This is a genomic window from Comamonas sp. NyZ500 (assembly GCF_016772095.1).
In the GTDB taxonomy this organism is placed as follows: domain Bacteria; phylum Pseudomonadota; class Gammaproteobacteria; order Burkholderiales; family Burkholderiaceae_C; genus Comamonas; species Comamonas thiooxydans.
In genome coordinates this window covers 55,928-111,934 of the sequence record NZ_JAEIJE010000004.1, presented here as the reverse complement: position 1 = coordinate 111,934, position 56,007 = coordinate 55,928, and the positions used below count along the sequence as shown (strand labels likewise).

Annotated in this window: 52 protein-coding genes and 2 tRNA genes (2 of these 54 only partly in view); 30 read left to right on the top strand and 24 right to left on the bottom strand. The window is 61.8% G+C overall.

Annotated elements, in window-relative coordinates; genetic code table 11:
• The 6 genes from petA to JAO85_RS08385 form a co-directional block, all read left to right on the top strand.
• Positions 1 to 24, top strand: the end of a protein-coding gene (gene petA / locus JAO85_RS08410) for a ubiquinol-cytochrome c reductase iron-sulfur subunit (RefSeq protein ID WP_003062170.1). It extends 579 nt beyond the left edge of the window; the window shows 24 of its 603 coding nt (coding positions 580-603); its start codon lies off the left edge, out of view; its stop codon occupies positions 22 to 24.
• Between the two features lie 14 nt (positions 25 to 38).
• Positions 39 to 1,454: a cytochrome bc complex cytochrome b subunit gene (locus tag JAO85_RS08405; protein ID WP_202787877.1), complete on the top strand. Its 1,416-nt coding sequence runs from the start codon at positions 39 to 41 to the stop codon at positions 1,452 to 1,454.
• Between the two features lie 17 nt (positions 1,455 to 1,471).
• The gene (locus tag JAO85_RS08400; RefSeq protein ID WP_003062174.1) at positions 1,472 to 2,227 is read left to right on the top strand and encodes a cytochrome c1; all 756 of its coding nucleotides are present in this window, start codon (positions 1,472 to 1,474) and stop codon (positions 2,225 to 2,227) included.
• Between the two features lie 100 nt (positions 2,228 to 2,327).
• The gene (locus JAO85_RS08395; protein WP_003058564.1) at positions 2,328 to 2,939 is read left to right on the top strand and encodes a glutathione S-transferase N-terminal domain-containing protein; all 612 of its coding nucleotides are present in this window, start codon (positions 2,328 to 2,330) and stop codon (positions 2,937 to 2,939) included.
• A gap of 99 nt (positions 2,940 to 3,038) precedes the next feature.
• Positions 3,039 to 3,557, top strand: coding sequence for a ClpXP protease specificity-enhancing factor (locus tag JAO85_RS08390; protein WP_034357512.1), 519 nt, complete (start codon positions 3,039 to 3,041; stop codon positions 3,555 to 3,557).
• A gap of 84 nt (positions 3,558 to 3,641) precedes the next feature.
• A tRNA-Thr gene (locus JAO85_RS08385) sits at positions 3,642 to 3,717 on the top strand.
• A gap of 56 nt (positions 3,718 to 3,773) precedes the next feature.
• On the opposite strand, the gene JAO85_RS08380 is transcribed toward JAO85_RS08385, so the two are convergent.
• Positions 3,774 to 4,079: a hypothetical protein gene (locus JAO85_RS08380; protein ID WP_003062178.1), complete on the bottom strand. Its 306-nt coding sequence runs from the start codon at positions 4,077 to 4,079 to the stop codon at positions 3,774 to 3,776.
• Positions 4,080 to 4,394: 315 nt separating this feature from the next.
• Here JAO85_RS08380 and secA point away from each other — a divergent pair, with 315 nt between their 5' ends.
• The 4 genes from secA to JAO85_RS08360 all read left to right on the top strand — a co-directional run bounded on the left by secA (position 4,395) and on the right by JAO85_RS08360 (position 10,447).
• Complete coding sequence (gene secA, locus JAO85_RS08375) at positions 4,395 to 7,154, top strand: preprotein translocase subunit SecA (protein WP_003062180.1); 2,760 nt, start codon at positions 4,395 to 4,397, stop codon at positions 7,152 to 7,154.
• A gap of 347 nt (positions 7,155 to 7,501) precedes the next feature.
• Positions 7,502 to 8,731 carry a bifunctional glutamate N-acetyltransferase/amino-acid acetyltransferase ArgJ gene (argJ, locus tag JAO85_RS08370; RefSeq protein ID WP_039049609.1) on the top strand — a complete coding sequence of 410 codons (1,230 nt, stop codon included), beginning with the start codon at positions 7,502 to 7,504 and terminating at the stop codon, positions 8,729 to 8,731.
• Positions 8,732 to 9,028: 297 nt separating this feature from the next.
• Positions 9,029 to 9,964 (top strand): ATP-binding protein, encoded by a 936-nt coding sequence (locus tag JAO85_RS08365; RefSeq protein WP_202787975.1) that lies wholly within the window; start codon positions 9,029 to 9,031, stop codon positions 9,962 to 9,964.
• Between the two features lie 12 nt (positions 9,965 to 9,976).
• Positions 9,977 to 10,447 (top strand): NUDIX domain-containing protein, encoded by a 471-nt coding sequence (locus JAO85_RS08360; RefSeq protein ID WP_052052682.1) that lies wholly within the window; start codon positions 9,977 to 9,979, stop codon positions 10,445 to 10,447.
• A gap of 117 nt (positions 10,448 to 10,564) precedes the next feature.
• Here JAO85_RS08360 and JAO85_RS08355 read toward each other — a convergent pair whose 3' ends face one another.
• The 8 genes from JAO85_RS08355 to JAO85_RS08320 form a co-directional block, all read right to left on the bottom strand.
• The gene (locus JAO85_RS08355) at positions 10,565 to 10,774 is read right to left on the bottom strand and encodes a DNA gyrase inhibitor YacG (protein ID WP_039049611.1); all 210 of its coding nucleotides are present in this window, start codon (positions 10,772 to 10,774) and stop codon (positions 10,565 to 10,567) included.
• 99 nt (positions 10,775 to 10,873) lie between these two features.
• Positions 10,874 to 11,629, bottom strand: a complete 756-nt coding sequence (zapD, locus tag JAO85_RS08350) for a cell division protein ZapD (RefSeq protein WP_046461085.1) — start codon at positions 11,627 to 11,629, stop codon at positions 10,874 to 10,876.
• Positions 11,630 to 11,716: 87 nt separating this feature from the next.
• Positions 11,717 to 12,343, bottom strand: a complete 627-nt coding sequence (gene coaE / locus JAO85_RS08345) for a dephospho-CoA kinase (protein ID WP_202787876.1) — start codon at positions 12,341 to 12,343, stop codon at positions 11,717 to 11,719.
• Between the two features lie 3 nt (positions 12,344 to 12,346).
• Positions 12,347 to 13,216, bottom strand: coding sequence for an A24 family peptidase (locus JAO85_RS08340; RefSeq protein WP_003062192.1), 870 nt, complete (start codon positions 13,214 to 13,216; stop codon positions 12,347 to 12,349).
• Positions 13,216 to 14,433: a type II secretion system F family protein gene (locus tag JAO85_RS08335; protein ID WP_003062193.1), complete on the bottom strand. Its 1,218-nt coding sequence runs from the start codon at positions 14,431 to 14,433 to the stop codon at positions 13,216 to 13,218. The genes JAO85_RS08340 and JAO85_RS08335 overlap by 1 nt, the downstream gene beginning before the upstream one ends.
• Positions 14,434 to 14,457: 24 nt before the next feature.
• Positions 14,458 to 16,200 carry a type IV-A pilus assembly ATPase PilB gene (gene pilB, locus JAO85_RS08330; protein WP_039049614.1) on the bottom strand — a complete coding sequence of 581 codons (1,743 nt, stop codon included), beginning with the start codon at positions 16,198 to 16,200 and terminating at the stop codon, positions 14,458 to 14,460.
• Between the two features lie 137 nt (positions 16,201 to 16,337).
• Positions 16,338 to 16,414: transfer RNA gene (locus JAO85_RS08325), tRNA-Pro, on the bottom strand.
• A 39-nt stretch (positions 16,415 to 16,453) separates the two neighbouring features.
• Entirely contained in the window at positions 16,454 to 17,383 is a 930-nt protein-coding gene (locus JAO85_RS08320) for a polyprenyl synthetase family protein (RefSeq protein WP_003062198.1), read from the bottom strand.
• Between the two features lie 344 nt (positions 17,384 to 17,727).
• On the opposite strand from JAO85_RS08320, the gene rplU reads away from it, so the two are divergent.
• From rplU to proB, 4 genes are all read left to right on the top strand, one after another.
• Complete coding sequence (gene rplU / locus JAO85_RS08315; protein ID WP_003058536.1) at positions 17,728 to 18,039, top strand: 50S ribosomal protein L21; 312 nt, start codon at positions 17,728 to 17,730, stop codon at positions 18,037 to 18,039.
• Positions 18,040 to 18,055: 16 nt separating this feature from the next.
• Positions 18,056 to 18,313 carry a 50S ribosomal protein L27 gene (rpmA, locus tag JAO85_RS08310; RefSeq protein WP_003058534.1) on the top strand — a complete coding sequence of 86 codons (258 nt, stop codon included), beginning with the start codon at positions 18,056 to 18,058 and terminating at the stop codon, positions 18,311 to 18,313.
• A gap of 156 nt (positions 18,314 to 18,469) precedes the next feature.
• The gene (gene cgtA / locus JAO85_RS08305; protein WP_039049615.1) at positions 18,470 to 19,585 is read left to right on the top strand and encodes an Obg family GTPase CgtA; all 1,116 of its coding nucleotides are present in this window, start codon (positions 18,470 to 18,472) and stop codon (positions 19,583 to 19,585) included.
• 110 nt (positions 19,586 to 19,695) lie between these two features.
• Positions 19,696 to 20,835: a glutamate 5-kinase gene (proB, locus tag JAO85_RS08300; protein WP_012837105.1), complete on the top strand. Its 1,140-nt coding sequence runs from the start codon at positions 19,696 to 19,698 to the stop codon at positions 20,833 to 20,835.
• Between the two features lie 52 nt (positions 20,836 to 20,887).
• On the opposite strand, the gene JAO85_RS08295 is transcribed toward proB, so the two are convergent.
• Positions 20,888 to 21,592, bottom strand: coding sequence for an RNA pyrophosphohydrolase (locus tag JAO85_RS08295; protein WP_034357533.1), 705 nt, complete (start codon positions 21,590 to 21,592; stop codon positions 20,888 to 20,890).
• Positions 21,593 to 21,686: 94 nt separating this feature from the next.
• Here JAO85_RS08295 and JAO85_RS08290 point away from each other — a divergent pair, with 94 nt between their 5' ends.
• Both JAO85_RS08290 and JAO85_RS08285 read left to right on the top strand, forming a co-directional pair.
• Positions 21,687 to 23,429: a proline--tRNA ligase gene (locus tag JAO85_RS08290; protein WP_202787875.1), complete on the top strand. Its 1,743-nt coding sequence runs from the start codon at positions 21,687 to 21,689 to the stop codon at positions 23,427 to 23,429.
• Positions 23,430 to 23,441: 12 nt separating this feature from the next.
• A complete protein-coding gene (locus tag JAO85_RS08285; RefSeq protein ID WP_012837108.1) occupies positions 23,442 to 24,095 on the top strand; it encodes a lytic transglycosylase domain-containing protein in 654 nt (217 codons plus the stop codon).
• A gap of 110 nt (positions 24,096 to 24,205) precedes the next feature.
• Here JAO85_RS08285 and JAO85_RS08280 read toward each other — a convergent pair whose 3' ends face one another.
• The 8 genes from JAO85_RS08280 to hemA all read right to left on the bottom strand — a co-directional run bounded on the left by JAO85_RS08280 (position 24,206) and on the right by hemA (position 32,625).
• Positions 24,206 to 25,588, bottom strand: a complete 1,383-nt coding sequence (locus JAO85_RS08280; protein ID WP_046461089.1) for a hemolysin family protein — start codon at positions 25,586 to 25,588, stop codon at positions 24,206 to 24,208.
• 97 nt (positions 25,589 to 25,685) lie between these two features.
• Entirely contained in the window at positions 25,686 to 26,144 is a 459-nt protein-coding gene (locus tag JAO85_RS08275) for a ribonuclease HI family protein (protein WP_052951066.1), read from the bottom strand.
• A gap of 33 nt (positions 26,145 to 26,177) precedes the next feature.
• On the bottom strand, positions 26,178 to 26,498 hold the full coding sequence (gene grxD / locus JAO85_RS08270) for a Grx4 family monothiol glutaredoxin (protein WP_003058519.1): 321 nt from the start codon (positions 26,496 to 26,498) through the stop codon (positions 26,178 to 26,180).
• 127 nt (positions 26,499 to 26,625) lie between these two features.
• Entirely contained in the window at positions 26,626 to 27,483 is an 858-nt protein-coding gene (gene prmC, locus JAO85_RS08265) for a peptide chain release factor N(5)-glutamine methyltransferase (RefSeq protein WP_202787874.1), read from the bottom strand.
• A 31-nt stretch (positions 27,484 to 27,514) separates the two neighbouring features.
• Complete coding sequence (locus JAO85_RS08260; RefSeq protein WP_202787873.1) at positions 27,515 to 28,048, bottom strand: SUKH-3 domain-containing protein; 534 nt, start codon at positions 28,046 to 28,048, stop codon at positions 27,515 to 27,517.
• A gap of 9 nt (positions 28,049 to 28,057) precedes the next feature.
• A complete protein-coding gene (locus JAO85_RS08255) occupies positions 28,058 to 30,034 on the bottom strand; it encodes a PEP/pyruvate-binding domain-containing protein (protein ID WP_202787872.1) in 1,977 nt (658 codons plus the stop codon).
• An 80-nt stretch (positions 30,035 to 30,114) separates the two neighbouring features.
• Positions 30,115 to 31,194 carry a peptide chain release factor 1 gene (gene prfA / locus JAO85_RS08250; protein WP_202787871.1) on the bottom strand — a complete coding sequence of 360 codons (1,080 nt, stop codon included), beginning with the start codon at positions 31,192 to 31,194 and terminating at the stop codon, positions 30,115 to 30,117.
• 126 nt (positions 31,195 to 31,320) lie between these two features.
• Complete coding sequence (gene hemA, locus JAO85_RS08245; RefSeq protein ID WP_012837115.1) at positions 31,321 to 32,625, bottom strand: glutamyl-tRNA reductase; 1,305 nt, start codon at positions 32,623 to 32,625, stop codon at positions 31,321 to 31,323.
• A gap of 72 nt (positions 32,626 to 32,697) precedes the next feature.
• Between hemA and JAO85_RS08240 the strand changes: the two genes are divergently transcribed.
• A complete protein-coding gene (locus JAO85_RS08240; RefSeq protein WP_003065972.1) occupies positions 32,698 to 32,973 on the top strand; it encodes a hypothetical protein in 276 nt (91 codons plus the stop codon).
• Between the two features lie 89 nt (positions 32,974 to 33,062).
• Here JAO85_RS08240 and JAO85_RS08235 read toward each other — a convergent pair whose 3' ends face one another.
• Entirely contained in the window at positions 33,063 to 33,968 is a 906-nt protein-coding gene (locus JAO85_RS08235) for a LysR substrate-binding domain-containing protein (RefSeq protein WP_202787870.1), read from the bottom strand.
• Positions 33,969 to 34,126: 158 nt separating this feature from the next.
• Between JAO85_RS08235 and JAO85_RS08230 the strand changes: the two genes are divergently transcribed.
• From JAO85_RS08230 to JAO85_RS08215, 4 genes are all read left to right on the top strand, one after another.
• The gene (locus JAO85_RS08230; protein WP_087865719.1) at positions 34,127 to 35,116 is read left to right on the top strand and encodes a tripartite tricarboxylate transporter substrate binding protein BugE; all 990 of its coding nucleotides are present in this window, start codon (positions 34,127 to 34,129) and stop codon (positions 35,114 to 35,116) included.
• Positions 35,117 to 35,127: 11 nt separating this feature from the next.
• Positions 35,128 to 36,021 carry an N-formylglutamate amidohydrolase gene (locus JAO85_RS08225; RefSeq protein WP_202787869.1) on the top strand — a complete coding sequence of 298 codons (894 nt, stop codon included), beginning with the start codon at positions 35,128 to 35,130 and terminating at the stop codon, positions 36,019 to 36,021.
• Between the two features lie 190 nt (positions 36,022 to 36,211).
• Positions 36,212 to 37,840, top strand: a complete 1,629-nt coding sequence (locus JAO85_RS08220; RefSeq protein WP_202787868.1) for a tetratricopeptide repeat protein — start codon at positions 36,212 to 36,214, stop codon at positions 37,838 to 37,840.
• Positions 37,841 to 38,023: 183 nt separating this feature from the next.
• Positions 38,024 to 39,007 carry a tripartite tricarboxylate transporter substrate binding protein gene (locus JAO85_RS08215; RefSeq protein ID WP_229228152.1) on the top strand — a complete coding sequence of 328 codons (984 nt, stop codon included), beginning with the start codon at positions 38,024 to 38,026 and terminating at the stop codon, positions 39,005 to 39,007.
• 201 nt (positions 39,008 to 39,208) lie between these two features.
• Here JAO85_RS08215 and ugpQ read toward each other — a convergent pair whose 3' ends face one another.
• The 5 genes from ugpQ to ugpB form a co-directional block, all read right to left on the bottom strand.
• Complete coding sequence (gene ugpQ / locus JAO85_RS08210; protein WP_034362157.1) at positions 39,209 to 39,985, bottom strand: glycerophosphodiester phosphodiesterase; 777 nt, start codon at positions 39,983 to 39,985, stop codon at positions 39,209 to 39,211.
• A 197-nt stretch (positions 39,986 to 40,182) separates the two neighbouring features.
• Positions 40,183 to 41,190: a sn-glycerol-3-phosphate import ATP-binding protein UgpC gene (locus tag JAO85_RS08205; RefSeq protein ID WP_003065985.1), complete on the bottom strand. Its 1,008-nt coding sequence runs from the start codon at positions 41,188 to 41,190 to the stop codon at positions 40,183 to 40,185.
• Positions 41,191 to 41,255: 65 nt separating this feature from the next.
• Positions 41,256 to 42,104, bottom strand: coding sequence for a sn-glycerol-3-phosphate ABC transporter permease UgpE (gene ugpE / locus JAO85_RS08200; protein WP_003065986.1), 849 nt, complete (start codon positions 42,102 to 42,104; stop codon positions 41,256 to 41,258).
• A gap of 2 nt (positions 42,105 to 42,106) precedes the next feature.
• Positions 42,107 to 42,988 carry a sn-glycerol-3-phosphate ABC transporter permease UgpA gene (ugpA, locus tag JAO85_RS08195; protein ID WP_003065988.1) on the bottom strand — a complete coding sequence of 294 codons (882 nt, stop codon included), beginning with the start codon at positions 42,986 to 42,988 and terminating at the stop codon, positions 42,107 to 42,109.
• Positions 42,989 to 43,110: 122 nt separating this feature from the next.
• On the bottom strand, positions 43,111 to 44,424 hold the full coding sequence (gene ugpB, locus JAO85_RS08190) for a sn-glycerol-3-phosphate ABC transporter substrate-binding protein UgpB (protein WP_003065990.1): 1,314 nt from the start codon (positions 44,422 to 44,424) through the stop codon (positions 43,111 to 43,113).
• Between the two features lie 503 nt (positions 44,425 to 44,927).
• On the opposite strand from ugpB, the gene JAO85_RS08185 reads away from it, so the two are divergent.
• From JAO85_RS08185 to JAO85_RS08145, 9 genes are all read left to right on the top strand, one after another.
• On the top strand, positions 44,928 to 48,845 hold the full coding sequence (locus JAO85_RS08185) for an FAD/FMN-binding oxidoreductase (protein WP_034357568.1): 3,918 nt from the start codon (positions 44,928 to 44,930) through the stop codon (positions 48,843 to 48,845).
• Positions 48,846 to 48,956: 111 nt separating this feature from the next.
• Positions 48,957 to 49,394 (top strand): HIT family protein, encoded by a 438-nt coding sequence (locus tag JAO85_RS08180; RefSeq protein WP_202787867.1) that lies wholly within the window; start codon positions 48,957 to 48,959, stop codon positions 49,392 to 49,394.
• 74 nt (positions 49,395 to 49,468) lie between these two features.
• Positions 49,469 to 49,888 carry a gamma-butyrobetaine hydroxylase-like domain-containing protein gene (locus tag JAO85_RS08175; protein ID WP_003065996.1) on the top strand — a complete coding sequence of 140 codons (420 nt, stop codon included), beginning with the start codon at positions 49,469 to 49,471 and terminating at the stop codon, positions 49,886 to 49,888.
• A 243-nt stretch (positions 49,889 to 50,131) separates the two neighbouring features.
• A complete protein-coding gene (ubiE, locus tag JAO85_RS08170; protein ID WP_003065997.1) occupies positions 50,132 to 50,863 on the top strand; it encodes a bifunctional demethylmenaquinone methyltransferase/2-methoxy-6-polyprenyl-1,4-benzoquinol methylase UbiE in 732 nt (243 codons plus the stop codon).
• Positions 50,864 to 50,914: 51 nt separating this feature from the next.
• Entirely contained in the window at positions 50,915 to 51,916 is a 1,002-nt protein-coding gene (locus tag JAO85_RS08165; protein ID WP_202787866.1) for a Tim44 domain-containing protein, read from the top strand.
• Between the two features lie 139 nt (positions 51,917 to 52,055).
• The gene (locus tag JAO85_RS08160) at positions 52,056 to 52,667 is read left to right on the top strand and encodes a hypothetical protein (RefSeq protein ID WP_003065999.1); all 612 of its coding nucleotides are present in this window, start codon (positions 52,056 to 52,058) and stop codon (positions 52,665 to 52,667) included.
• A complete protein-coding gene (gene ubiB, locus JAO85_RS08155) occupies positions 52,664 to 54,232 on the top strand; it encodes a ubiquinone biosynthesis regulatory protein kinase UbiB (protein ID WP_012837124.1) in 1,569 nt (522 codons plus the stop codon). The genes JAO85_RS08160 and ubiB overlap by 4 nt, the downstream gene beginning before the upstream one ends.
• 35 nt (positions 54,233 to 54,267) lie before the next feature.
• Complete coding sequence (locus JAO85_RS08150; protein WP_063661779.1) at positions 54,268 to 55,719, top strand: sodium:solute symporter family protein; 1,452 nt, start codon at positions 54,268 to 54,270, stop codon at positions 55,717 to 55,719.
• A 101-nt stretch (positions 55,720 to 55,820) separates the two neighbouring features.
• On the top strand, positions 55,821 to 56,007 hold the 5' portion of the coding sequence (locus tag JAO85_RS08145) for an FmdB family zinc ribbon protein (protein ID WP_039049629.1). 83 nt of this gene lie beyond the right edge of the window; 187 of the gene's 270 nt are visible here — the first part of the coding sequence; the start codon lies at positions 55,821 to 55,823; its stop codon lies beyond the right edge, outside the window.

Sequence of the window (56,007 nt, the reverse complement as noted above, 5' to 3'; positions counted from 1 at the left end):
GGTGAAGACACCAAGGCAGCCTGAGGGAGACAAGAACAATGGCTCACGAATTCAAGCAAATCGACCCGAACTCCACAACCGGAGCGAAGGCCATGAACTGGCTGGAGAACCGGTTTCCGACGGCATTCGATGCGTACCGCGTCCATATGTCGGAGTACTACGCTCCCAAGAACTTCAACTTCTGGTACATCTTCGGCTCGCTGGCGCTGCTGGTGCTGGTGATCCAGATCGTCACCGGCATCTTCCTGGTGATGCACTACAAGCCCGATGCCGAAAAGGCGTTTGCTTCGGTGGAATACATCATGCGTGATGTGCCCTGGGGCTGGCTGATCCGCTACATGCACTCCACGGGCGCCTCGGCGTTCTTTGTGGTGGTCTATCTGCATATGTTCCGCGGTCTTCTGTACGGTTCTTACCGCAAACCGCGTGAGCTGGTCTGGATCTTCGGCTGCGCCATCTTCCTGGTACTGATGGCCGAAGCCTTCATGGGCTATCTGCTGCCCTGGGGCCAGATGTCGTACTGGGGCGCCCAGGTGATCGTGAACCTGTTCTCCGCCATCCCCTTTGTCGGTCCCGATCTGGCTCTGCTGATCCGTGGCGACTATGTCGTGGGCGATGCGACTCTGAACCGCTTCTTCAGCTTCCACGTGATCGCCGTGCCTCTGGTGCTGCTGGGTCTGGTGGTTGCGCATTTGCTGGCGCTGCACGACGTGGGCTCCAACAATCCCGACGGTATCGAGATCAAGGGCCCGAATGCGCCCAAGGATGACAAGGGCCGCCCTCTGGATGGCGTGCCCTTCCATCCTTACTACACGGTGCATGACATCTTTGGCGTGACGGTGTTCCTGTTCCTGTTCTCGGCCGTGGTGTTCTTTGCGCCCGAGTTCGGCGGCTACTTCCTGGAGTACAACAACTTCATCCCTGCCGACCCGCTCAAGACGCCCAATCACATTGCCCCTGTCTGGTATTTCACGCCCTTCTATTCGATGTTGCGTGCCATCACCAGCGAGATGATGTATGTGCTGATCGCCTGCGTGGTGCTGGGTGCCGGCTACGGCATTCTCAAGTCGCGTCTGCCCGGTTTTGCCAAGGGTGCTGTCGCCATCGTGGCCCTGGGTGCCATCGCCATGATGCTGTCCATCGATGCCAAGTTCTGGGGCGTGGTCGTCATGGGTGGTGCGGTCATTATCCTGTTTGCCCTGCCCTGGCTCGATTGCAGCCCGGTCAAGTCGATCCGCTATCGCCCCAGCTGGCACAAATATGTGTATGCAGTGTTTGTGGTGAACTTCGTCGTCCTGGCCTATCTGGGGGTGCAGCCTCCGTCGCCGGTGGGCGAGAAGGTGTCGCAGGTCGGCACGCTGTTCTACTTCGGCTTCTTCCTGCTCATGCCCTGGTGGAGCCGCTTGGGTGAAACCAAGCCCGTGCCCGAGCGTGTCACCTTCAAGCCTCACTGAAGCAGGAGAGAACAAGAATGAAGAAACTGATTCTGACCCTGGTTGCAGCCCTGGGTATTGCCGGTGCAGCGCAAGCTTCTGAAGGCGGCATCCACTGGGACAAGGCGCCAGTCAACACCAGCGACACGGCATCCCTGCAAAATGGTGCCAAGATCTTTGTCAACTACTGCCTGAGCTGCCACTCCGCTGCCTTCATGCGTTTCAATCGCTTGAAGGACATCGGTCTGACCGATCAGGACATCAAGGACAATCTGTTGTTCACCACCGACAAGGTGGGTGAGACCATGAAGGCAGCCATCAATCCAAAGGAAGCCAAGGAGTGGTTCGGTGCCAACCCTCCCGACCTGACCGTGATCGCGCGCTCGCGTGCCGGCTCGGGCGGCTCGGGCGCTGATTACCTGTATACCTTCTTGCGTACTTTCTACAGGGATGACACCAAGGCCACGGGCTGGAATAATCTTGCCTTTCCCAGCGTAGGCATGCCGCATGCGCTGTGGGAGCTGCAGGGTGAGCGTCGCGCCATCTTCGAAGAGCATGACGACCATGGAACTAAGACCCAGGTCTTCAAGGGTTGGGAGCAGGTGTCTCCTGGCAAGATGAGCGCAGTGCAGTACGATCAGGCAGTTGGCGATCTGGTGAATTACCTGCAATGGATGGGGGAGCCGGCTCAGAACACCCGAACCCGTATCGGGGTGGGCGTGTTGATTTTCCTGGCCTTCTTCATCTTTATCGCTTGGCGCCTGAATGCCGCGTTCTGGAAAGACGTGAAATAGGCTTTGCCGCCGTGCAGAAGTTGTCTGCAGCCAAACCGTGTTAGTGCAGAGTGGGGTGCCGTGGGCAACCCACTCTTTTTGATTTTTAGGAGTCTCCACCATGATGGTGCTTTATTCGGGAACGACTTGCCCCTTCTCACACCGCTGCCGCTTTGTGCTGTTTGAAAAAGGCATGGATTTCGAGATCCGCGATGTGGACTTGTTCAGCAAGCCCGAAGAAATCGCCGTGATGAACCCCTATGGTCAAGTGCCAATCCTGGTCGAGCGCGACCTGATTCTGTACGAGTCCAACATCATCAACGAGTACATTGATGAGCGCTTTCCCCATCCCCAGCTGATGCCTGGCGACCCTGTGGACCGTGCCCGTGTGCGCCTGTTCCTGCTGAACTTCGAAAAGGAACTGTTCGTGCACGTGAGCGCTCTGGAAGAGCGCAACGTCAAGGGCAATGAAAAGGCTCTGGAGAAGGCTCGTGCCCATATCCGTGACCGCCTGACCCAGATGGCGCCCATCTTCCTGAAGAACAAGTACATCATGGGCGAGAACTTCTCCATGCTGGATGTGGCCATTGCTCCCCTGCTGTGGCGCCTGGACTATTACGGCATCGAGCTGTCCAAGAATGCTGCCCCTCTGCTCAAGTATGCCGAGCGCATTTTCTCGCGCCCCGCTTACATTGAAGCACTGACTCCCTCTGAAAAGGTCATGCGCAAGTAATTGCACATGAGCGCAGAGCGGGCATGTTGAAGGGCTTTCCTTCATCTGCCCGCTTTTTTGTCTTTGCAATCTTCTGGATTTGATTCGTCAGGAAATGAGATGACAGCCCCTGAAACGACTTCAACCCGTCCGTATCTGCTGCGGGCATTGTTTGAATGGTGTACCGACAATGGTTTGACGCCGCATATTGCCGTGCGCGTGGACCGCAGCACCCAGGTGCCCATGGAGTTTGTGCGTGATGGTCAAATCGTGCTCAACATCAGCTATGACGCGACCAGCGGCCTGCTGATCGGCAATGAGTATGTTGAATTCAAGGCACGCTTTGGCGGCCAGCCACGGGAAATCATGGTGCCTGTGGCGAACGTCATGGCCATCTATGCCCGCGAGACCGGCCAGGGCATGGCCTTCCCGCCCGAGGAGGACGAAGTCCCCGAGGACGACGATGCGCCATCGATGGAGGACGCCGAGCCCGACATGGAGTCGGATGAGGAGTCCTCGGCCGAGCGTGTGGTGCAACTGGTTCCCGTCAAGGCGGAAGCAGAAGCTTCCGGCGAAGATGATGCTCCTCGTACGCCGCCACCCGCAGGTGGTCGTCCGGCGCTCAAGCGTGTGAAGTAGTCCGGCCAGTGTTTTTGCCGGCAGATCGGGAAATTTCAGGATTCTTCTTTTTGGGCTGAATTTCTACGTTAGAATTCAGTCTTCGCCGGTTTAGCTCAGTTGGTAGAGCACCCGCCTTGTAAGCGGTAGGTCGTCAGTTCGAATCCGACAACCGGCACCAAACAAATAGGTCTCTTCGGAGGCCTTTTTTGTTTTTCTGCCTCTAAAAAGGTCTTGTCAGGCCTGAACCTTGATGCGGATGCTGTTGACAGCCCAGCCTTTGGTGCGCAGATGAGCCGCCATGGCCGGCAGCAATTGGCGCACTTTGGCCGCAGCAGCGTTGTTTTTCACAATCAGGCACCAGCCGTCTTCATCAATGGGGCCGGCTTGCAAGCTGGCGCGCAGCATGGGCGGAACCAGGGGTAAAACGGCTTTGAGCCGGTTGCTGGAATCCTGAGTCAGTGCTGCCAGGCGCGCCAATGTGGGAGAAGACTCCATGGCATTGATGGCAGTTACGGCGTGATGGCGGCGAACAATGGTCATGCGAGCGGCAAACAGTTGGGCAAGGGCAAGCCCGAGCTTAGCTCAGCCGGGAATGAATGCCGCAGTGCCGGCTATTTGCGCGCGCGGTGCAATCCCATACGTGCTCTTGAGTGGCGAAAAGCCAAGGCAGGCTTGCGCGGTTAGAATCATTTTTTGGTCCTGTCCCTGTTTGGGGTGCGTCAGGAGGTTTTTTCACCCATTTCGGGTGTGGCTCTTGACTGCCGCAGGGACGGCCCCATCTGAAGACCAACAATCAAGGGATTCTGGACACATTGCTTTGCGCAACAGGCAAAAAAGCAATGTGCCTTCGCACGCATGGCCACCAATTTCCTCACCAAACTGTTCGGCAGCCGCAATGACCGGTTGCTCAAGCAATACCGTAAAACAGTCGCTCGCATCAATGCGATGGAGCCTGAGTACGAAAAGCTCAGCGATGAGGCATTGCGCGCCAAGACGCAGGAGTTCAAGGACCGCGTTGCCAAGGGCGAGGCGCTGGACGAGTTGTTGCCCGAAGCCTTTGCCGTAGTGCGTGAAGGCTCCAAGCGCGTCATGAAGATGCGTCACTTCGACGTGCAGATGCTGGGCGCCATGGCGCTGCATTACGGCAAGATTGCCGAAATGCGCACCGGAGAAGGCAAGACGCTGACCGCGACGCTGCCCGTGTACCTCAATGCCCTGTCGGGCGAGGGCGTGCATGTCGTGACCGTCAACGATTACCTGGCCAATCGCGATGCCACGACCATGGCTCGCCTCTACAACTTCCTCGGCCTGTCGGTGGGCATCAACCTGCCCAATCTGTCGCGCGAACAAAAGCAGCAGGCATACAACTCCGACATCACCTACGGTACGAACAACGAATACGGCTTCGACTACCTGCGTGACAACATGGTGTACGAGCCCGGCGACCGCGTGCAGCGCGTGCTGAACTACGCCATCGTCGACGAGGTGGACTCGATCCTGATCGACGAGGCGCGTACTCCGCTGATCATCTCCGGTCCGGCCGAAGATCACACGGCCATGTACGTGGCCATGAACCAGATCGTGCCGAATCTGGTGCGTCAGGAGGGCGAAGCCGATCCCCGTACGGGTGAAGGCGTGACCAAGCCCGGCGATTTCACGGTCGATGAGAAATCCCATCAGGTCTACCTGACCGATCAAGGCTATGAAGCGGCCGAGCGCCTGCTGGCCCATGCCGGCCTGATCGCCGAAGGCTCGTCCCTGTACGACCCCTCCAACATCTCTCTGGTGCATCATCTGTACGCCGCGCTGCGTGCCAACCAGCTGTATTTCCGCGACCAGCACTATGTGGTGCAGAACGACGAAATCGTGATCGTGGACGAGTTCACCGGCCGTCTGATGGCCGGTCGTCGCTGGAGCGATGGCCTGCACCAGGCCGTGGAAGCCAAGGAAGGTGTGGCCATCCAGGCCGAGAACCAGACCATGGCCTCGATCACCTTCCAGAACTACTTCCGTCTCTACAAGAAGCTGTCGGGCATGACCGGTACGGCCGACACCGAGGCCTACGAATTCCAGGAAATCTATGGCCTGGAAACCGTGGTGGTGCCGCCCAACAAGCCCAGCAAGCGCCAGGACCAGCTCGATCGCGTCTACAAGACCACCAAGGAAAAGTACGATGCGGCGATCAAGGACATCCGCGAGTGCTACGAGCGCGGCCAGCCCGTGCTGGTCGGCACGACCTCGATCGAGAACTCCGAAATCATCGACCAGTTGCTGACGCGCGAAAAGCTGCCCCATCAGGTGCTCAACGCCAAGCAGCATGAGCGCGAGGCCGACATCATTGCCCAGGCGGGCAGCGAAGGCATGATCACCATCGCCACCAATATGGCCGGCCGTGGTACCGACATCGTTCTGGGCGGCAATATCGACAAGCAGCTCAAGGCCATCGAGAGCAACGAGGCGCTCAGCGAGACCGAGCGCCAGCAGCAGATCGAGCAACTGCGTGCCGACTGGCAAGTGGCCCACGACAAGATCGTGGCACTGGGCGGTCTGCGCATCATCGCCACCGAGCGTCATGAATCGCGCCGTATCGACAACCAACTGCGCGGCCGCTCGGGCCGCCAGGGCGACCCCGGCTCTTCGCGTTTCTATCTGAGCCTGGACGACCAGCTGATGCGCATCTTCGCGGGCGACCGAGTCAAGGCCATCATGGACCGCCTGAAGATGCCCGAAGGCGAAGCCATCGAGGCCGGCATCGTGACCCGCTCCATCGAGTCGGCGCAGCGCAAGGTCGAAGCACGCAACTTCGACATGCGCAAGCAACTGCTCGAATATGACGACGTGGCCAACGACCAGCGCAAGGTGATCTACCAGCAGCGCAACGACATTCTGGATTCCACAGACCTGAATGGCATGCTGGCCGCGATGCGCGAGGACGTGATCACCGACCTGGTGCGTCAGTACGTGCCGGCCGAGTCCATGGAAGAGCAGTGGGATGTGCCCGGCCTGGAGAAGGCGCTGGCCAGCGAATGGCAGATCGATCTTTCCTTGCAGCAGGACGTGGCGGGTTCCGAATCCATCACCGACGAAGACATTCTGGAGAAGGTCGTCAAGGCGGCCCACGATCTGTTCGACGCCAAGGTGGCCATGATCGGCCAGGAGAACTTCACGCAATTCCAGCGTGCCGTGCTGCTGCAGAGCTTCGACACCAACTGGCGCGACCACCTGGCCGCGCTGGACTATCTGCGCCAGGGCATTCACCTGCGCGGCTATGCCCAGAAGCAGCCCAAGCAGGAATACAAGCGCGAGGCTTTCGAGCTGTTCCGCCAGCTGATCGATCAGGTCAAGACCGAAGTCACCCGCGTACTGATGACGGTCCAGGTCCGCTCGCGCGAAGAGATGGACGAAGCCGCCGTCGCCATGAACGAGCGCGGTGCGCAGAGCCTGGAGCACATGAGTTATGCCTCGCCCTCGGAAACCGAAGGCATGAGCATCGAGGACGACGTGATGCTGGCCGAGCCTCTGGCCATGCCCGAGGGCGTGCACGTGGGCCGCAACGACCCTTGCCCTTGCGGTAGCGGCAAGAAGTTCAAGCTTTGCCACGGCAAGCTGTCCTGACCCCCTGAGGCGCTTGGCGCCTTGCTCCAAGGGGAACTCACGGCCCAGCCGTGAGGATGGCTCTGGCTTGGGTAGTGCGTCTCAAGCTGCATTTACAACACGGGCATTGGCCCGTGTTTGCATTTGTGCGTTGGCTTTTTACTCGGGCAATGCCAGTAAAGCCTGAGGTCGGCTTGATTGTTCCGATAATGGGGAACGTTTTAACTTTCGACCCCTAGGCTGCTGCACGGGGCGCGCTCTTGGCCGGAGACATCGAGCAAGAGCCGCCTCGCGGCGAAGATGTCGTCCCCCTCAGGGGGAAGCCGTGCAGCGGCTCAGGGGGAGGCTTTCCTCAGGAACATACAGAAATGTCCGTGAATCTTTCCGCTCCCGTCGCCGCTGATCTGCTGGCGATCAATGGCGTTCGCATTGGCGTTACCGAAGCCGGCGTGCGCAAGGCCAATCGCAAGGACCTGACGGTGTTCCTGCTCGACGAAGGCGCCTCGGTGGCCGGCGTGTTCACCCAGAACCGTTTCTGCGCCGCTCCCGTGCAGATCTGCCGCGAGCATCTGGCGGCCGGCACCGGCATCCGCGCCATGGTCATCAACACCGGCAATGCCAATGCAGGCACCGGCGCCGCCGGTCTGGCCAATGCCCGCGCCACCTGCGCGGCTCTGGCCAAGGAGCTGGATCTGAGCGCAGGCCAGATCCTGCCTTTTTCCACCGGTGTGATCATGGAAGAGCTGCCCGTGGACCGCATCGTGGCGGGCATGCCCAAGGCCATTGCTGCTGCCAAGGCGGATAACTGGGCCACGGCTGCCGAAGGCATCATGACCACCGACACCTTGCCCAAGGCTTTCAGCCGCAGCGTCAGCATTGGCGGCAAGACGGTTGCCATCACCGGCATCAGCAAGGGCGCGGGCATGATCCGCCCCAATATGGCGACCATGCTGGGCTTTCTGGCTACCGATGCGGCGATCGCACCCGAGCTGCTGCAGCCCCTGGTCAAGGAGCTGGCCGACGGCTCCTTCAACCGCGTGACCATCGATGGTGACACCTCCACCAATGACTCGTTCGTGCTGATCGCCACCCACAAGGCAGGCAACGCCCAGATCAAGGAGCTCTCCAGCGCCGAAGGCGAGCAGCTCAAGGCCGCATTGCTGGAAGTGGCACAAAAGCTCGCGCAGGCCATTGTTCGCGATGGCGAGGGCGCCACCAAGTTCATCAGCGTCAAGGTCGAGGGTGGCAAGAATGAGGAAGAGTGCCGTCTGGTTGCTTACTCCATTGCCCACTCGCCCCTGGTCAAGACGGCCTTTTTTGCTTCCGACCCCAACCTGGGCCGCATCCTGGCCGCTGTGGGCTATGCCGGCATTGCCGACCTGGACCAGACCAGGATCGATCTGTACCTGGACGATGTGCATGTGGTGGTCGACGGCGGCCGCAATCCTTCTTACAAGGAAGAAGACGGTCAGCGCGTGATGAAGCAGCAGGAGATCGTGGTGCGCGTGGTGCTGGGTCGTGGCGATGCCGCGCAAACGGTATGGACCTGCGATCTGAGTCACGAATATGTGACGATCAACGCTGATTACCGGTCGTAAATGATCACCCCCTGAGGCGCGTTGCCTAGGCGGTTCCGCCTGGGCAACGCGCCTTCCCCCTCTCTCGATGCGTTGCATCGGGAGGGGGACGATACCTTCGCTGCGAGGCGGCTCTTGCTCGGTATCTCTGGCTTGGGCCGCGCCAGCCTCATGCCTCGCAGGCGACTGCGTGTGCTTCAATTTCAGGAGCTTCTTGCGATTGTCTATATTGAGTTTTGATTGCTTTTTATTCTGAAATCAAGATTAAGCAAGCGCAAGAAGCTATAAAAACATGGAGATCTGGTCGTGCAAGATGTGATGAACCCTTTGGAGCGCCTGGTCGAGCGTGCCGAGCAATTGATGCAGCGCATCGAGTCCGTGCTGCCCCAGCCCCTGCAGGCACCCGCCGACTGGGATGCGGCGATTGCCTGGCGCTACCGCAAGCGCGCCAACGGCTGCGGCGTGCTGGAGCCGGTGCGCCATGTGGGCGCCATGCAGCTGTCCGATCTGCAGAACATCGACGTGCAAAAGGAAAAGATTGCGCGCAATACCGAGCAGTTCGTCAGCGGTCGCACGGCCAACAACGTGTTGCTGACGGGTGCGCGCGGCACGGGCAAGTCCTCGCTGATCCGTGCCTGCCTGCACAGCTTTGCGCCCCAGGGCCTGCGTCTGATCGAGGTGGACAAGGCCGATCTGACCGATCTGCCCGACATCGTCGACGTGGTCGCCGGCCGGAGCGAGAAATTCATCATCTATTGCGACGATCTGAGCTTTGAAGAGGGCGAGCCCGGCTACAAGGCCATGAAATCCATGCTGGATGGCTCGGTTTCCGCGGCCACGCCGAATGTGCTGGTCTATGCCACCAGCAATCGCCGCCATCTGCTGCCCGAGTACATGATGGACAACCTGGCGCAGCAAAAAGGCGAGAACGGCGAGATCCACCCCGGCGAGGTGGTGGAGGAGAAAATCTCCCTGTCCGAGCGCTTCGGTCTCTGGGTGAGCTTCTACCCCTTCAGCCAGGACGAGTATTTGCGCGTGGTGGCGCAGTGGCTGTCTGCGCTGGGCATGGACCAGGCCACCATCGAGGCGGCCAGACCCGAAGCCCTGGTCTGGGCGCTGGAGCGCGGCTCGCGCAGCGGCCGTGTGGCCCACCAGTTCGCGCGCGACTACGCGGGCCGCAACGAGCGCCCCGTGACGGTCAAGAAGCGCATTGAAGATGTGGACGGTCTGGCTGAAGAAGCAGACCTGGAATGAAGAAAGAGTGTTGTGGAAGTGACTGCTGAAACACAGGCGCAGCGCAAGCACACGGAAGTGGCCGTGGGCGTGCTGTTGCGCGAATCCGATGGGGCGCTGCTGATTTCAAGCCGCCCTGCAGGCAAGCCTTATGCGGGCTACTGGGAGTTTCCTGGCGGCAAGCTGGAGGCCGGCGAGAGCGTGGAGCAGGCTTTGCGCCGCGAGCTGATCGAAGAGCTGGGCGTGACCATTGGCCAGGCCCATGCCTGGAAGGTGACCGAGCATGACTACCCGCATGCGCTGGTGCGTCTGCACTGGTGCAAGGTGACGGAATGGACGGGCGAGTTCGAGATGCGCGAGGGCCAGCAAATGGCCTGGCAGCAGTTGCCGCTCGATGTGCACCCCGTCCTGCCCGGTGCCTATCCCGTGCTGCAATGGCTGAGCGAGGAGCGCGGCCTGGTCTTTGATCAGAGCCATTACGAGGCGCAGCAGCCTCTGGCCTGAAACGGTATGCTCTGAAATAAAGAGCGCCTTGCGCTGGTTGAACCTCGATTTTCTTGGTCAATCAAGTTGAAATCAAGACATGCCAGGTGCAAGGCGCTCTTGTTTTTGCTGCCTCGCTTAGTTTTCCGTGCGTGGATCACCAAACGGCGCATCTTCGGGAGGCGTCTGAGCCGGAACGCGGAATTCTTCATTGCCCCAGGCGCCCAGGTCGATATTGCGGCAACGCTCGCTGCAGAAGGGGCGGAATTTGTTGCTGGGCAAAAAAACGCTGGGGCCGCCGCAGGTCGGGCATGTCACCATGGTGGGGGATTGCTTGTCAGTGCTCATGGCGTAGATGTATCACAGCTGGAAAACACGGGTGGCCGACCCTGAAAGCCATTGAGCCGCAATGTGCGGCTCAATCGGGACGAGAAGACTGCCGGGGACTTATGCGCAGAGCGTGAGCTCGAAAGTGGCGTCGTCATTGCAGGGCTGGGGCTTGCTGCCATGGGCCAGCTTGAGCAGGCGCACCGACACCAGCAGGCGGTTGCCGCTGATCTCCGGCACCAGATTCAGATGCGGGTCTATGCGCAGGCGCAGCAGCTGGAAGCTGCGGCCGGCCGGCATGGCCTGCTGGAACACGCCTTGCTCGGCCACCACGCGCTGGGGAATGCCGGTTTCGCGCAGCAGCTGCAGGATCAGCTCAAGCGCCTGACCCAGCGGGGTCAGCTCGCCGGCCCAGTCTTCGAGGTCGCGCTGGCGGTAGCGCGGATCGAGGTTCTGCCAGGCGTGATAGGCCGGCAGGTCAAAGCTGCAGGTGCCGCCGGGTATGCCCACACGGCTGCGTATGGACATCAGCCATTCGTTCTCGGTCAGCGCCTGGCCGGTCTTGCCGGTCTGTGCATTGATGGTGGCAAAGCAGCTCTCCACCTGGCGCGCCACCTGGTGCAGCATGTGCTGGGAAATATCGGGGTTGTCGCGCAACACGTCCAGCAGGTGCTTCTGGCGCTCCAGGTCCTTGATGACGTCGGCTCGCAGATCGCTGCGCGAGGCCACGTCCATGATCTCGAAGATGGTGATCAGGGCGAAATGATGATCGACCGAATGCGCGCGGGTCAGCAGCTCGCGCAAACGGCGATACAGCTGCTCAAGACGCAGATAAGTTCTCAGACGCTCGTTAAAAGGATATTCGTACAGGATCACGTTTGCTGGGCTCCTCGGGGTGCACAGGAATCAGCGGTCAACGTGCACATGCGGCGATCACACGCACAGGCCAAGCCATGGTCTGCATCATAGCCCGAACCATGCAGCGATTTGATCGGTATATGCGTGGAGAGTTCCGATTGTGACCCCGTCATCGTTATAGATGACCCAGTCGGCCGTGGCCAGGCGCTGGGCACGCGTGGCCTGGGCGTCGATGATGGCCTGCACGGCCTCGCGTGTGAGAGCGCTGCGCGCCATGACGCGCTCTGTCTGCGTGCTCTCGCGGCAGTCCACGACCAGCACGCCATCCAGGCGTGTTCGCCAGTGGCCGGACTCGACCAGCAGCGGAATGTCGTGCACGATGAGCTTGCTGCCCGCAGCCACGGCCGCTTCATGCTGCTGACGGGTCTGCTCGGCGATCAGGGGGTGGAGAATGGCTTCCAGGCGCTGGCGCGCGGACGGATCGGCGAAGACCAGCTCGCGCATGCGGGCGCGGTTGAGGGCGCCCTGTGCGTCGATCAGATCGGCACCAAAAGCCTGAGCGATGAGGGGCAGGGCCATGCCGCCGCTTGCCGTCAGGCTGCGCGAGATATGGTCGGCATCGATCAGCGTTGCGCCGCATGCCTGCAGCCTGGCTGCTACCGTGCTTTTGCCGCTGCCGATGCCGCCCGTCAGCCCCAGTCTGAATGGTGAGCGCTTAGGTGCGACTTTCATGGCTTACAGGCCTGCAAAGCTGAGCACCGCCTGCGGGCCCCAGATCAGGCTGACGAAACCGCCGCCGGCAAGAAAAGGGCCGAAGGGCACATAGCCGCCTTCGCGCAGCTTGCTGTTGATCTTGAGCGCAATGCCGATGACGGCGCCCACGACCGATGCCATGAGAATGATGGGCACCAGTGCCTGCCAGCCAAACCAGGCACCGAGTGCGGCAAACAGCTTGAAGTCGCCGTAGCCCATGCCTTCCTTGCCCGTTGCCAGCTTGAAGGCCCAGAAGATCAGCCATAGCGACATATAGCCTGCGACGGCGCCCCACAGCGATTGTTGCAGAGGCACGCTGGTCCACTGCAGTGCGGAGGCGATCAGGCCGGCCCAGAGCAGGGGCAGAGTGATGGAGTCCGGCAAGAACGTGGTGTCCCAGTCTATCAGTGCAAGCGCCAGCAGCGCCGCGCTGAAGCCGCACCAGGCAAAGCCGGTGGCGGTCAGGCCGTCGCGGCCCAGGCAGAAGGCAAACAGCGCGGCGCAGACCAGTTCAACCACAGGGTAGCGCAGGCTGATGGGGGTTTTGCACTCGGCGCAGCGTCCGCGCAGAAACAGATAGCTGAGCACGGGAATGTTCTCGTACCAGGCGATCTGATGGCCGCAATGCGGGCAGCGCGAACGAGGCTGGCTCAGCGTGATGGCGGGCTTGGCCGGCGGCAGCTCGATTCTGGCGCCCTTGTCCTTTTGTTCCTCGGCCCATTGCGCACCTTCGGCATGCCATTCCTGCTCCATCATCAGAGGCAGGCGGTGGATCACCACATTCAGAAAGCTGCCGATCAGCAAGCCCAGCACGCCGCCGGCAGCGGCATTCAACACCAGTTCGGAAATCATCAGACCACTTGACCCAGCTTGAAGATAGGCAGATACATGGACACCACGATGCCGCCGATCAAGGTGCCCAGGAAGACGATGATGATGGGCTCCATCAGGCTGGAGAGGCCCGCCACCATTTCGTCGACTTCGCTTTCATAGAAATCGGCTGCCTTGCCCAGCATATGGTCGATGGCGCCTGATTCCTCGCCGATGGCACACATCTGCAGCACCATGGAAGGGAAGATATTGGCATTGGCCATGGCCACGGTCAGGCTGGTGCCCGTGGAGACTTCCGACTGAATCCTGTCGGTGGCGTTTTTGTAGAGGTAGTTGCCCGAGGCGCCTCCCACGGAGTCCAGCGCCTCGACCAGCGGCACGCCGGCGGCAAACATGGTGGACAGCGTACGTGTCCAGCGGGCCACGCAGGACTTCTCGATCAGCACGCCGAAGATGGGCAGCTTGAGTATGGTGCGGTCCATGAACTGCTGTACGCGCTCGTTGCGCTTCCAGGCCTGCATGAAGAAATAGATGCCGCCGCCCAGCACGCCGAAGATCAGCCACCAGTACTGGACAAAGTAATCGCTGATGCCCATCACCAGCAGCGTGGGCGCGGGCAGGTCGGCGCCAAAGGAGGTGAAGACCTCCTTGAAGGCCGGGATCACGAAGATCATGATCACGGTCACCACGACGAAGGCCACGATCATGACCGATGTGGGGTACATCAGCGCCGACTTGATCTTGGACTTGATGGCTTCCGTCTTTTCCATATAGGTGGCAAGACGGTCCAGCAGCGACTCCAGAATACCTGCGGCCTCGCCGGCCTCCACCAGGTTGCAGTAGAGGCTGTTGAAGTAGAGCGGAAACTTGCGAAAGGCGGCGCTCAGCGAAGTGCCGGTTTCCACATCGGAGCGGATGTCGTTGAGCAGCTTGGTGACGTTGGGGTTGGTGTTGCCCCGGCCCACGATGTCGAAAGACTGCAGCAGCGGCACGCCGGCCTTCATCATGGTGGCCAGCTGGCGCGTGAACAGCGCAATGTCCTTGGGCTTGATCTTCTTGCCGCCGCGGGTCCTGCGCTTCTTGATCTTGGACGGAGTCACGCCCTGGCGGCGCAGCATGGCCTGGATCTGGTTTTCTCCGCCGGCACGAGTCTCGCCGCGAACGATCTTGCCGTTGCGGTCCTTGCCTTCCCACTCGAAGAGAAATTCCTTGATTCCCTTGGACGCTGCGCTTGCCATGGCGTTCCCTCACTGATACTGGTTTTATTCGTTGGTGACCGCCAGCACTTCTTCGAGTGAGGTCAGACCCAGCTTGACTTTATGCAGGCCCGAGCCGCGCAGAGAGCGTACTCCTTCGGCCTTGGCCTGTGCGGCAATCTCCAGGGCGCTGCCGTCACGCAGGATGATGCGCTGAATCTCTTCGCTGATGGGCATCACCTGATAAATACCGACACGTCCCTTGTAGCCGTTGTTGCAGGCAGGGCAGCCGACAGGCTTGTAGCTGACCCAGCTGCCGTCGAGTTCGGCTTCGTCGTAGCCGGCATCGATCAGGGCGTCGTGCGGTATGTCGGCGGGTTCCTTGCACTGCGCGCACAGGCGTCGCGCCAGACGCTGGGCGGTGATCAGAATCACGCTGGAGGCAATATTGAAAGGGGCGATGCCCATATTGCGCATGCGCGTCAGCGTGGTCGGAGCGTCATTGGTGTGCAGCGTGGACAGCACCAGGTGCCCGGTCTGGGCGGCCTTGATCGAGATGTCGGCGGTTTCCAGGTCGCGGATTTCGCCGACCATGATGATGTCCGGATCCTGGCGCAGAAAGGACTTGAGCGCTGCGGCAAAGGTCAGGCCGGCCTTCTCGTTCACATTCACCTGGTTGACGCCGGGCATGTTGATTTCGGAAGGGTCTTCGGCGGTGGCAATGTTCACGCCCGGCTGGTTGAGCAGGTTCAGGCAGGTGTAGAGCGACACGGTCTTGCCCGAGCCCGTGGGGCCGGTAACCAGAATCATGCCGTAGGGGCGGTTGATGGCCTTGAGCAGGCGCTCTTTCTCCTCGGGCTCGTAGCCTAGGGCATCGATGCCCATCTTGGCCGAGCTCGGGTCCAGAATACGGATCACGATCTTCTCACCAAACAGCGTGGGCAAGGTGCTGACACGAAAGTCGATGACGCGATCAGGGCCGACCTTGAGCTTCATGCGGCCGTCTTGCGGAACGCGTTTCTCCGAGATGTCCAGGCGCGAGATCACCTTGATGCGCGAAGCCAGCTTGTCCTTGATTGCAATCGGGGGAGAGGCAATCTCGCGCAGCTCGCCGTCGATACGAAAGCGCACGCGGTAATTGTGTTCGTAGGGCTCGAAGTGCAAGTCGGACGCGCGCATATTGAAGGCGTCCAGCAGCATCTTGTGCAGAAACTTGACGACCGGCGCATCCTCGACCTCGGCGCCGACGGCATTGTCTTTTTCCTCGGGGGCATCCTCGATCTTGACGTCGTCAAAGTCGAAGTCTCCTGAGCTGGAATAGGAGTCCAGGGATTCGCTGACGCTCTTGCCGGTCTGCTCGACGAGCTTTTGCAGCTTGTCGGCCTCGACAACCACCCAGTCCACCAGCAACTGAGTCGTGAACTTGATCTGCTCGGCTGCTTCCTGCTGAGTAGGGTCTGCCGTGGCGATGGTGAGCCGATTGCCGCGCTTGCTGAGTGCCAGCACGCGATAGGCGTTGCTGATTTTCGGGTCCAGCAGTTCGCGCGGAAGTTGCTGGGCGTCGATGGCGTTGAGGTCCAGCAGCGGAGTGCTGAACATCATGGAAATGGTTTCGGCAATTTCCAGTGCGCTGATTTCACCAGACTGGCTGAGCTCGGTGATGAACGGGGTCTTGCCTGTGGCGGCTTTCTTGGCTGCGTTCTCGGCGGCTTGCTGCGAAACCTTTCCTGCAGAAATCAGGGCCCTGCCCAAACCTGGGATGGCAATGGGCGCAGGAGTGTTCTTTTGCAGAGTGTCGGCAGCAGCCATGTATCCAAGTCTGGGAGGGGAGTAGAGGATCTATCCTACCATTCTTGTTGTGGCAAACGGCAGGTCGCCAGGCGCGCATGCATGCGTCAATGCCGCGTCATTGAACATGGCGCAAGAAACTGCGACAAAAATGAGATTGGTCGGGGTGAGAGGATTCGAACCTCCGGCCTCTACGTCCCGAACGTAGCGCTCTACCAGGCTAAGCTACACCCCGCAGGCTTTGTTTGTCGAACACCGTGGTGCACCTGGCGATTCAGGTGCGGCGCTCCAAAAGCTGAGAGGCCAATTGTAGCAAACTTGCGGTGTATGCATTGCTTGGCAGCGAGGCCAGTGCATCAATGGCGCGCTGGGCTTCCGCGTGCGCGGCGGCTCGGGCGACGTCCAGGGCACCGGTGCTGCGCACGATTTCCACCACGGCATCCAGTTGATCCGTAGAGCCTTGTTCGATGGCGTTGCGCACGATGGCGGCCTGCTCGGCGCTGCCGCGCTGCATGGCGGCGATCAGTGGCAGGGTGCATTTGCCTTCGCGCAGGTCATCGCCCAGGTTCTTGCCCATTTCCTGAGTGTTGCCGGTGTAGTCCAGCACATCGTCAATGATCTGGAATGCCGTTCCAAGTGCCTGGCCATAGGCGGCACAGGCCTGCTCCACTTCAGGCGTGGCACCGGCCAGTACGGCTGCCAGCTGTGCGCTGGCCTCGAAGAGCTGGGCGGTCTTGGAGCGGATGACGTGCAGATAGCCGGCTTCATTCAGCGAAGCATCATGGGTGTTGATGAGCTGCTGGACTTCGCCTTCTGCGATCACGTTGGTGGCGTCGGACAGGATTTGCAGCACGCGCATGCTGCCCACTTCCACCATCATCTGGAAGGAGCGGGTGTGCAGAAAGTCTCCGACCAGAACACTGGCAGGGTTGCCAAAGGTCTCGTTGGCCGTGGCCCTGCCACGACGCAGCGTGGATTCGTCCACCACATCGTCGTGCAGCAAGGTCGCGGTGTGAATCAGCTCCACCACGGCGGCCAGAATGTATTTGTTCTTGCCCTGATGTCCAAGGGCGCCGGCGATCAGCAGTAGCAGAGCCGGGCGCAGGCGCTTGCCGCCCGCGGCAATGATGTATTGGGAGATCTGTGCGATCAGGGGGACGCTGGTTGTCAGTCGCTGAGCAATGACGATATCCACTTCGCGCATGTCATCTGCGATCAAGGCAAGCGGATTGGATGTGGAAATTTCTGTAGTCAAGGTGATGAACCGCCAAGTGGACTCACGATTATAGGAAGATGCAACAGGGTTTTGCGTGGTGTCCTCAGAGCCCGTTCAAGTGAACAGAGGCTTTGCGGGCAGTCTGTGGCATTGCGGTCGCTTGCAAGGAGCAAGCCTTGCCGCGCACCTGCGCCTGGCATCCCATTCCGCGCGGCCACCGGAGATCCTGAATCGCTTCCTAGGGGTATGCCAGCAGAAAAAATGCATGCGTGCTAGAATTGCCGGCTCCGTGGAAATCATTTCATGGAACTCTCAGACTTTAGAGGTTTTCAATGTACGCAGTCATAAAAACCGGCGGCAAGCAGTATCGCGTTGCAGCTGGCGAAAAGATCAAGGTAGAACAGATTGCTGCGGACGTAGGCCAGGAAATCGTGATCGACCAAGTTTTGGCCGTCGGCAACGGCGCTGAAATCAAGGTTGGTGCCCCCCTGGTGTCCGGTGCATCTGTAAAGGCAACTGTGGTTGCTCACGGCAAGCACGACAAGGTGCACATCTTCAAGATGCGCCGTCGTAAGCACTATCAAAAGCGCCAAGGCCATCGTCAGCAGTTCACCGAACTGCAAATCGTGGCAATCGCTGCTTAATTTTAGGAGCTAAGTCATGGCACAGAAAAAAGGCGGCGGCTCTACGCGTAACGGACGTGATTCCAAGCCAAAAATGCTGGGCGTGAAGGCCTTTGGTGGCGAGCTGGTGACAGCTGGTTCCATCATCGTGCGTCAGCGCGGCACCAAGTTCCACCCCGGTGAGAACGTTGGCGTGGGCAAGGATCACACCCTGTTTGCACTGGTTGACGGCCACGTGTCGTTCGGTGTGAAGGGCGCTCTGTCCAAGCAAACAGTCAACATCACGGCTGCATAAGTCGTCTGTGACTCCAACAAAGCCCCGACTTGTCGGGGCTTTGTTGTTTGAAAAGGCTCCAGGCAGCAGATTTCTGGCAGATGGGGCATGGTAATAGAGCACTCAAGTGTGGCCCGGAGCTTCTGGTGCACACTGATTTTGTAGACTGGATGCCTCATGAAGTTCGTTGACGAAGCTTTTATCGACATTGCAGCCGGTGACGGCGGCAATGGCTGCGTGTCTTTCCGGCACGAGAAATACAAGGAATTTGGCGGCCCCGACGGTGGCGACGGCGGCCGTGGCGGTCATGTGTATGCCGTGGCCGATGTGAACCTGAACACGCTGGTGGATTACCGCTATTCGCGCCGCCACGAGGCCAAGCGCGGCCAGCACGGCATGGGCTCCGACATGTTCGGTGCAGCCGGTGACGACATCACGCTGAACATGCCTGTGGGCACCATCATCAGCGATGCGGATACTGGCGAAGTGCTGTTCGAGCTGCTGGAGCCCGGCCAGGTCATCACCATCGCCAAGGGCGGTGACGGCGGTTTCGGCAATCTGCGCTTCAAGAGCGCCATCAACCGAGCGCCGCGCCAGAAGACTCCCGGCTATCCCGGCGAGCGCCGCAACCTCAAGCTGGAGCTCAAGGTGCTGGCCGATGTGGGCCTGCTGGGCATGCCCAATGCGGGCAAGTCCACTTTCATCACGGCCGTCTCCAACGCTCGTCCCAAGATTGCCGACTATCCCTTCACCACCTTGCATCCCAATCTGGGCGTGGTGCGCGTGGCTGCCGAGCAGAGCTTTGTGGTGGCCGACATCCCCGGTCTGATCGAAGGCGCTTCCGAAGGTGCGGGCCTGGGCCACCAGTTCCTGCGCCATCTGCAGCGCACGCGTCTGTTGCTGCATATCGTGGACATTGCACCGTTCGACGAGGGCGTGGACCCGGTCGAGCAGGCCAGAGCCATCGTGGCCGAGCTCAAGAAGTACGACGCCGAGCTCTACGACAAGCCGCGCTGGCTGGTGCTCAACAAGCTGGACATGGTTCCCGAGGAAGAGCGTGCTGCCAAGGTCAAGGACTTCGTCAAGCGCTTCAAGTGGAAGGGCCCGGTCTTCGAGATCTCGGCGCTGACCCGTGAAGGCTGCGAGCCGCTGATCCGCAAGATCTTCGAGCATGTGCACAACCAGCAACTCGCCGAGCAGGCACCCAAGGAGATCGATCCTCGCTTTGCGGGAGGTGAGGATTCTGGTCTGGATATGACCGATCCGCGTTTTGCCTCTTACGATCCGGAATAAGCTAGAGGGTATAACCCAGCAGCGCACTTGGTGCGCTGTTTTGCTTTGAATTTAATAGCTTCTTGCGCTTTGCTTATAAGCGTCAGAGGCTTAAAACACTGTAAATTCTCATGTCTTCCAATGTGCTGCGTGATGCCCGTCGCATCGTCGTCAAAGTCGGCTCCAGCCTGGTTACGAATGAAGGTCGTGGTCTGGATGAGGCCGCCATTGAAGAGTGGAGCCGCCAGCTGGCGGCATTGGTGAATGGTGAAGACGGCGTCAAGCGCGAAGTCATCATGGTCTCCAGCGGCGCCATTGCCGAAGGCATGAAGCGCCTGGGCTGGGCCACGCGTCCGACCGAGGTGCATGAGTTGCAGGCCGCTGCTGCCGTCGGCCAGATGGGCCTGGCCCAGATGTACGAGACCAAGCTGCGCGGCGAAGGCGTGCCCAGCGCCCAGGTGCTGCTGACCCATGCGGATCTGGCCGATCGCGAGCGCTATCTGAACGCCCGGACCACGCTGCTGACGCTGCTGCAACTGGGCGTGGTGCCCGTCATCAACGAGAACGACACGGTGGTGATCGACGAGATCCGCTTCGGCGACAACGACACCCTGGGCGCGCTGGTGGCCAACTTGGTCGAGGCCGATGCACTGGTCATCCTGACCGACCAGCGCGGTCTCTACAGCGCCGATCCACGCAAGAACCCCGATGCCAGGTTCATCGACGTGGCCGAAGCCGGCAACCCCGAACTTGAAGCCATGGCCGGTGGTGCGGGCCTGTCCATCGGTACGGGCGGCATGATCACCAAGATTCTGGCGGCCAAGCGTGCGGCGGGCTCCGGTGCTTCCACCGTGATCGCCTGGGGACGTGAGAAAGACGTGCTGCTGCGTCTGACGCGTGGCGAGTCCATAGGCACGCTGCTGGTTGCCAACACGCACAAGATGCAGGCGCGCAAGCAGTGGATTGCCGACCATCTGCAGCTGCGTGGTTCGGTGACCGTGGATGCGGGTGCCGTCTCAAAGCTGCGTGATGAAGGCAAGAGCCTGCTGCCCATAGGCATGATCACCGTGGAGGGCGATTTCTCGCGTGGCGAAGTGATTGCCGTGCGTGATGAGAACGGTGTCGAGATCGCTCGTGGTCTGGCCAGCTATGCCAGCGCCGAAGCGCGGCTGCTGTGCCGCAAGAGCTCCTCGGAGATTGAGTCGCTGCTGGGCTACTCGGCTGGTCCCGAAATAATGCACCGCGACAATATGGTGGTGGCAGGACACTGAGCCCAGGCCGCCGACAAAAAAGCCGTAATGCTGTGAGGCATTACGGCTTTGTTCATTGCAGAGGCTTGTGATCGGGCGGATTGTCTATGCCGGTCTGCGGGTCCGGGTCAAAACTGGCACCGGGCGGCAGCTCTATGCCGGGGTTGATGCGAAAGCTCCCCGTGCGGGCAGGGTACATGACCTGATGGTGCTGCCCAGGATGGGGAGTGCCGCCAGTGGTCTGGCCTGCCTCCTGATCGCGTGGCCGCATGCCGCTGCGCAGATAGCGATTGCGCTGCTGCTCGCCGCGCGGCAGAAAGCGCGCCAGCTCGGTCAGCGCCATTTCATAGACGCCGCGTTTGAATTCGACCACCACATCCAGAGGAACCCAGTAGTCATTCCAGCGCCAGGCATCGAACTCAGGGTGGTCGGTGGCACGCAGGTTCAAGTCCCAGTCATGCCCGACCAGTTGAAGCAAAAACCATATCTGCTTCTGGCCTTTGTAATGCCCGCGCGCGTCGCGGCGGATGTACCTGTCTGGCACCTCGTAGCGCAACCAGTCCCTGGTGCGGGCAACCACGCGAACGTGATTGGGCTTCAGCCCCACTTCCTCGTGCAGCTCGCGGAACATGGCTTGCTCGGGTGTCTCACCCCGATCAATGCCACCTTGCGGAAACTGCCAGCTGTGGGTGCGAATGCGTTTTCCCCAGAACACCTGGTTTCTTTGGTTGAGCAGGATGATGCCGACGTTCGGGCGAAATCCGTCCCGGTCAAGCATAATCAAACCCCAAATTTTTGAATTGTGTTCATTATGCATGGCCCCTTGTGATCGACAAGCGGGCCATGCCTATTTCCACTGAATTGCCAGTTCCATGAAAGCCTCCCAATTTCTCATCTCCACCCTGAAAGAAGCTCCGGCCGACGCCGAAGTGGTCAGCCACAAGCTCATGATGCGGGCTGGCATGATCAAAAAGCTGGGTGCTGGCATTTACAACTACATGCCCATGGGCCTGCGCGTGATCCGCAAGGTCGAGGCCATCGTGCGCGAGGAAATGAACCGCGCCGGCGCCATCGAAACCACCATGCCCGTGGTCCAGCCTGCCGAGCTGTGGCAGGAAACCGGCCGTTTCGAGAAGATGGGCCCCGAGCTGCTGCGCATCCAGGATCGTCATGGTCGTGATTTCGTGATCCAGCCCACGTCCGAAGAGGTGGTCACCGATATCGCGCGCCAGGAGTTCAAGAGCTACAAGCAACTGCCCAAGAACCTCTACCAGATCCAGACCAAGTTCCGCGACGAGCGCCGTCCGCGCTTCGGCCTGATGCGCGGTCGCGAGTTCATCATGAAGGACGCCTATTCCTTCGACAAGGATCGCGATGCGGCCCAGATCAGCTACCAGACCATGCGCGAAGCCTATAAGCGCATCTTCGACCGCTTCGGCCTGCAGTACCGCGCCGTGCGTGCCGACTCGGGCGCCATCGGTGGCGATCTGAGCGAGGAGTTCCAGGTCATCGCTTCCACGGGCGAGGACGCCATCGTCTACTGCCCGAACAGCGACTACGCGGCCAATATCGAGAAGGCCGAGAGCCTGGCGCCCACCCAGGCCCGTCCTGCCGCCGCCCAGGCCATGCAAAAGGTCGCCACGCCCGGCAACAGCACCTGCGAAGCCGTGGCCGAGCAACTGGGTCTGCCTCTGGCGCAGACCGTGAAGTCGCTGGTGCTGGCCACGGACGAGCTCGACGACAAGGGGCTGATCGTCAAGTCGCAAGTGTGGCTGCTGCTGCTGCGCGGCGATCACGAGATGAACGAGATCAAGGTCGGCAAGGTCGAGGGCCTGGCAGGCTTCCGTTTCGCGACCGTAGGCGAGATCGAAGAGCATTTCGGTGCCAAGCCCGGCTATCTGGGCCCCATCGGTCTCAAGAAGCCCGTGAACATCGTGGTGGACCGCGATGTGGCCGTGATGGCCGACTGGGTCTGCGGTGCCAACGAGGAAGACTTCCACATCACCGGCGTGAACTTCGGCCGCGACCTGCCAGAGCCCACCGTGGTGGCGGATCTGCGCAATGTGGTGGCTGGCGACCGCTCGCCCGACGGCGCGGGCGAGCTGGCGATCGAGCGCGGCATTGAAATCGGTCATGTGTTCTATCTGGGCACCAAGTACTCCAAGGCCATGGAAGCCACTTTCCTCGGCGACAACGGCAAGCCCCAGCACTTCGAGATGGGCTGCTACGGCATTGGCGTGACCCGCCTGCCCGCCGCTGCCGTGGAGCAGAACCACGACGAGCGCGGCATGATCTGGCCCGATGCGATTGCACCGTTCACCGTGGTGATCTGCCCCATCGGCATGGGTCGCAGCGAGGCCGTGAAGACCGAGGCCGAGAAGCTCTATGGCGAGCTGCTGGCACTGAGCGTGGACGTGATCCTCGACGACCGCGACGAGCGCCCCGGTGCCATGCTGGCCGACTGGGAGTTGATCGGCGTGCCCCACCGCGTGGTGCTGGGCGACCGTGGCCTGAAGGAAGGCGTGGTCGAGTACCAGCAGCGCCGTGACACGGAAGCCACAAAGCTGGCGACGAATGAGGTGCTGGCTCACCTCAAGAGCCGCCTGGGCCTGTAAGCTGCTGTTTCCATGCCCGAGACCCTGCTGAGCCGACGCCACTGCCTGAGGACTGCCGCTGCGCTGGCCGCCCCGGCGGCCGGCTGGCTGTGGCCGCAGGCGGCCTGGGCCGGCGGGCAGCTCGAAGAGCCGCTGGCCGACTCCGTGCGCACGGCGCTCAGCGCGGCCGTGGCGGGCTCGGGCGCGCCGCCCGAGCTGGAGTTCGCCTCCACTGCGGCGCGCATGAGCTATCTGCGCTGGCTGGTCGCCAGCAGCGACAAGCTGGCCAAGCGCAAGCCCGACCTGCAGGCGCGGCGCGAATTCCTGCAGACCGTCTGGTACGAGTCCAAGCGCGCGGGTCTCGATGTGTCCATGGTCATGGGCCTGATACAGGTGGAGAGCGGCTATCGCAAATACGCCATCTCCAGCGTGGGCGCGCGTGGCTATATGCAGATCATGCCGTTCTGGATGCGGCTGATCGGTGACGGCGATATCGGCAAGCTGTTCCACATGCAGACCAATCTGCGCTTCGGCTGCGTGATCCTGCGCCACTACATGGACCGCGAAAAAGGCGATGCCTATATGGCACTGGGCCGCTACAACGGAAGCCGGGGCCAGCCCCAGTATCCGAATGCCGTGTTCGGCGCCCAGCGGCGCTGGCTGGTGGAAGAGCCGCAGCCGGTCTGATGCCGTGGCGATATACAGAAAAAAAGAGAGCGCCTGGCGCTCTCTTTTCATTGATTTCAGCAAGAAAAGAACCTGAAGTCCTTTGGAGATGAGTGCAAGAAGCTCCTGATTCAGGAGTGGGTGCTCTTGCCAGCCTGGGACTGGGCAGCGCTGCCCTGCACCTTGGCCGCTGCGGCCGCCGAAGGTGCGGCAGATTCGGCCGCGGGCTCGGGCAGATGGGTCACCATGACCTGGTCGATGCGATAGCTGTCCACGTCCAGCACCTCGAACTTGAAGCCGCCCCAGGTGACGGTATCGGTGCGGCGCGGCACGCGGCGCAGCATGACCATGAGAAAGCCGGCCAGCGTTTCGTACTCGTCGTCATGCGGCATATCGTCCAGATGCAGCACGCGCATCACGTCCTCGATGGGCGTGATGCCGTCGATCAGCCAGGAATGCTCGTCGCGGCGGATGATCTGCTCCTCGTCGGCCGGGCCGACCAGATCGCCCATCACCGTGCTCATCACGTCGTTGAGCGTCACCACACCCACGACCAGGCTGTATTCGTTGACGATGACGGCAAAGTCCTCGTGCACCATGCGGAACTGCTCCAGCACCTCGGCCAGCGTCAGGCGGTCGGGCACGATGAGCACCTTGCGGATCAGGCTGTCGTCGCTGAGCGACAGTGGCTGGTTGTTGAGCGCGCGCTGGAACAGGTCCTTGGCGTCCACATAGCCGATCACATGGTCGATATCGCCGTCGCAGACCGGGTAGGTGGAAAAGGGCTCCTCGGCAATGCGGGCGCGGATGATGGCGTCGCTGTCGTCGCGGTAGAAGAAGGCCACGCTGTCGCGCTGGGTCATGGCAGAGGCCACGGTGCGCGAGTCCAGCTCGAAGACATTGGCAATCACCTGTTGCTCGCGGGCGGCCAGCACGCCGGCCTTGGTGCCTGCTTCGGTCATGGCCAGGATGTCGTCGCTGGTGATGCGCTCGTCGCGCGTCGCGGGCAGGCCCAGCAGGCGAAACAAGGTGTCGGTCGCTAGGTTGTAGAACCAGATGATGGGCTTGAAGATCACCACAAACCAGCGCATGGGGGCGAGCACGCGCACCACATAGCGCTCGGGCTCGTTCATGCTGATGCGGCGCGGCAGCAGGTCGGCCAGCAGGATGAAGGCCGAGGTGACTATGAAAAACGAGAGCAGGAAGCCGAGCGTCGCCGAGAGGCTGGGCGAGAACCAGATCGAGAAGAACTCGGTCAGTGCGGGGCTGAACGCACCCTCGCCGACGATGCCGCCAAGGATGGCGACGGCATTCTGTCCCACTTGCACCACGGTGAAATATTCGCCCGGCTGCTCCTGTACGCGCAGCGCATGTTCGGCTCCCTCGTTGCCGTCGTCGGCCATCTGGCGCAGGCGCAGGCGGCGCGAGGCGGCCAGAGAAATCTCCGCCACAGAGAAAAAGGCGCTGAGCAGAATCAGCAGAACAATCACCGCAAGGCTTTGGGACACACTCATAGGCAGGGCTGCTGCGGCACCTGGCAGTGCCTGCGGCCGGTTATCAAGGAGTCTCTATTCGACCACATAAAGCCTGCGGCAGGCAGCTGTACTGGCTTCAGGGCTGAAGCGCGGCTGCCGAACGGGCCATGCGTGCCAGCGCATCGGCCTCGGTATTGCGGTGTCTGGGCACCCATTGCAGCACCAGCTCGTCAAAGTCCTGCATCTGTGCGCGGGCGGCCTCGAACAGCGGGGCGAGTCGGGCGATGGGCCGAGCCGGCTTGGCCGTGGGCGGGCCGAGCTGCTCCAGCAGCACCTGGGAGTCGGTGCGCACGGTCAGGCTGCGCGTGCCGAGATCGCGTGCCAGCTTCAGGGCGGCCATCAGCGCGCGCAGCTCGGCTTCGTTGTTGCAGCCGCTGCGGTGCAGATCCTGCGACAGCGTATGGCGGCTGCCATCGGGCAGCTGCAGCAACACGCCCAGGCTCATGGGGCCGGGGTTGGGCAGGGCACTGCCATCGATATGGATGCAGCAGTGGTGAGGGGGAACAGGTTTGGGGGGCGGCATGAAAAAAGCCACCGGGGTGCCGGTGGCTTGCAGACGGGGTTGGGCTTACTTGGCGGCCAGCACTTGCTGCAGCTCGCCCGATTCGTACATCTCCATCATGATGTCCGAGCCACCGATGAATTCGCCCTTGATGTAGAGCTGGGGGATCGTGGGCCACTGGCTGTAGTCCTTGATGCCCTGGCGGATTTCCTGGTCTTCCAGCACGTTCACGGTGGCGATGGACTTGGCATCCACGCCGCAGGCCTTGAGGATCTGGATGGCACGGCCGGAGAAGCCGCACTGGGGGAAGCTGGCGTTGCCCTTCATGAACAGCAGGATGTCGTTGTTCTTGACCAGGTCGTCGATGCGTTGTTGAGTGTTGCTCATAGTGGGCTCCGGATTTTGGAAATGGCGGTACCAGCCGCGATGTCTGCAATTATTTCACCGACCGCAAGGAATGCGATGCTGTGAGGAAATCTTGCTGACAGGATATTTTGGGGTGAAGGTCTGGAAATCAAGCCTTGCCGCTCCGGCAACCGCCCGTGCAGCGTGCAATGCCGGCCAGGTCGTGGCGGTGCTGGACCTGCTCGAAGCCGGCCGCCTGCATGAGCTGCGCCACGTCTTCGGCCTGATCCCAGCCATGCTCGAAAAGCAGCCAGCCACCAGCCTTCAGGTGTGCCGGGGCCTGGTCGATGATGCTGCGTATGTCCTCCAGCCCGTCCGCGCCGCTGGCCAGGGCCGACAGCGGTTCGTGGGTCAGCGCCGCCAGGTGTGGGTCGTCGGCGCGGATATAGGGCGGATTGCTGACGATCAGATCGACGGGTTCCAGCCCGTCCAGAGGCTCCAGCCAGCTGCCATGGGCGAACTGCACGGGCAGTTGGAGTCGGGCGGCATTGCTGCTTGCCACAGCCAGGGCATCGGCGCTGGCGTCCACGGCGATGACCCGGGTTGAGGGGCGCTGGCTTTGCAGAGCCAGGGCAATGGCACCGCTGCCGGTGCCCAGATCCACGACGCGGTGGGCGGCGCCTTCGGGCAGCAGTTCCAGCGCCCAGTCCACCAGGGTCTCGGTATCGGGGCGCGGGTCCAGCACCCTGCTGTCCACGGCCAGATCCAGGCCGTAGAACTCCTTGCTGCCGGTCAGATAGGCCACGGGCGCGCCCTGCTGGCGCAGGGCGCACAGCTGGTCCCAGCGTTGCTGCTGCTCCTGACTCAGGGCATCGCAGTCATGCGTGATGAGCCAGGCGCGGGCATGCGCTGGCTGCTGCATCAAGTGCAGCAGCAGCATCTGTGCATCGACACGCGCCAGGCCTTGGCGGGCGGCTTGCTGCAGGGCTTGAGCGACGGAGAAAGTGGGGGGCGAGGGTTCGGTCATGGCTTGGCCGGTGGCGATCTTCTTCAGAAATTCAGTAGCGGTATATCTCGGGGTCGCCCGCCTTGTAGAGCGTGCCGTACAGCTGGGTCGACGACTGGCCGGGCTCCAGCATGGGGCGCGAACGTATTCCCAGCAACAGATGCTCCAGCGCCTGCTGAAGATTCTCGCCCTCGAAGCTCATGCCTACAAAAGACCAGGAAAAGCAGCGTCCATCGCCGGCCATCAGCAGCTGGCCGTGGGCATGGTGAACGTCGGCAACTGCCATCAGCCGGGTGTTCAGGCGCTGTTCCCAGGAGAGCAGGGCGTCGTCAGCATCTTGGCCGGTGAAATGCGCTTCGAGCCAGTCAAACTCTATATCGCTGCTGGCGCATTCCCGTCCCTTGCCCACCTGGCCTATGTGCAAGCCCGCCAGGTTCTGCAGCGCAGCCACGGCGGGGTGGCAGGCCAGAGCGGGCTGTTGGTCCAGAGCGCTCTGGATAAGCGCGGGTATGGCGACCTCTCGCTGCGGGGTCCAGCCCCGGGCTTGCAGCAGCTCAATGACGACAGGTGACTCGAAATTCAGCATGGCGGATTCTTAACGTCCGGGCGCCGAGATGAAGGGGCGCGACTGCAGGATGATGAGTTGATCGCCCTGCATGGCCCACTCGATGTCCTGGTCCTTGCCGCCAAAGCGTTGCTTGATGCCGGCTCCTGCGCGGGCCAGTCGCTGCACCAGTGCGTCGCTGAGCACGGCGCGGCCGGCAGTCACCGCCACTTCGCGCACGCCGCCCCTGGTGTCCAGCTGCAGCGCCACATCGTCCTGGGAACGGTTGAGCACCTGCACGGCCTTGCTGCGGCTGGAGTAGAGGATTTGCTCTGCGACCCGCCGGCCCTCGACCACGCGGATGCCTATGCCGCGCTTGGCGGCGATATAGCTCATGTAGCGGTGCGAGGCGTCGAAGGGGTCGCGGGTGATCATCACGCCCGATGCGGAGGAGTCCACGGCTTTTTGCACAAACACCGACATCATCACCTGCGCGTCGTCTATGCCCGCTGCCTGTCTGGCTTCCCAGGCCTCGAAGTTGTAGACCGAGGCCCAGACCTTGCGCACGGCGGCGGCCAGATCCGTGCCGCTGCGCACATTGGGCACGGTGGTGTAGAGGCCTGCTCCGCTGAAGTTGGGCAGGTCCTCGGAGCTGGAAGAGCTGCGTACGAACACGCCCTGGCTGCCCAGCTGGCCGGACCAGCGCTGTGCCCAGCCATCGGCCGCGGCCGGGCTGACAGGCCATTGCTCGATTTCGGCCTGCAGCGCGGACAGGGCCTGCTTTCGAAGGCCTGCATCCGTCGCAAAACCGGGCTGCTGTCGCATGCGGGCAATGCGCTCGGTCAAGCCGTTGGCGCGCATGAAGTCAGCATAGGCGGCAAACGGAATGCAAAAGCCATCGGGCACGCTGACGTCTGCCAGGCGGGCGGACTGGATCTCACCCAGATTGGCGGCCTTGGCACCGCAGCGGCGGCGATCCGCGCTGCGCAGGCCGGCCAGGGGCACTAGTTCGCCGCGACGCAGATCGGGCTGCAGCAAGACCTTGTTGCCCTTGGCGGGCTGGTGCAGTGCCTGCTGTTCCGCGCTCTGCTGTTCGGCAGCCGTGGCGGCGCGCAGCACAAAGCTGGCGGGCTGTACGTCGATATGCACCCAGCGGCCGTTGAAGTTCGCGTATTGCTCGGCGGCTTTTTGCACATAGGCATTGGGTATGCCCCAGCCGCGCGCCAGCAGATTGACATGGGACAGTACCGTGGAGGGGCGCTCCGTCACCACGCCGGCCACGGGCGGCAGGCTGATGGGTACTTCACGCAACAGCACGATGTCCCTGGGCTGGAGGTCATTCACGGCTTCGGCCTGGTTCAGGATGCGCAGCCGGCCCACGGCCTGGCCCTGGTTCAGCGGCAGATAGGTCTGGGCTCCCAGCAACTGGGCCTGGGTGACCGCTGCAACACCGGCCTGCTGGGCCACGGCTTCCTGCTGCGTGGAGTTGGCCTTGAAGCGCACAGGGGCGAAGAAGCCGGTTTTCAGCGCAGCCGCCGTGGTCTGCAGCAGCTCGGGCGTGAGCTGGTCGCCTTCCCAGAACTCGTAGCTGTAGTCCTTGAGCACGGGTTGCCAGCTCAGCGTGCCGAGAATGAAGCGACGGCCCGGCTCGCGGTAATTGCGGTTGAGCTCTGGCTTGCCGCCCTGTAGCAGGCTTTTGGCGCGCAGAAAATCTTCGTGAAACGCGTAACGCGGCGTGTTGATGAAATGCAGCGGCGTGCTCTTGCTTTGGCGGTCGATCACAAACAGCACATGGGGCATGGCGCTGACCGGATCGAAGATGCGGGCCACGCGATCGAAATCGGCGCGGCTGGTTAGGGCCGGCAGGCTGGCTGGAGCGTTGCGGTTGCCGCTGGCGTCGACCGGGCGCCCCGCACCCGAGTCATAGGCCGATGGCTTGCGCAAGGCCTGAGCCTGGGCGGTGGTCGATGTGAACAACAGGCCGGATAGCAGAGCAGAAACCAGAACCGGCAAAAAGCGCTGTGTCATCTTGAAATTGTTCCCATTTCTGGCGAAGCGTTCGAACGGACCCGGCTCGAGCCGGCTGCAGCCTGCCGGTGCCTGCAGACTCAGGAAGCTGCCAGCTCCGCCAGCAACTCGGCCTCGCGTGCATGTTGCAGGGCCTGGATCACGTCGCCCAGATCGCCTTCCATCACGGCCAGCAGCTTGTACAGCGTGAGGTTGATGCGGTGGTCGGTGAGGCGGCCCTGGGGAAAGTTGTAGGTGCGGATGCGGTCGCTGCGGTCGCCCGAGCCGATCAGGCCCTTGCGCATGGCGGCTTCCTTGGCGGCCCGCTCGCTGCGTTCCTTTTCCTGGATGCGGGCCTGCAGCACCTGCAGGGCCTTGGCCTTGTTGCTGTGCTGGCTGCGGCCGTCCTGGCATTCGGCCACGATGCCCGTGGGCAGGTGGACCACGCGCACGGCGGAGTCGGTCTTGTTGATGTGCTGGCCGCCGGCACCGCTGGCGCGAAAGGTGTCGATGCGCAGATCGGCGGGATTGAGCGTGATGGCCTCGGCCTCGTCGGGCTCGGGCATCACGGCCACGGTGCAGGCGCTGGTGTGGATGCGTCCCTGGGTTTCGGTGGCAGGCACACGCTGCACGCGGTGACCACCCGACTCGAAGCGCAGCGCGCCGTACACATTGTCGCCCTCGATGCGCAGCACCACTTCCTTGTAGCCGCCGATTTCGTTTTCGCTGGCGCTCATCACCTCCACCTTCCAGCCCACATTGGCGGCGTAGCGGGTGTACATGCGGGTCAGGTCGCCGGCAAACAGGGCCGATTCGTCGCCGCCCGTGCCGGCGCGGATTTCGACAAAGGCGGGGCGCGCATCGTCGGGGTCCTTGGGCAGCAGCAGGCGCTGCAGTTCGTCCTCGAGCTTGATCAACTCGGCCTCGCCGCTGCCGATCTCTTCCTGAGCCATTTCGGCCATGTCGGGGTCGTCCAGCATTTCACGCGCGGCGGCGATGTCGGCTTCGGTCTGCAGGTAGCGCATGTAGCGACTGGCAATGGCCGTCACATCGGCATGTTCGCGCGAGATGGTGCGGTACTGCTTCATGTCGCCCATGATGTCTTCGCGCGAGAGCAGAAAATCCAGCTCCTGCAGGCGTTGGGCATAGCGTTCGAGCTGGTTGCGCAAAAAGTCTTGCATAGGGGGTACCGAGGGCTTGGGAAAGGTGAAGGGGCTCACCTTTGTGGAGTCAGGGAAGAGGGAGGGCCGGCCACGGTCGGGCCTTGCGCTGCGCGAGGACGGCAGCGATCAAGCGGGCGAGCGTCGCTAAAGCTTGCTGGGGTTGCGGCTGGCGCGCAGGAACAGGCGGGAGACGGTGTCCGCCGTCTGGGCGCGCTCTTCGGCGTCGCCCTTGTGCAGCTCGGCCATGGTGCCGTGCAGCATTTTCTGTGTGAGGCCGCGCGAGAGCGCTTCCAGCACGGTATCGATGTCTTCGCCCTTGGCCAGCAGCTTTTTGGCGCGGGCAATTTCCAGCGCACGCCATTCGTCGGCCTGGGCATTGACCTGCTGGATCAGCGAGACCGCGCCACCCACGGGATTGCGCTGGTCCATCCACTGCATAAAGCTCTGCACGCCGGTGTCGATGATGACTTCGGCCTGTTGCACGGCGGCCTGGCGCTGGGCCTGACCGGTACGCACGACGGTTGCCAGATCGTCCACGGTATAGAGGTAGACGTCGTTGAGGTCTTTGACCTCGGATTCGATATCGCGCGGCACGGCCAGATCGACCATGAAGATGGGGCGGCGCTTGCGCTTCTTGAGGGCCGACTCCACGGCACCCAGGCCGATGATGGGCAGGGTGGATGCCGTGCAGCTGATGATGGCGTCGTACTCGTGCAGATGCTCGGGCAGGTCGGCCAGACGCATGGTGCCGGCGCCGAACTGGGCGGCGAGCTTTTCGCCGCGCTCCATGGTGCGGTTGGCGATGGTGATCTGCCTGGGGTTGCGGGCAGCGAAGTGGGTGGAGACCAGCTCGATCATCTCGCCCGCGCCCACGAAGAGCACGCGAATCTTGCTGAGGTCTTCGAACAGCTGGCCGGCCAGGCGCACGGCAGCGGCAGCCATGGAGATGCTGTGCGCACCGATCTCGGTGGAGCTGCGCACTTCCTTGGCCACGGCAAAGCTGCGCTGGAACAATTGGTTGAGCGTGGTGCCCAGGGCACCCGCAGTCTCGGCCGCGCGCACGGCGTTCTTCATCTGGCCGAGGATCTGAGCCTCGCCCAGCACCATGGAGTCCAGCCCCGAGGCCACGCGGAAGGCGTGGCGGGCGACCGAGCCATCCTGCAGCAGATACGAGTGCTGGCGCAGCAACTCAGGCGCCACGCCGCCGCTGTTGGCCAGCCAGTGCATGGTGTGATCCATGGCGGGGGCGTCGGCAGCGCAGTAGATCTCGGTGCGGTTGCAGGTGGAGAGGATGGCGGTTTCCACGGCGCTGTGAGCCCGGCCAGCGTGGGACAGGGATGCGCGCAGGCCTTGCAGCGTCGGCGCGATCTGATCGAGCGCGAACGCAAAACGGCCCCGCATATCGAGCGGAGCCGTGTGGTGATTGATACCTAAAGCCCAGACTGCCATAACAGGGGATTATAAAATTTAGTACCGAATTGGGCACCCCCCGGGCTCAAAGCCTTGGAATCGATTGTTGCCATGGATTTTGTTGCGAGCGTTAATCATTTACTCAACTTCCTCGCCCCTGCGTTTTTTCTCGCTCTGGGCCTGGCAATCTGTGCTCGCTTTTTAAAGCAAAACAAGGCTGGAGCCCAATCCTTTATTGCGCAGGTAGCTATTAATTTCATATTGGGTGTAGCGGTTTTGCTGCTCAGTCTCTGGCTGTTTTCACGCGACGGCAAGATGCTCGCTTATGCCGCACTGGTCTGCACAAGTGCCTGCTGCCAGTGGGTGCTTTCCAGAGCCTGGCGCTGATTGGCGTACCGGCCGGAAAGCTGTTTTGCGTGAAATCTTGATCTGACTCAAGAGAGCCTGTTGTATTCGCGCCAGTGTCTGGCCAGGCCTCAGTCGCTGACGGCCCTGGGCTCGGCCTGCTCCAGTATCCAGCTGCGAAACTGCTTCAAGGCCTCCGTGGGGGGGCGGCTGCCTTGCTGGCACAGAAAGTAGCCGCGCTCGATATGCACCGGCGCATTCAGTGCCAGAGCCACGCGTCCCGATGCCAGATCCTCCTCCACCAGGCAGCGCTGTACCATGGCCACACCCATGCCCGCGGCCACGGCCTGCACCAGCAGGGCCACGGTCTCGAAGTCCGCAACCGGGGCGGGGCAGGACTGGCTCATGCCCCGGGCCTGCATCCAGCTGGCCCAGTTGCCAGGGTAGTTGGTATGAAACAGCAGCGGGCGGTTCAGCAGATCCTGCTCGCTGCGGATGGGGTTCGGTCCCTGCAGCTCGCGCGGGTGGCATATGGGAATGAGGTCGCGGCCGATCACATACTCGGCCTCCACGCCTGCCGGCCAGTGCTGGCTGCCGACGCGAATCCAGGCATCGATCTCAGGCGCATTGAGCGGATCGTCGCGCCGGTAGGGCGCGAAGGAAAGCATGATTTGCGGATAACGGCGGTTGAAGTCGGGCAGGCGCGGAATCAGCCAGTGGCTGAACAGCGTGGGAATGACCGACAGGCGCAGCTGCGGTCCGTGGCGGCGCCTGCGGGCGGCGGCCGACGCGGCCTCTATCGCCATCACGGCAGGCTCTATCGCCTGCAGATAGTCCTGTCCTGCCGCGGTGAGCGCGTTGCGTCTGCCCAGGCGCTCGAACAGGGCAAAGCCCAGATGTTCCTCAAGCCTGGCAATGGCCCGGCTGATGCCGCCCTGCGTCACATACAGCTCCTGCGCAGCGAGCGAGTAACTGCCCAGGCGGGCGGCCGCGGCAAAGGCGTGAAGTTCGGACAGTGACGGAGAGTGCATGCGCATGAGGGTTTGGATTATGACGGTTGGTAATACTTGCGTGCCGTCTTGTCGCTTTTCGCCATGCGGCCTGGGGCACAGAATGAAACAAAGGTCGGAGCGTCCGGTGAAACGCTCTGAACCGGCCCATAACCAGTCTTTCAAGAGATCCAAGGAGAAGCCGCATGGCCATTCGTCGTACCGTTCTGTCGTCCATTGCCGCCTGCGCAGCGGCAGCCGCGCTGTCCCCTGCGTTCGCTGCCAATGCCGCAGCGGACTATCCCAATCGCCCCATCCGCCTAGTTGTGCCCTTTGGCGCTGGCGGGTCCACCGATATGGTGGCGCGCCTGCTGGCCGAGAAAATGAGCACGGTGCTCGGCAAGTCCGTGGTGGTGGACAACAAGGGCGGCGCGGGCGGCTCCATCGGCGCTTCGGAAATCGCCAAGGCCGCTCCCGACGGCTACACCATCGGCATGGCCACGGTGTCCACCCATGGCTCCAATCCGGCCATCTTCCGCAAGCTTCCCTATGACGCGATCAAGGACTTTGCTCCCATCACCAATGTGATGAGCGTGCCCAGCGTCTTCGTCGTGAACGCCAGCGTGCCTGCCAAGACCATGAAGGAATTCATCGCGCTGGCCAAGGCCAACCCCGACAAGTACACCTTTGCCTCGCCGGGCACGGGTTCCCTGGGTCATGCCAATATCGAGAACTTCATGAATCTGGCTGGTATCCAGTTGCTGCACATTCCCTACAAGGGAGCGGGCCAGGCGATTACCGATGCGCTGGGCGGACAGGTCAATGCCATGACGGACAACCTGCCCTCGACCCTGCCGCATATCAAGGCCGGCCAGCTGCGTCCCCTGGCCGTCCTGGCCCTCAAGCGCAGCGATGTGCTGCCCGATGTGCCCACCTATACCGAGCTGGGCTACCCCCAGATGGGCGACGGCGGCTGGTTTGGCCTGGTGGCGCCTGCGGGCACACCCAAGCCCATCATCGACAAGCTCAATGCTGCGGCGCACAAGGTCATGGCTTCGCCCGACTATCTGGAAAAGCAGAAGTCCATCTCCGGCGAGTCCATGGGCAACACGCCCGAGCAGTTTGCCAAGCAGATCAAGACTGCGATCGAGCGCTACACGGCCGTGGCCAAGCGCGCCAATATCAAGCTGGACTGATAAAGGCTTCAATGTCTGTGCCTGATTTTCTGCAAGCCAGACCGGCCGAGCCGGTGTTGGTGCACCCGGCCCGGGGCGAGGTTCTGCCCATAGTCTGCGACTCGCCACACAGCGGCACGGCCTACCCCGAGGACTTCGGCACCGTCGTGCCCATGAGTCTGCTGCGTCGCGGCGAGGACACGCATGTGGCCGCGCTCTGGGACCGCTGGCCCGAGTTCGGAGCTACATTGCTGGAAGCGACTTTTCCGCGCACCTATGTCGACCCCAATCGCAACGAGTCCGACCTGGACCCTGCGCAGATCGAGGGCGAGTGGCCGGTGCCGCTGTCGCCCAGCATCAAGACCCAGCAGGGGCTGGGCCTGATCTGGCAGCGCATCAGCAAGGCCGGCGTGGCCACTTCTTTGTATGAGCGCAAGCGCACCGTGGCCGAAGTGCAGCACCGTATCGAGCGCTACTGGCGCCCCTATCACGCGGCGCTGGCGCAGGCCATTGACGACAGCGTGGCGCGCTTCGGAGCCGTGTGGCACCTGAACCTGCACTCCATGCCCAACGATGTGTACCAGCGACTGGGGCGCAGCGATGCGCCGCCGCTGGCCGACTTCGTGCTGGGCGACCGCGACGGCACGACCTGTGCGCCCGAGTTCATCCATCTGGTGGGCGATACGCTCAAGGGCTTCGGTTACAGCGTGGCCTATAACGAGCCCTACAAGGGCGTGGAGTTGATCGGGCGCATAGGCCAGCCGCAGCTCAATCGCCACTCCATGCAGATCGAGATCCGTCGCCCCGTCTATATGGATGAGGACACGCGCGAACCGAATGCCGGCTTCGAGCCGCTGCGCAGGCATTTTGCCGGGCTCATGCAGGTGCTGGCGGACTATGTGCGCCAGCAGATGATCAGAGGCTGAAACCCGTCCATCGCTCCAGGCCCGGCTTTGCCGGGCTTTTTCATGTCACGGTCAAATGTCAAAAAAACTGTGGCTAGGATGCCGCGATTGAGGGATTCCTTATCGAAGCTGCTATCAGAATCAGTTACGCTCGCAGGTTGGTGTCATCGTATGTCTGATGTAACAACAAGCGTCTAGGAATCGTACCGGAATGAAGTTCACTCCCATCGCAGCGCTGGTCATGTCGAGTCTGGCGGCCTTTGCCCAGAGCGCATCCGCGCAAACCGGTGCGGAAGGTCGCATGAATTTTTTGCGCGATTCCAGAGCCGCCACATCGGGTCCCCAGTTTGAATTCAGCCGTCTGCAATACGGTCCGCTGCCGATTGCCGACACACGCGTGGCCTCCACGGCCGGTCCGCTGCAGGCTGCCGAGCGCGGCGATGCCAAGGCGCAGAACCAACTGGGCGAAATGTATGTGCATGGACAGGGCGTGCCCCAGAATGCCGCCACGGCCGCGCAATGGTTCCGCAAGGCCGCAGCTCAGGGACATGCGGGTGCCCAGAACAGCCTGGGGGCGCTGTATGCCAACGGCCAGGGCCTGCCGCAGAACTACCGAGAGGCCGCCCAGTGGTATGGTCGCGCGGCGCAGCAGAGCAATGCCGTGGCCCAGTACAACCTGTCCCACCTCTATCAGGAAGGTCTGGGCGTGCCCCAGAGCTTCAGCACCGCAGCCCAGTGGCTGGAAAAATCTGCCGCTCAAGGCCATGTGACGGCCCAGTTCGAGCTGGGCCAGCGCTACCTCAAAGGCAATGGCGTGGCCGTGAACTACATGACGGCTGCCGACTGGTTCAAGAAAGCGGCCGATCAAGGCCATGCGGAAGCGCAGAACCAGCTGGGCTCCATGCTGTCCGACGGCGTGGGCGTGAAGCTGGACCCCGTGCAGGCCGCTCAGTGGCTGCAGCGCGCTGCCGAGCAGGGCGATGCCAGGGCCCAGAACAGCCTGGGCCGCATGTATATGGATGGCGTGGGTGTCCCGCGCGACTACAAGCTGGCGGCTTCCTGGTTCCAGAAGAGCGCCGAGCAATGGAATGCCGACGGCCAGAACCATCTGGGTCGTCTCTATCTCTACGGTCTGGGTGTGGAGCAAAGCCCTGCCTATGCGGCGCAATGGTTCCAGCGCGCGGCTGACCAGAATCATGCCGATGCCCAGTACAACCTGGGCACCATCTATGCCGAAGGCCTGGGCACGCCCCAGAACTACGGCACGGCCCTGCAGTGGTATCAGAAGGCGGCTGAGCAAGGCCATGCTGCCGCCATCAACAACGTGGGTACGCTGTACGCCGAAGGCCGTGGCGTTGCGCAGAACTATGCGACGGCCATGCAGTGGTTCCGCCGCGCGGCCGACAAGGGCGATGCCTCGGCCCAGTTCAACCTGGCGCGTCTGTATGCCGATGGCCAGGGCAGTGCCGCCAGCCCCGCTCAGGCGATGAAGTGGTATGCCGCGGCAGCCGAGCAAGGCCATTCCGGTGCGCAGAACCGCCTGGGCGTGATGTACGCCGAAGGCCAGGGCGCTGCGCGCGACTACGGCAAGGCCGTGCAGTGGTATCAGCGTGCGGCCGAGCAGGGCGATGCCGCTGCCCAGTACAACCTGGGCATGGTCTATGCACAGGGTCAGGGCGTGCCGCGTGACAATGCCAGGGCCTACTTCTGGTACAACCTGGCGGCCATGGAGCTGGGCGGCGATGCCGCCAAGCGCCGCGATGAAGCGGCCAACAAGCTCAGCATTGCCCAGGTAGCCGAGCAGCAGAACAAGGCGCTGGCCTGGCAACCCAAGCGCTGATTGCCGCTTTGCACTCAGGTACCCAAGCGCTTCCCTCGAGAAGCGCTTTTTTATGCCGGCCGGCTCTCGCCATGGTTCAAATCATGGCTCGAATGCAGCGATCCAGCGCAGGCTGGCTGCCAGATCAGCCTGCCCGGACAGCGCTTTGTGCGGCCGGTGATTTCTAAAACCAAGGAGACAACAATGAACAAGACTTCAATGAACATACTGGCCGGCCTGATGGCTGGTGCAGGCCTGCTTTTGTCCGCGGGCGCACAGGCTCAGGACGCCTTTCCCACCAAGCCGATTCGCATCGTGCTGGGCTTTCCTGCCGGCGGCCCGCTGGACCAGCATGCCCGTCTGCTGACCGACAAGCTGCAAGGCGTGCTCGGTCAGCCGCTGGTGGTGGATTACAAGCCCGGAGCGGGCGGCTCGGTGGGGGCGCAGGACGTGATGCGCTCGCCCGCCGACGGCTACACGCTGATGCTGGCCAATACCGGCGTGATGGTCATCAACCCTGCGCTCTACAGCAAGCTGCCCTACAACACGCTCAAGGATTTCACGCCGATTGCCCGCACCGCCATGCAGCCGCTGGCGCTGCTGGTCAACAACAAGGTGCCGGCCAAGACGCTGACCGAGTTCACGAGCTATGCCAAGGCCAACCCCGGCAAGATCAACTTCGGCTCGGCCGGCAACGGCGGCATCAGCCATCTGGTGCCCGAGATGTTCAAGAGCGCCGCAGGCGTGGATCTGGTGCACATTCCCTACAAGGGCAGTGCGCCTGCGTTCACCGATCTGATCGGCGGCCAGGTGCAGTTCATGGCCGAGAGCATTCCTCAGGCTGCGGCCTATCACAAGCAGGGCAAGGTGCGCGCTCTGGCCGTGACCAGCAAGGAGCGCAACCCCGCGCTGCCCGAGGTGCCGACCGCCATCGAGTCCGGCCTCAAGGGCTTCGAGGTGGTGGGCTTCTATGGCTTCCTCGCGCCTGCCGGTCTGCCCAAGGACGTGACGGCCAAGCTCAGCAATGCCTTCCAGCAGGTGATGAACATGCCCGACGTGAAGAGCCGCATGGTGGAGCAGGGCGCCGACCCGGCCTTCCTGGGCTCTGAAGCCTTCGGCAAGTTCCTGGCCGGCGAGACGCCGCGCTGGGCGGCAGCCGTCAAGGCCTCGGGCACGAAACTGGATTGACACCCCCTGAGGCCCTTGCGCGGCTGCCCTGATTTGTCAGTGCCAGTATTGGAGGTGGTGAACGCAAAAAAGCCCGGTCACTTTGGGTGGCCGGGCTTTTGTTTTGCTATGGGTATCGAAGCTGTTTGCGCTTGATTTGAAAGGAATCCAGCATTGATTGATGCTGAAATTCAAGGTAGATCTGCGTAAGCAGCTACTGATTTACAGCTGATCGCCTGTCTGTGCAGGGCTGAACATATCCACGCGGTCGGTGATGATGCCGTCCGTGCCCAGGTCGATCAGGCGTTGTGCCGCCCATTGGTCGTTGACGGTGTAGCTGCTGCAGTAGAGGCCTGCACCATGCACCTTGGCCACCAGCTCGGGTGTCCACAGCGCATGGTTGAGCACCATGGCGCTGCAGTCCAGCTCCAGGGCCAGCTTCAGGTCGGCGTCGCCGCTGGCGTCGGCCAGCTTGTCCACCAGCAGGCCGCGCGGAATATGGGCTGCGGTCTCGCGGGCGCCCTTGAGCGATTCGGACTTGAACGAGGTGAACAGCGGCTGTACCTCGGTTTGCGGCCAGATGCGCTGCATCAGCTCGCCGCAGGCGCGGCCGGTTTCCAGTTCCTGGCCCGGGGTCGGCTTGATTTCCACATTCAGGTGCAGATGGTTGGCCAGGCACCAGCGTGCCAGGGCCTCCAGCGTGGGCAGGGCTTCGCCCGCATAGGCGCGCGAGTGCCAGCTGCCAGCGTCGAGCTGGGCGATCTCTCCCATGCTCAGTGCGCCGCCAATGCCGTGGCCGTTGGTGGTGCGCTCCAGCGTGGCGTCATGCATCAGAAACAGCACGCCGTCCTGGCTGAGCTTGGCATCGCATTCAAAAAAGCGGTAGCCATGTTGCGCGCCCAGACGGAAGGCGCTCATGGTGTTCTCAGGTGCCAGCTTGCCGGCGCCGCGGTGGGCCACCCAGCGGGGATAGGGCCAGGGTTTCAAAGCAGTAGTCATGATCAATCCAACAAAGGTTTGCGGCTCAACACTTTTCTGCGAGTTTGGCGCTGCGCCTGGAGCAGGCAGCATTCAAACAGGAGATACCGAGGAAGGGCCTGGGCCGGCCGCGCCGCCCCGCACCGAGGGTGTCGTCCCCCTCCGGCGCTCGCGCCAGAGAGGGGGAAGCGGCGAAGCCGCTCAGGGGGTGTTTTGATTTATACGCGTTTGCCGGTTTCGGCGTTGAACCAGTGCAGGCGGTCTTCGCGTGCCGAGATGCGGGCCGTTTCACCGGGCTTGGGATAGGGCTTGCCTTCTTCCACGCGCACGGTGACGTCTTCGTCGCCCACCTTGCCGTAGAGCAGGCGTTCGGCGCCTAGCAGTTCCACGGTCTGGACCTTGAACTCCACGCCGCCGGCTTCCACCAGGTCGATATGCTCGGGACGGATGCCCAGGATCATGCCGGGCTTGCCGTTGGGCGAGTGCTTGAGCAGGTTCATGGGAGGAGAGCCGATGAAACCCGCCACAAAGGTGGAGGCGGGCGTGTGATAGACCTCTTCGGGCGTGCCGAACTGCTCCACATTGCCACCGTTCATCACCACCATGCGCTGGGCCAGGGTCATGGCCTCGACCTGGTCATGGGTCACGAACAGGCTGGTGATGCCCAGCTCGGCGTGCAGCTTCTGGATTTCCAGGCGGGTCTGGCCGCGCAGCTTGGCGTCCAGATTGGACAGGGGTTCGTCGAACAGAAAGACCTGGGGCTGGCGCACGATGGCGCGGCCCATGGCCACGCGCTGGCGCTGGCCGCCGGAGAGCTGGCGCGGCTTGCGGTCCAGCAGATGGCTCAGCTCCAGAATCTTGGCAGCCTTGTCCACGCGGCGCTTGATCTCGTCCTCGGGCACCTTGGCGAGCTTCAGGCCGTAGGCCATGTTCTCGTAGTTGCTCATATGGGGGTAGAGCGCGTAGTTCTGGAACACCATGGCGATATTGCGCTTGGCGGGCTCCAGGTCGTTGACCTTGTTGCTGCCGATCAGCAGGTCGCCGTCGGTGATTTCTTCGAGGCCCGCAATCATGCGCAGCAGGGTGGACTTGCCGCAGCCCGAGGGGCCGACCAGCACGATGAATTCGCCGTCGTTGATTTCGACGTTGATGCCGTGAATGACGGGCACGGCGGACTTGCCGGAGCCGTAGCGCTTGACGATGTTCTTCAGGGAGATGGATGCCATGAGAGGTATTCCAGGTATTCGTTCAATGGGTCAAAAGAAGGTGGTGGAGGCAGTGGGGGCGAGCTTTATTTCTCGGTATCCACCAGGCCTTTGACAAACCACTTTTGCATCAGCATCACCACGGCTGTCGGGGGCAGCATGGCCAGAATGGCGGTCGCCATCACAATGTTCCAGTCCACGGCGGCTTCACCGCCGGCCAGCATGCGCTTGATGCCGATCACCACGGGGTACATGTCTTCCGAGGTGGTCATCAGCAGCGGCCACAGGTACTGGTTCCAGCCGTAGATGAACTGGATCACGAACAGAGCGGCAATCGAGGTCTTGGACAAGGGCACCAGGATGTCCTTGAAAAAGCGCATGGCGCCGGCGCCGTCGATGCGGGCGGCCTCCACCAGCTCGTCCGGCACGGTCAGGAAGAACTGGCGGAACAGGAAGGTTGCGGTTGCCGAAGCAATCAGGGGAAGGGTCAGGCCGGCGTAGCTGTTGAGCATGCCCAGCTCGGCCACGACCTTGTAGGTGGGCAGGATACGCACTTCCACGGGCAGCATCAGCGTCAGGAAAATCGCCCAGAAGCAGACCATCTTGAACGGGAAGCGGAAGTAGACGATGGCAAAGGCCGACAGCAGCGAGATGGCGATCTTGCCCACGGTGATGACCATGGCCACGACAAAGCTCACCCACATCATCTGCACGACATTGGTGTTGGAGCCGAGCTTGCCCGAACCGAGCAGGGCTTCGCGGTAGTTTTCCCACATATGCGAGCCGGGCAGCAGCGGCATGGGGGACTGCACGATGGCGTCCGCCGTATGGGTGGATGCGACCAGCGCCAGATACAGCGGAAAGGCCACGATGGCCACGCCCAGCAGCAGCACGGCGTGGGAGATGAAGGCAAGCCAGGGATTACGATCGACCATGATCAGTACTGCACTTTCTTTTCAACATAGCGGAACTGGATCACAGTCAGCACGACAACAATCAGCATCAGGATCACGGACTGGGCTGCGGAGCCGCCCAGGTCCAGCGCCTTGAAGCCGTCCTGGTAGACCTTGTAGACCAGAATCGATGTGGACTGGCCGGGGCCGCCCTGCGTGGCTGCATCAATGATGCCGAAGGTGTCGAAGAAGGCGTAGACGACGTTGATCACCAGCAGGAAGAAGGTGGTGGGCGAGAGCAGCGGCAGCTGGATGTTCCAGAAGCGGCGCCATGGGCCGGCACCGTCGATGGATGCGGCTTCGATCAGTGCCTTGGGAATGGACTGCAGCCCGGCGAGGAAGAACAGGAAGTTGTAGGAAATCTGTTTCCACACCGAGGTGATGACGATCAGGGCCATGGCCTGGTTTTCGTTCATCAGATGGTTCCATTCATAGCCCAGCTTGCCCATGTAATGGGTCACCACACCGATGGAGGGCGAGAACATGAAGACCCACAGCACGCCTGCGATCACGGGAGCCACTGCGTAGGGGATGATCAGCAAGGTCTTGTAGACCATGGCAAAGCGGATGATGCGATCCGCAAAGATGGCCAGAGCCAGCGAAACGGCAATGCCGACGCCGGCCACCAGCACGGAGAACAGTGCTGTGCGCTTGAAGGAATTCAGATAGGTGGGGTCGGCGAACAACTGACGGAAGTTGTCCAGGCCAACCCATTCGGTACTCATGCCGAACGCGTCTTCCATCTGGAATGACTGGAGCACAGCCTGACCGGCGGGCCAGAAGAAGAAGATGCCGATGATCAGTAGCTGGGGGGCGATCAGCACCCAGGGAAGCCACTTGGATCGGAAAAGAACGCGTTTTTCCATGAGGAGTTACAAATAAAAAAACCGCCGGAGCCTGGGTGCAGTCAACGGGGTATTTGGGGGTGCAGAGCCTTGTTTGAAGGCCCCGCAGGCCTTGGCGGCACCCTTGCGGGTGCCTGGAGGGTTTACTGTTTGTAGGAGCGCTCGAAGCGAGCCAGCAGTTCGTTGCCGCGGCTCACGATGGAGTCCAGCGCCTGCTTGCCGGTCTTCTTGCCAGCCCACACCTGTTCGAGTTCTTCGTCCTCGATGGTACGGATCTGCACGTAGTTGCCCAGACGGATGCCGCGCGAGTTGTCGGTCACCTTGCGGATCATCTGCGTCACGGCGGTGTCGGTGCCGGGGTGCTTGGCGTAGAAACCGGACTTTTCGGTCAGGTCATAGGCCGCCATGGTCACGGGCAGGTAGCCGGTGCGCTGGTGCGAAGCGGCCTGCACCTTGGTCTGCGACAGGAACTCGAAGAACTTGGCCACGCCCTTGTACTCTTCGGCCTTCTTGCCTGCCATGACCCACAGCGAAGCGCCGCCGATCACGGTGTTCTGGGGAGCGCCCTTGACATCGGGATAGTAGGGCAGGGGAGCCAGGGCGTAGTTGAACTTGGCGTTCTTGGCCACATCGCCGTAGAAGCCGGACGAAGTCTGGATCATGGCGCATTCACCGGCGGTGAACGAAGCCTGGGAAGTGGAGGCGCGGCCCTTGTAGACAAACTCGCCGGCCTTGGCTGCTGCGGCCAGGTTGTCGATGTGCTTGACGTGCAGAGGCGAGTTGATCTTCATGCGCGCCTTGTAGCCGTTGGCGCTCAGACCGTTGTGCTCGGTGGCGAATTCCACGTTGTGCCAGGTGGAGAAGGACTCCAGCTGGGTCCAGCCTTGCCATGCCAGGGTCATGGGGCAGCTGTGGCCGCTTTCCTTGAGCTTCTTGGCGGCAGCAAAGACTTCGGGCCAGGTCTTGGGGGCGACGTCGGGGTTCAGGCCGGCCTTCTTGAAGGCGTCCTTGTTGTAGTAGAAGATGGTTGTCGAGCTGTTGAAGGGGAAGCTCAGCATCTGGCCGTTGGGGGCCGTGTAGTAACCGGCCACGGCGGGGATATAGGCCTTGGGATCGAAAGCGACGCCGGCGTCATGCATCACCTTGCCCACGGGAACGGTCGCACCCTTGGAAGCCATCATGGTGGCGGTACCCACTTCAAACACCTGCAGGATGTGAGGGGCGTTGCCCGAGCGGAAGGCTGCAATCGCGGCCGTCATGGATTCATCGTACACGCCCTTGAACGTGGGCACGACCTTGTAATCCTTCTGGCTTTCGTTGAACTGCTTGGCCAGGTCATTGACCCACTCGTTATTCACGGCAGTCATCGAGTGCCACCATTGGATTTCGGTGACGGCTTGTGCCGAGAAAGTAGTAGCGGCGACGGCGGCGGCCATGGCCAGTTGCTTGAATTGCATGAAGGCTCCTCTAACGATCGTTGACGAAATATGCGGTGATGCACACTAAGTCATCCGTATGACATATGGATGTCATTGTTTGCATGGGCAACGCGCCGCACCATGGGCAGAACCCGCAGTCACAAGCCTTTGTATGACGATCCGGTGACATTTGATGGTGCGCGAAGCTGCGCCATTCTAGGTCAACGGCATTTCGTTTGTTGTTGGTAGTCTTTCGTATTGAGTTGTTTTTGATTCGGAAATGTATGATTTTTGTCTAAATAGCCTATGAAAGATTCATCTACCCTTTGGCTGCGTGCAGCGGTGAACGGGTTCGCAGCGCCTTTGTGCACTGTCATTCAGCGAATCGCCGGGGAAATGCCGGTGGGGCTTGCTGCTTTGGCGATAGCAGGGCTGGCCACTCAGAACCCATAGCAAAGCATGGCTGAGCCGCCGTCGCTTAAAATCGTCATCCCACTGGCTTAGGGGCGCCACACAGAGGGCGCCCGACACGGTCTACCCCCATGAATGTACCGATTGCGTTGGCTGCCGCCCTCCAGGCCCAGGCTGCCGAACCCGCACGACTGCGCGAGATTCCCTATAACTACACATCGTTCTCTGACCGTGAGATTGTGATTCGTCTGTTGGGCTCATCCATGTGGGATGTGCTCAATCAGCTGCGTCAGGAACGCCGTACCGGCCGATCCGCCCGCATGCTCTACGAAGTGCTGGGGGATATCTGGGTTGTGCAGCGCAATCCCTATCTTCAGGACGACCTGATCCACAACCCCGACCGCCGCAAGTCGCTGGTCGAGGCGCTGGAGCATCGCCTGGCCGAGATCGACAAGCGCCGCGAGCCCAACGAGGATGCGCTGCGCGATCAGCTGGTGGGTCAGCTGGTGGAAGCGGCCCACCGCGCCGTGCATGAATTCAACGCCACTTTTGTCGAGGCCGAGCAACTGCGCCGCCGCGCGCAGAAGACGCTGCGTCGCTATACCGCCAAGGACAACATCAAGTTCGACGGTCTGTCGCGCGTGGCCCATGTGACCGATGCGACCGACTGGCGCGTCGAATACCCGTTTGTCGTGCTGACGCCCGATACCGAAGCCGAGATGGCCGGTCTGGTCAAGGGCTGCATCGAACTCGGTCTGACCATCATTCCGCGAGGAGGCGGTACCGGATACACGGGTGGTGCCATACCTTTGACCTGGCGCTCGGTGGTCATCAACACCGAGAAGCTGGAAGCGCTGACCGAAGTCGAGATGCGCATGATTCCCGGCGTGGATCACGAAGTTCCCACCATCTACTCCGAAGCCGGTGTGGTGACCCAGCGTGTGGCCGATGCGGCCGAGCGCGGCGGCTTTGTGTTCGCCGTGGACCCGACCTCCATCGAGGCCTCCTGCATAGGCGGCAATATCGCCATGAACGCGGGCGGCAAAAAGGCCGTGCTCTGGGGTACTGCCCTGGACAATCTGGTGTCCTGGCGCATGGTCACACCCGATGCGCAGTGGCTGGAGGTCACACGCCTGGATCACAACCTCGGCAAGATCCATGATGCCGAGATGGCCTGTTTCGAGCTGAAGTACTTCGAGGCGGACGGCAAGACCCATGTGCGCACCGAGCGCCTGGACATCCCCGGTCACACCTTCCGCAAGGAAGGCCTGGGCAAGGACGTGACCGACAAATTCCTCTCGGGCCTGCCCGGCATCCAGAAGGAAGGCACGGACGGCCTGATCACCAGCGCGCGCTGGGTTGTGCACCGCATGCCGGCGCATACGCGTACCGTTTGCATGGAATTCTTCGGCAATGCCAAGGATGCCGTGCCCTCCATCGTCGAGATCAAGGACTATATGTTCGCCGAGCAAAAGCGCTCGGGCGTGCTGCTGGCCGGCCTTGAACACCTGGACGACCGCTACCTCAAGGCCGTGGGCTACGCGACCAAGAGCAAGAAGGGCAACGGCCGTCTGCCCAAGATGGTGCTGCTGGGCGATATCGCCGGTGACGATGCCGACGAAGTGGCCCGCGTGGCTGCCGAGGTGGTGCGCATCGCCAATTCTCGCAACGGCGAGGGCTTTACCGCCGTCAGCGCCGAGGCGCGCAAGAAATTCTGGCTGGACCGCAAGCGCACGGCAGCGATCTCGCGCCACACCAACGCCTTCAAGATCAACGAAGACGTGGTGATTCCGCTGCCGCGCATGGCCGAGTACACCGATGGCATCGAGCGCATCAATATCGAGCTGTCGCTGCGCAACAAGCTCAAGCTCTGCGACGAGCTGAGCGGCTTTTTCAAGCACTCCGATCTGCCCCTGGGCAAGAGCGACGATGCCGGCGACATCCCCAGTGCCGAACTGCTGGAAGACCGCGTGCAGCAGGCCCTGGCGCTGGTGGCCGAGGTGCGCGAGCTCTGGCAGGGCTGGCTGGACGGCGTGGCCACCCTGTTCCCCGAGCTGCAGGATCACCGCCTGCGTGCGAGCTGGAAGACCCAGCTCAAGGAGCCGCTGTCCAAGATTTTCGCGGGCGCTGCCTTCCAGCCGCTGCGCGAGTCCGTCAACGAGATTCACCAGACGGTGCTCAAGGGCCGTGTCTGGGTGGCCCTGCACATGCACGCTGGCGACGGCAATGTGCACACCAACATCCCCGTCAACTCCGATGACTATGAAATGCTGCAGACCGCGCACGAAGCCGTGGCCCGCATCATGGAGCTGGCGCGCAGTCTGGACGGCGTGATCTCGGGCGAGCACGGCATCGGCATCACCAAGCTGGAATTCCTCTCGGATGCCGAGCTGGCACCGTTTGCCGATTACAAGAAGCGCGTGGACCCCGAAGGCCGCTTCAACAAGGGCAAGCTGATCCGCAACGAAGAGTGGGATGCCCTGGCGCACCAGAGTCACGACGGTCGCTCGCCGCGCGAGTCGCTGATGTTTGCCGATCTGACCAATGCCTACACGCCCAGTTTCGGCCTGATGGGTTATGAATCCATCATCATGCAGCAGTCGGACATCGGCGCCATCGCCAACTCCGTCAAGGACTGCCTGCGCTGCGGCAAGTGCAAGCCCGTGTGCGCCACCCATGTGCCGCGCGCCAATCTGCTGTACTCGCCGCGCAACAAGATCCTGGCTACCTCGCTGCTGGTGGAGGCCTTCCTCTACGAAGAGCAGACACGCCGTGGCGTCTCCATCAAGCACTGGCAGGAATTCGAGGATGTGGCCGACCACTGCACGGTCTGCCACAAGTGCTTCAACCCCTGCCCGGTCAAGATCGACTTTGGCGACGTGACCATGAATATGCGCAATCTGCTGCGCAAGATGGACAAAAAGAGCTTCCGTCCCGGCAACAAGCTGGCCATGGCCATGCTCAATGCCACCAACCCCGACACCATCAAGTTCATGCGCACGGCCATGGTGGGCGTGGGCTTCAAGGCCCAGCGCCTGGCGGCCGACGTGCTGGGGGCTGTCGCCAAGAAGCAGACCGCACATCCGCCCGCATCCGTGGGCACGGCTCCCATCAAGGAGCAGGTGATTCACTTCATCAACAAGAAGCTGCCCGGCGGTCTGCCGACCAAGACGGCGCGCGCCTTGCTGGATATCGAAGACAAGGATTACGTGCCCATCATCCGCGACCCGCAGGCCACCAAGTCGGATACCGAGGCAGTGTTCTACTTCCCCGGCTGCGGCTCGGAGCGCCTGTTCAGTCAGGTGGGTCTGGCCACGCAGGCCATGCTCTGGCATGCCGGCGTGCAGACCGTGTTGCCGCCCGGTTATCTGTGCTGCGGCTATCCCCAGCGCGGTTCGGGCCAGTTCGACAAGGCCGAGAAGATGATCACGGACAACCGTGTGCTCTTCCACCGTGTGGCGACCACGCTCAACTATCTGGACATCAAGACCGTGGTGGTGAGCTGCGGCACCTGCTATGACCAGTTGCAAGGCTACCAGTTCGACAAGATCTTCCCCGGCTGCCGCATCATCGACATCCACGAATATCTGCTCGAAAAGGGCATCACGCTGCAGAACAAGGGTGCTTACCTGTACCACGACCCCTGCCATACGCCCATGAAGCAGCAGGACCCGATGAAGACCGTCAAGGCCTTGATGGGCGACAACGTGCTCAAGAGCGAGCGCTGCTGCGGCGAATCCGGCACGCTGGGCGTGACGCGTCCCGATATCTCCACGCAGATCCGTTTCCGCAAGACCGAGGAGATCCGCAAGGGCGAGGCCGCGCTGCGCGACAACGGTCAGCTCGGCGCCCAGGACAACGTCAAGATCCTGACCAGCTGCCCCAGCTGCCTGCAAGGCCTGAGCCGCTATGGCAACGATCTGAACAACGGTCTGCTCGAAGCCGACTACATCGTGGTCGAGATGGCGCGCGACATTCTGGGCGAGAACTGGATGGCCGAGTATGTCAATCGCGCCAACCAGGGCGGTATCGAGCGTGTGCTGGTGTGATGCCCCCTGAGTCGCTCCGCGCCTTTCCCAAGGGAGGCCGGGGCGGTCCTGCCTCGGTGTCTCCGGCCTATGCTGGGGTCACATCGAGAAGCATTGCAATGGAGATTTCAGATGCTGGTTGAAAATTGTCCTCTGTGCATTGCCGATGGCGGTGCGCTGGTCTGGCGCGGCGACAAGCTGCGTGTGATTCGAGCCGTGGAGGCAGGCTTTCCGGCCTTCTATCGCGTGGTCTGGAATGAGCATGCGGCCGAGTTCTCGGATCTGAGCGCGGCGGATCGCATTGTCTGCATGGATGCCGTGGCCCTGGTGGAGCGCGTGCTGCGCGAGCAACTGGCTCCAACCAAGATCAACCTGGCGGCTCTCGGTAATATGGTGGCGCATCTGCACTGGCATGTGATTGCGCGCTATGACTGGGACAGCCACTTTCCCGCTTCCGTCTGGGCTGCGGCCCAGCGCGAGCGCAATGAAGAGCGCGAAGCCGAGATCGCACGCCAGCTGCCTCAGGTGGATGGAGTGCTGCAAAAGGCGTTGGCCCTCTGGGCCGCGTGATGTTTTTCATCTCCGTCGGGAGATTCAAAGGGCAGCTTGAGGCTGCCCTTTTATGCATTGATTAGGAGAGAACCATGGCAGGACTGCAAGCCAATACTCCCACCCCCCAGTCATTGACCGTGCATGGCGCATCGCGCGTGCTGGAGGTTTCTTATTCGGACGGCAAGACTTTCCGCATCCCGTTCGAGTTGCTGCGCGTGTACTCGCCCTCGGCCGAGGTGCAAGGCCATGGCCCGGGCCAGGAAGTGCTGCAGACCGGCAAGCGCGATGTGGGCATCAACACCATAGAGCCGGTCGGCAACTACGCCATCAAGCCCTTCTTCAGCGATGGGCACGAAAGCGGTCTGTACACCTGGGAATACCTCTACCAGCTGGGCAGCCAGCAGGATGCTCTGTGGCAGCAATATCTGCAGCGCCTTGAAGAGGCCGGGATGGAGCGCGACACGCCCATGCCCGAGAAGGGCGCCGGCGGTCATGGCTGCAGCGTGCATTGAGCTTTGACTCCCAGGGGCTTGCATGTCGGCTCAAAAGCCGACAGCAACGTCCCGTACACGCCACATAGCCCATGCGTACGGTACAGGGTTATTGAGGCTGGTGCTATATTTCCAATAGCTGGCAGCGCATGTGAAATAAGCGCTCAAGGCGAATTCTTTCAAAAAACCATAGTGCTTCAAAGCCTGTAGCCATACGGGGTTGTCGCTGTACGCGCAAGCACTGCCTGCTTAGCATTCTTTGTTATGAGCTCCACACACTTCGGATTCCAGACTGTTGATGAAAGCGAGAAGGCATCGCGCGTACGCGGTGTGTTCGACTCCGTGGCTTCCAAGTACGACGTCATGAACGACGTGATGTCGGGCGGTCTGCACCGCGCCTGGAAGGCTTACACGCTGATGGTGGCCAACCTCAAGGAAGGCGACAAGGCGCTGGATATCGCAGGCGGCACAGGAGATCTGTCCCTGGCTTTTTCCAAGAAGGTGGGCGCCAGCGGTCAGGTGGTGCACACCGACATCAATGAAGCCATGCTGCGCGTGGGGCGTGACCGTTTGACCGACAAGGGCGTGATCCTGCCCACGCTGGTCTGCGATGCTGAAAAGCTGCCCTTCCCCGACAACTATTTCGATCTGGTCAGCGTGGCCTTCGGCTTGCGCAATATGACGCACAAGGATGCAGCGCTCAAGGAAATGAACCGCGTGCTGCGTCCCGGCGGCAAGCTGCTGGTGCTGGAGTTTTCCAAGGTGGCCAAGCCGCTGGAGAAAGTCTATGACTGGTACTCGTTCAAGATTTTGCCGACCATGGGCAAGATGATTGCCGGCGATGCCGAAAGCTATCGCTATCTGGCGGAGTCCATCCGCATGCACCCAGGCCAGAAGGAGCTCAAGGCCCTGATGCAGCAATGCGGCTTTGGCCATGTGGACTATCACAACATGACAGGAGGCGTCTGTGCCTTGCATGTGGGAATCAAATGTTAAATGCGCCCTGTGCGCAGATTTGTAGCGACTTTCTATAAGAAGGGAGATGAGATGAAGAAACTTTGGTCAATTGCCTTGGTGGCAATGCTGGTGGTGGCACATGGTCAGGCCGATGCAAAACGCATGGGCGGTGGCTCATCGTTCGGCAAGCAGTCGGGCAACGTCACTCAACGCGAAGCGTCTCGTGCTCCCGCTCAGAATACCCAGCAGGCTCCGCAGCAGAGTGCGGCGCAGCAAAACCGTGCTGCTCCGCCTGCAGCGGCTCCGGCCGCTGCACCCAAGAAGCCATGGGGCGCCATGCTGGGCGGCCTGGCCGCAGGCCTGGGCCTGGCCTGGCTGGCCAACTCGCTGGGCATGGGCGAAGCCTTTGCCAATATGCTGATGTTCGGTCTGCTGGCCATGGTGATCATGGTGGTGGTCGGCATGATCATGCGCCGTCGCAAGGCAGCACCTTCCGTGCAGAGCACCAGCAGTCCATTCGCCTTTCAGGGCGCAGGCAATCTGGGCGGTGATGTGAATGCACCTCAGGCACGCCAGTACAACCCCGAAAAAGTGGGCAATGACGCGTCGGCTCGTCCTTGGGAACAGAACCATATTCCCGAAGCCGCAGCTGCAGCTGGCGGCTCCATGATCGGCTCTGCCCTGTCGGGTTCGCAGAACTGGGGCGTGCCTGCAGACTTCGATGCCGAAGGCTTTCTCACGGCAGCCAAGCGCAACTTCGTGACGCTGCAGTCGGCCTGGGACAGGTCCGACATCACCACTCTGCGCTCCATGATGACCGACGAGATGCTCGCGGAAATCCGCAGCCAGCTGTCCGAACGCGAGAGCCAGCGTGCCGGTGAACCCAACCACACCGACGTGTTGATGATCGATGCGCAACTGCTGGGCATCGAAGATCTGGGCAATGGCTATATGGCCAGCGTCGAGTTTTCCGGCATGATCCGCGAAGAGGCATCGGCAGGCCCCAGCCCCTTCCGTGAAGTCTGGAACATGACCAAGCCCAAGAGTGGCACCAGCGGCTGGCTGGTGGCAGGCGTGCAGGCGCTGCAATAAGCGCCGCAGGAGGAGATTGCTCGCGGCCCATGCAAGGGGCACCGAGCAAGGGCCGCCCCGCAGCGATGGTGCCGTCCCCCTTGGGGGGAAGGCGCAAAGCGCCACAGGGGGGAATCAATTTCATGAATAATCGGGGACTATGGCAACACAGTCCCCTTTTTCTTTTCTGGGCGGTCTCGTCGAACGCGTGATGGCCGGTCCCCAAGCTCCCGAATGGCTGGTGAGTGAAATGCACCAGCGTCTGGTGCTTTTCCTCAATCACGTGCTGATGCAGGAAAAAGAGGCCATGGACCGCCTCGTGCGCCAGAAGGGGCGTATTGCGCGCGTGCAATGGCGCCAGTATTCGGTCGCCTTGCTGGTCACTCCTGCTGGCCTGTTCGACGTGGCTCCTGCGGAGGCCGCACCCGATCTGATGCTGGAAGTCACCGAGACCTCTCCTCTGTCGCTGGCTCAGACGGCCTTGCGTGGCGACAAGCCCAGCATTCGCATCGAAGGCGATGTGCAGTTTGCCGCCGAGATCAATTGGCTGGTGGATAACGTCAAGTGGGATGTGGAGGAAGATCTGGCTCGCCTGATTGGCGATGTGCCGGCCCACACCATTGGCAAGGTGGCACGCACGGCCGCACAGGGGCTGCGCCAGTTCGTCGGCGCACGCATGGGCAGCAAGTCTGCCTCTGCTGCCGATGTCGCCAATCCTGCCGGCACGGCACCCGTGGCAGCCATGCCCGGGGCCGATTACACACAGCCATGAGCCGCTTTCTGCGGGGCTGGGCCATCCTCTGGGTGGTGTTTCGTTATGGACTCGATGAGCTGGTGCTCTCCGGGATTCCCCATCCGCGCCTGCGCAGCCTGCGCGGCGTGCTGACCTTTGGCCGCAAGCTGGACAAGCCACGTGGCGTGCGCCTGCGCGAAGCGCTGGAAGAGCTGGGACCCATCTTCGTGAAGTTCGGTCAGGTGCTGTCTACGCGCAGCGACCTGATGCCGCCCGATGTGGCCGAGGAACTGGCCAAGCTGCAGGACCGCGTGCCGCCGTTCGATTCCCAGATCGCGGTGGACACCATCGAGCGTTCCTTTCGCAAGCCGCTGGAGCAGATCTTCATCAGCTTCGAGCGTGAGCCCGTGGCCAGCGCGTCCATCGCCCAGGTGCACTTTGCCAGGGTTCGCGACAAGTCCGGCGTCGAGCACGATGTCGCCGTCAAGGTGCTGCGCCCGGGCATGAAGTCCGTGATCGACAAGGATCTGGCACTGATGCACATGATGGCGAGCTGGCTGGAAAAGCTCTCCCATGATGGCAAGCGGCTCAAGCCCAAGGAAGTGGTTGCCGAGTTCGACAACTATCTGCATGACGAGCTGGACCTGATCCGCGAAGCCTCCAATGCCGCGCAACTGCGCCGCAATATGGAAGGGCTGGATCTGGTGCTGATCCCCGAGATCCACTGGGATTACTGCCACACCGATGTGATGGTGATGGAGCGCATGAAGGGCGTGCCCATCAGCCAGGTCGAGCGCCTGCGCGAAGCCGGCGTGGACATCCCCAAGCTGGCGCGCGATGGCGTGACCATCTTCTTTACCCAGGTGTTCCGCGACGGCTTCTTTCATGCCGACATGCACCCGGGCAACATCATGGTCAGCCTGGAGCCCGATACCTTCGGGCGCTATATCTCGCTGGACTTCGGCATCGTCGGCACGCTGACCGAGTTCGACAAGGAATATCTGGCGCAGAACTTCCTGGCCTTCTTCCGCCGCGACTACAAGCGTGTTGCCGCCTTGCATGTGGAAAGCGGCTGGGTGCCGGCCACGACGCGCGTCGAGGAGCTGGAGGCGGCCATCCGCGCCGTCTGCGAGCCTTATTTCGACCGGCCGCTGGCCGAAATCTCGCTGGGCATGGTGCTGATGCGCCTGTTCCAGACCTCGCGCCGTTTCCAGGTCGAGATCCAGCCCCAGCTGGTGCTGCTGCAAAAGACCCTGCTCAATATCGAAGGCCTTGGCCGTCAGCTCGACCCCAACCTCGACCTCTGGAGCACGGCCAAGCCCTTCCTCGAGAAATGGATGCTGGACCAGATGGGGCCGCAGCGCCTATGGCATGAGCTGCAGGCGCAGGCGCCGCGCTACGCCAAGATCCTGCCCGACATTCCGCGCGTGCTGCACCAGTATCTGTCCAGGCATGGCGCTGGCAACGACAGCGAGACCCTGCTCAAGGAGCTGCTGCAGCAGCAGAAAACGACCAACCGTCTGCTGCAGGCCATCCTCTGCGGCGGCATCGGTTTCGTCATCGGGCTGGTGGTGCTGCAGGTTCTGCTGCGCATCCGCTTCTGAGCTTTCCCTTTCTTTAGAGTTCGAGGAGTGCCAGCGTGCTGCTCTCATTGGTGATCGTCTACCTGTTAGTGACCATCGGCATTGGTCTGTGGGCCGCCAGACGCGTGAAGAACACGGCGGATTTCGCCATTGCCGGCCGTCATCTGCCGCTCTACATGATCATCACCACCACCTTTGCGACCTGGTTCGGGTCCGAGCTGGTGCTGGGCGTGCCTGCCAAGTTCATCGAAGGCGGACTGCATGCGCTGGTGGAAGATCCATTTGGCGCGGGCATGTGCCTGATTCTGGTGGGTGTGTTCTTTGCGGCCAAGCTCTACCGCATGAATCTGCTGACCATCAGCGACTACTACCGCTCGCGCTATGGCCGAGCTATCGAGGTGGTCTGCTCGCTGATCATCATGCTCAGCTATCTGGGCTGGGTTTCGGCCCAGGTCACGGCGCTGGGCCTGGTGTTCAACCTGCTCTCGGGCGGTGTCGTCAGCATTCCCATGGGCATGACGATAGGCGTGCTCTCCGTGCTGGTCTACACGCTGTTCGGCGGCATGTGGTCCGTGGCAGTGACGGATTTCGTGCAGATGATCATTCTGGTCGCCGGCCTGCTGATACTGGCCTTTTTTGCCGGTGACATGGCGGGCGGCGCGGGCAAGGTGGTCGATCTGGCCACCAGCCGCGATCTCTTCAAGTTTCTGCCCGAGCCCTCGCTGCATGAAATCGTTTTCTTCATCGGTGCTGCCGTGACCATGATGCTGGGCTCGATTCCGCAGCAGGACATCTTCCAGCGCGTGATGTCGGCAGACACCGAGAAATCGGCCGTGCGCGGCACCATCATCGGCGGTGCCTGCTATGTGATCTTTGCCTTCGTGCCCATGTTCCTGGTGGCCAGTGCGCTCATCATCATGCCCGCCGAAGCCACGGCCCTGCTGGCCGATGATCCGCAGAAGGTGCTGCCCACCCTGGTGATGGACAAGATGCCGTTTGCCATGCAGGTGCTATTCTTCGGCGCGCTGCTCTCGGCCATCAAGTCCTGCGCGTCGGCCACCTTGCTGGCTCCCAGCGTGACTTTTACCGAGAACATCTGGCGCCAGTTCCGTCCCTACACCACGGACAAGGACAATCTCAGGACCATGCGCATCAGCGTGCTGGTGTTCGCGGCCTGTGTGCTGGCCTATTCGATAGCCATGGAAGGCACGCCCATCTATGAGCTGGTCGCCAGCGCCTATCAGGTGCCGCTGGTGGGGGCCTTCGTGCCGCTGGTGTTCGGCCTGTACTGGAAGCGAGCCACCACCCAGGGCGCCATCAGTGCCGTGGCGCTGGGCATCGGTGTGTGGCTGGTCTTCATGGTCACGCCCGCGCTCAACCAGGCTTTTCCACAGCAGCTGGCTGGTCTTTTGGCTGCGGTTGCCGGCATGCTGGCGGGCTCGCTGCTGCCCCAGTGGATCAGCAACCATCACCGTGAAATCGAGTCCCTGGCCGAGATCAAGGCTTGAGAGAGCAAACCGGCTGCACCGGGGCTTGCTTGCGCAGCGCAGCAAAACCGGGGGCGGCGCCTATAATTGAGGGTTTTTGCACTTTCCCCGTTTTTAGCGCTATGCCTATCTATGCATACAAGTGTGGCTCCTGCGGTCACGCCAAGGATGTGCTGCAGAAAATCTCGGACGCGCCGCTGACCGTGTGCCCAGCTTGCGGGGCCGAGGCCTTTTCCAAGCAGCTCACCGCTCCGGGCTTTCAGCTCAAGGGTTCTGGCTGGTATGCCACGGACTTCAAGAACAGCGGCA

What these genes read in the sequence shown, in the direction of transcription:
- JAO85_RS08405 (WP_202787877.1), top strand. Translation starts at nt 39, where the DNA reads ATGGCTCACGAATTCAAGCAAATCGACCCGAACTCCACAACCGGAGCG.
- JAO85_RS08400 (WP_003062174.1), top strand. Translation starts at nt 1,472, where the DNA reads ATGAAGAAACTGATTCTGACCCTGGTTGCAGCCCTGGGTATTGCCGGT.
- JAO85_RS08395 (WP_003058564.1), top strand. Translation starts at nt 2,328, where the DNA reads ATGATGGTGCTTTATTCGGGAACGACTTGCCCCTTCTCACACCGCTGC.
- JAO85_RS08390 (WP_034357512.1), top strand. Translation starts at nt 3,039, where the DNA reads ATGACAGCCCCTGAAACGACTTCAACCCGTCCGTATCTGCTGCGGGCA.
- JAO85_RS08380 (WP_003062178.1), bottom strand. Translation starts at nt 4,079, where the DNA reads ATGACCATTGTTCGCCGCCATCACGCCGTAACTGCCATCAATGCCATG.
- secA (WP_003062180.1), top strand. Translation starts at nt 4,395, where the DNA reads ATGGCCACCAATTTCCTCACCAAACTGTTCGGCAGCCGCAATGACCGG.
- argJ (WP_039049609.1), top strand. Translation starts at nt 7,502, where the DNA reads ATGTCCGTGAATCTTTCCGCTCCCGTCGCCGCTGATCTGCTGGCGATC.
- JAO85_RS08365 (WP_202787975.1), top strand. Translation starts at nt 9,029, where the DNA reads ATGAACCCTTTGGAGCGCCTGGTCGAGCGTGCCGAGCAATTGATGCAG.
- JAO85_RS08355 (WP_039049611.1), bottom strand. Translation starts at nt 10,774, where the DNA reads ATGAGCACTGACAAGCAATCCCCCACCATGGTGACATGCCCGACCTGC.
- coaE (WP_202787876.1), bottom strand. Translation starts at nt 12,343, where the DNA reads ATGAAAGTCGCACCTAAGCGCTCACCATTCAGACTGGGGCTGACGGGC.
- JAO85_RS08340 (WP_003062192.1), bottom strand. Translation starts at nt 13,216, where the DNA reads ATGATTTCCGAACTGGTGTTGAATGCCGCTGCCGGCGGCGTGCTGGGC.
- JAO85_RS08335 (WP_003062193.1), bottom strand. Translation starts at nt 14,433, where the DNA reads ATGGCAAGCGCAGCGTCCAAGGGAATCAAGGAATTTCTCTTCGAGTGG.
- pilB (WP_039049614.1), bottom strand. Translation starts at nt 16,200, where the DNA reads ATGGCTGCTGCCGACACTCTGCAAAAGAACACTCCTGCGCCCATTGCC.
- JAO85_RS08320 (WP_003062198.1), bottom strand. Translation starts at nt 17,383, where the DNA reads ATGCGCGAAGTGGATATCGTCATTGCTCAGCGACTGACAACCAGCGTC.
- rplU (WP_003058536.1), top strand. Translation starts at nt 17,728, where the DNA reads ATGTACGCAGTCATAAAAACCGGCGGCAAGCAGTATCGCGTTGCAGCT.
- rpmA (WP_003058534.1), top strand. Translation starts at nt 18,056, where the DNA reads ATGGCACAGAAAAAAGGCGGCGGCTCTACGCGTAACGGACGTGATTCC.
- cgtA (WP_039049615.1), top strand. Translation starts at nt 18,470, where the DNA reads ATGAAGTTCGTTGACGAAGCTTTTATCGACATTGCAGCCGGTGACGGC.
- proB (WP_012837105.1), top strand. Translation starts at nt 19,696, where the DNA reads ATGTCTTCCAATGTGCTGCGTGATGCCCGTCGCATCGTCGTCAAAGTC.
- JAO85_RS08295 (WP_034357533.1), bottom strand. Translation starts at nt 21,592, where the DNA reads ATGCTTGACCGGGACGGATTTCGCCCGAACGTCGGCATCATCCTGCTC.
- JAO85_RS08290 (WP_202787875.1), top strand. Translation starts at nt 21,687, where the DNA reads ATGAAAGCCTCCCAATTTCTCATCTCCACCCTGAAAGAAGCTCCGGCC.
- JAO85_RS08285 (WP_012837108.1), top strand. Translation starts at nt 23,442, where the DNA reads ATGCCCGAGACCCTGCTGAGCCGACGCCACTGCCTGAGGACTGCCGCT.
- JAO85_RS08280 (WP_046461089.1), bottom strand. Translation starts at nt 25,588, where the DNA reads ATGAGTGTGTCCCAAAGCCTTGCGGTGATTGTTCTGCTGATTCTGCTC.
- grxD (WP_003058519.1), bottom strand. Translation starts at nt 26,498, where the DNA reads ATGAGCAACACTCAACAACGCATCGACGACCTGGTCAAGAACAACGAC.
- prmC (WP_202787874.1), bottom strand. Translation starts at nt 27,483, where the DNA reads ATGACCGAACCCTCGCCCCCCACTTTCTCCGTCGCTCAAGCCCTGCAG.
- JAO85_RS08260 (WP_202787873.1), bottom strand. Translation starts at nt 28,048, where the DNA reads ATGCTGAATTTCGAGTCACCTGTCGTCATTGAGCTGCTGCAAGCCCGG.
- JAO85_RS08255 (WP_202787872.1), bottom strand. Translation starts at nt 30,034, where the DNA reads ATGACACAGCGCTTTTTGCCGGTTCTGGTTTCTGCTCTGCTATCCGGC.
- prfA (WP_202787871.1), bottom strand. Translation starts at nt 31,194, where the DNA reads ATGCAAGACTTTTTGCGCAACCAGCTCGAACGCTATGCCCAACGCCTG.
- hemA (WP_012837115.1), bottom strand. Translation starts at nt 32,625, where the DNA reads ATGGCAGTCTGGGCTTTAGGTATCAATCACCACACGGCTCCGCTCGAT.
- JAO85_RS08240 (WP_003065972.1), top strand. Translation starts at nt 32,698, where the DNA reads ATGGATTTTGTTGCGAGCGTTAATCATTTACTCAACTTCCTCGCCCCT.
- JAO85_RS08235 (WP_202787870.1), bottom strand. Translation starts at nt 33,968, where the DNA reads ATGCGCATGCACTCTCCGTCACTGTCCGAACTTCACGCCTTTGCCGCG.
- JAO85_RS08230 (WP_087865719.1), top strand. Translation starts at nt 34,127, where the DNA reads ATGGCCATTCGTCGTACCGTTCTGTCGTCCATTGCCGCCTGCGCAGCG.
- JAO85_RS08225 (WP_202787869.1), top strand. Translation starts at nt 35,128, where the DNA reads ATGTCTGTGCCTGATTTTCTGCAAGCCAGACCGGCCGAGCCGGTGTTG.
- JAO85_RS08220 (WP_202787868.1), top strand. Translation starts at nt 36,212, where the DNA reads ATGAAGTTCACTCCCATCGCAGCGCTGGTCATGTCGAGTCTGGCGGCC.
- JAO85_RS08215 (WP_229228152.1), top strand. Translation starts at nt 38,024, where the DNA reads ATGAACAAGACTTCAATGAACATACTGGCCGGCCTGATGGCTGGTGCA.
- ugpQ (WP_034362157.1), bottom strand. Translation starts at nt 39,985, where the DNA reads ATGACTACTGCTTTGAAACCCTGGCCCTATCCCCGCTGGGTGGCCCAC.
- JAO85_RS08205 (WP_003065985.1), bottom strand. Translation starts at nt 41,190, where the DNA reads ATGGCATCCATCTCCCTGAAGAACATCGTCAAGCGCTACGGCTCCGGC.
- ugpE (WP_003065986.1), bottom strand. Translation starts at nt 42,104, where the DNA reads ATGGTCGATCGTAATCCCTGGCTTGCCTTCATCTCCCACGCCGTGCTG.
- ugpA (WP_003065988.1), bottom strand. Translation starts at nt 42,988, where the DNA reads ATGGAAAAACGCGTTCTTTTCCGATCCAAGTGGCTTCCCTGGGTGCTG.
- ugpB (WP_003065990.1), bottom strand. Translation starts at nt 44,424, where the DNA reads ATGCAATTCAAGCAACTGGCCATGGCCGCCGCCGTCGCCGCTACTACT.
- JAO85_RS08185 (WP_034357568.1), top strand. Translation starts at nt 44,928, where the DNA reads ATGAATGTACCGATTGCGTTGGCTGCCGCCCTCCAGGCCCAGGCTGCC.
- JAO85_RS08180 (WP_202787867.1), top strand. Translation starts at nt 48,957, where the DNA reads ATGCTGGTTGAAAATTGTCCTCTGTGCATTGCCGATGGCGGTGCGCTG.
- JAO85_RS08175 (WP_003065996.1), top strand. Translation starts at nt 49,469, where the DNA reads ATGGCAGGACTGCAAGCCAATACTCCCACCCCCCAGTCATTGACCGTG.
- ubiE (WP_003065997.1), top strand. Translation starts at nt 50,132, where the DNA reads ATGAGCTCCACACACTTCGGATTCCAGACTGTTGATGAAAGCGAGAAG.
- JAO85_RS08165 (WP_202787866.1), top strand. Translation starts at nt 50,915, where the DNA reads ATGAAGAAACTTTGGTCAATTGCCTTGGTGGCAATGCTGGTGGTGGCA.
- JAO85_RS08160 (WP_003065999.1), top strand. Translation starts at nt 52,056, where the DNA reads ATGGCAACACAGTCCCCTTTTTCTTTTCTGGGCGGTCTCGTCGAACGC.
- ubiB (WP_012837124.1), top strand. Translation starts at nt 52,664, where the DNA reads ATGAGCCGCTTTCTGCGGGGCTGGGCCATCCTCTGGGTGGTGTTTCGT.